This is a genomic window from uncultured Rhodococcus sp. (assembly GCF_963525155.1).
Lineage (GTDB): Bacteria > Actinomycetota > Actinomycetes > Mycobacteriales > Mycobacteriaceae > Rhodococcus_F > Rhodococcus_F qingshengii.
The window spans coordinates 1-56,580 of record NZ_CAURKP010000010.1 but is presented as its reverse complement, the minus strand read 5'-3'; the positions used below and the strand labels follow the sequence as shown (position 1 = coordinate 56,580).

At 63.0% G+C, this 56,580-nt stretch carries 56 protein-coding genes (1 of these 56 only partly in view); 33 read left to right on the top strand and 23 right to left on the bottom strand.

Going from position 1 to position 56,580, the window contains the following annotated elements; genetic code table 11:
* Window positions 1-89, top strand: partial view of a YncE family protein gene (locus tag RWT78_RS04465; protein WP_314674248.1) — the final stretch only. It extends 1,309 nt beyond the left edge of the window; 89 of the gene's 1,398 nt are visible here — the last part of the coding sequence; its start codon lies beyond the left edge, outside the window; it ends in the stop codon at window positions 87-89.
* Window positions 90-180: 91 nt separating this feature from the next.
* Here the strand turns inward: RWT78_RS04465 and RWT78_RS04460 are convergent, their stop codons facing one another.
* Entirely contained in the window at window positions 181-570 is a 390-nt protein-coding gene (locus RWT78_RS04460) for a YccF domain-containing protein (RefSeq protein ID WP_003939919.1), read from the bottom strand.
* A gap of 33 nt (window positions 571-603) precedes the next feature.
* Window positions 604-831, bottom strand: a complete 228-nt coding sequence (locus RWT78_RS04455; RefSeq protein ID WP_003940194.1) for a hypothetical protein — start codon at window positions 829-831, stop codon at window positions 604-606.
* Window positions 832-1,046: 215 nt separating this feature from the next.
* Here RWT78_RS04455 and RWT78_RS04450 point away from each other — a divergent pair, with 215 nt between their 5' ends.
* A complete protein-coding gene (locus tag RWT78_RS04450; protein ID WP_007733502.1) occupies window positions 1,047-1,460 on the top strand; it encodes a cold-shock protein in 414 nt (137 codons plus the stop codon).
* Between the two features lie 88 nt (window positions 1,461-1,548).
* On the opposite strand, the gene RWT78_RS04445 is transcribed toward RWT78_RS04450, so the two are convergent.
* From RWT78_RS04445 to RWT78_RS04435, 3 genes are all read right to left on the bottom strand, one after another.
* Entirely contained in the window at window positions 1,549-2,043 is a 495-nt protein-coding gene (locus RWT78_RS04445; RefSeq protein ID WP_207624414.1) for a DUF2771 domain-containing protein, read from the bottom strand.
* Complete coding sequence (locus RWT78_RS04440; RefSeq protein WP_223304424.1) at window positions 2,043-3,737, bottom strand: MFS transporter; 1,695 nt, start codon at window positions 3,735-3,737, stop codon at window positions 2,043-2,045. The genes RWT78_RS04445 and RWT78_RS04440 overlap by 1 nt, the downstream gene beginning before the upstream one ends.
* A 69-nt stretch (window positions 3,738-3,806) precedes the next feature.
* Window positions 3,807-4,637 carry a glutaminyl-peptide cyclotransferase gene (locus RWT78_RS04435; RefSeq protein WP_074447088.1) on the bottom strand — a complete coding sequence of 277 codons (831 nt, stop codon included), beginning with the start codon at window positions 4,635-4,637 and terminating at the stop codon, window positions 3,807-3,809.
* A 38-nt stretch (window positions 4,638-4,675) separates the two neighbouring features.
* Between RWT78_RS04435 and RWT78_RS04430 the strand changes: the two genes are divergently transcribed.
* From RWT78_RS04430 to RWT78_RS04420, 3 genes are all read left to right on the top strand, one after another.
* Window positions 4,676-5,497 (top strand): DUF3027 domain-containing protein, encoded by an 822-nt coding sequence (locus RWT78_RS04430; RefSeq protein WP_037128526.1) that lies wholly within the window; start codon window positions 4,676-4,678, stop codon window positions 5,495-5,497.
* A 68-nt stretch (window positions 5,498-5,565) separates the two neighbouring features.
* Window positions 5,566-8,238: a sacsin N-terminal ATP-binding-like domain-containing protein gene (locus RWT78_RS04425; protein WP_314674241.1), complete on the top strand. Its 2,673-nt coding sequence runs from the start codon at window positions 5,566-5,568 to the stop codon at window positions 8,236-8,238.
* A 6-nt stretch (window positions 8,239-8,244) separates the two neighbouring features.
* Window positions 8,245-8,796, top strand: coding sequence for a phosphatase PAP2 family protein (locus RWT78_RS04420; protein WP_003940406.1), 552 nt, complete (start codon window positions 8,245-8,247; stop codon window positions 8,794-8,796).
* Here RWT78_RS04420 and RWT78_RS04415 read toward each other — a convergent pair.
* On the bottom strand, window positions 8,786-9,826 hold the full coding sequence (locus tag RWT78_RS04415) for an iron-siderophore ABC transporter substrate-binding protein (RefSeq protein ID WP_051649549.1): 1,041 nt from the start codon (window positions 9,824-9,826) through the stop codon (window positions 8,786-8,788). The genes RWT78_RS04420 and RWT78_RS04415 overlap by 11 nt on opposite strands.
* 89 nt (window positions 9,827-9,915) lie before the next feature.
* Window positions 9,916-10,173: a DUF2530 domain-containing protein gene (locus RWT78_RS04410; protein ID WP_003940362.1), complete on the bottom strand. Its 258-nt coding sequence runs from the start codon at window positions 10,171-10,173 to the stop codon at window positions 9,916-9,918.
* A gap of 102 nt (window positions 10,174-10,275) precedes the next feature.
* Between RWT78_RS04410 and RWT78_RS04405 the strand changes: the two genes are divergently transcribed.
* The 3 genes from RWT78_RS04405 (at window position 10,276) to RWT78_RS04395 (ending at window position 13,615) form a co-directional block, all read left to right on the top strand.
* Window positions 10,276-11,730 carry an NCS2 family permease gene (locus RWT78_RS04405; protein ID WP_003940242.1) on the top strand — a complete coding sequence of 485 codons (1,455 nt, stop codon included), beginning with the start codon at window positions 10,276-10,278 and terminating at the stop codon, window positions 11,728-11,730.
* A gap of 65 nt (window positions 11,731-11,795) precedes the next feature.
* Window positions 11,796-12,227 carry a MarR family winged helix-turn-helix transcriptional regulator gene (locus tag RWT78_RS04400; protein WP_003939901.1) on the top strand — a complete coding sequence of 144 codons (432 nt, stop codon included), beginning with the start codon at window positions 11,796-11,798 and terminating at the stop codon, window positions 12,225-12,227.
* 80 nt (window positions 12,228-12,307) lie between these two features.
* Window positions 12,308-13,615, top strand: coding sequence for an MFS transporter (locus tag RWT78_RS04395; protein WP_314674264.1), 1,308 nt, complete (start codon window positions 12,308-12,310; stop codon window positions 13,613-13,615).
* On the opposite strand, the gene RWT78_RS04390 is transcribed toward RWT78_RS04395, so the two are convergent.
* Entirely contained in the window at window positions 13,599-14,147 is a 549-nt protein-coding gene (locus tag RWT78_RS04390) for a hypothetical protein (RefSeq protein WP_003940103.1), read from the bottom strand. The two genes, RWT78_RS04395 and RWT78_RS04390, sit on opposite strands and share 17 nt — an antisense overlap.
* Window positions 14,148-14,217: 70 nt before the next feature.
* Here RWT78_RS04390 and RWT78_RS04385 point away from each other — a divergent pair, with 70 nt between their 5' ends.
* The 3 genes from RWT78_RS04385 to RWT78_RS04375 are packed head-to-tail and all read left to right on the top strand — an operon-like array spanning window position 14,218 to window position 15,920.
* Window positions 14,218-14,808, top strand: a complete 591-nt coding sequence (locus RWT78_RS04385; protein WP_030535365.1) for a TetR/AcrR family transcriptional regulator — start codon at window positions 14,218-14,220, stop codon at window positions 14,806-14,808.
* Between the two features lie 48 nt (window positions 14,809-14,856).
* Entirely contained in the window at window positions 14,857-15,663 is an 807-nt protein-coding gene (locus tag RWT78_RS04380) for an RNA methyltransferase (protein ID WP_003939731.1), read from the top strand.
* Window positions 15,660-15,920, top strand: a complete 261-nt coding sequence (locus RWT78_RS04375; RefSeq protein WP_003940569.1) for a DUF2537 domain-containing protein — start codon at window positions 15,660-15,662, stop codon at window positions 15,918-15,920. The genes RWT78_RS04380 and RWT78_RS04375 overlap by 4 nt, the downstream gene beginning before the upstream one ends.
* Before the next feature lie 20 nt (window positions 15,921-15,940).
* Here the strand turns inward: RWT78_RS04375 and RWT78_RS04370 are convergent, their stop codons facing one another.
* From RWT78_RS04370 to RWT78_RS04355, 4 genes are all read right to left on the bottom strand, one after another.
* Window positions 15,941-16,726 carry a DUF6928 family protein gene (locus RWT78_RS04370; protein WP_003939696.1) on the bottom strand — a complete coding sequence of 262 codons (786 nt, stop codon included), beginning with the start codon at window positions 16,724-16,726 and terminating at the stop codon, window positions 15,941-15,943.
* A 52-nt stretch (window positions 16,727-16,778) separates the two neighbouring features.
* Window positions 16,779-17,720: a septation protein SepH gene (gene sepH / locus RWT78_RS04365; RefSeq protein ID WP_030535368.1), complete on the bottom strand. Its 942-nt coding sequence runs from the start codon at window positions 17,718-17,720 to the stop codon at window positions 16,779-16,781.
* A gap of 200 nt (window positions 17,721-17,920) precedes the next feature.
* A complete protein-coding gene (gene serC, locus RWT78_RS04360) occupies window positions 17,921-19,042 on the bottom strand; it encodes a phosphoserine transaminase (protein WP_314674263.1) in 1,122 nt (373 codons plus the stop codon).
* Window positions 19,043-19,105: 63 nt separating this feature from the next.
* On the bottom strand, window positions 19,106-20,233 hold the full coding sequence (locus RWT78_RS04355) for a citrate synthase 2 (protein WP_003940025.1): 1,128 nt from the start codon (window positions 20,231-20,233) through the stop codon (window positions 19,106-19,108).
* Between the two features lie 244 nt (window positions 20,234-20,477).
* On the opposite strand from RWT78_RS04355, the gene pdxH reads away from it, so the two are divergent.
* The 5 genes from pdxH to RWT78_RS04330 all read left to right on the top strand — a co-directional run bounded on the left by pdxH (window position 20,478) and on the right by RWT78_RS04330 (window position 25,532).
* A complete protein-coding gene (pdxH, locus tag RWT78_RS04350; protein WP_003940154.1) occupies window positions 20,478-21,191 on the top strand; it encodes a pyridoxamine 5'-phosphate oxidase in 714 nt (237 codons plus the stop codon).
* Window positions 21,164-22,453 carry an MFS transporter gene (locus RWT78_RS04345; protein ID WP_003940031.1) on the top strand — a complete coding sequence of 430 codons (1,290 nt, stop codon included), beginning with the start codon at window positions 21,164-21,166 and terminating at the stop codon, window positions 22,451-22,453. The genes pdxH and RWT78_RS04345 overlap by 28 nt, the downstream gene beginning before the upstream one ends.
* Before the next feature lie 41 nt (window positions 22,454-22,494).
* The gene (locus tag RWT78_RS04340; protein ID WP_042921680.1) at window positions 22,495-23,442 is read left to right on the top strand and encodes an aldose 1-epimerase family protein; all 948 of its coding nucleotides are present in this window, start codon (window positions 22,495-22,497) and stop codon (window positions 23,440-23,442) included.
* Window positions 23,443-23,800: 358 nt separating this feature from the next.
* Complete coding sequence (locus tag RWT78_RS04335) at window positions 23,801-25,099, top strand: citrate synthase (RefSeq protein ID WP_003940509.1); 1,299 nt, start codon at window positions 23,801-23,803, stop codon at window positions 25,097-25,099.
* A 70-nt stretch (window positions 25,100-25,169) separates the two neighbouring features.
* Window positions 25,170-25,532: an FKBP-type peptidyl-prolyl cis-trans isomerase gene (locus RWT78_RS04330; protein WP_003940440.1), complete on the top strand. Its 363-nt coding sequence runs from the start codon at window positions 25,170-25,172 to the stop codon at window positions 25,530-25,532.
* Between the two features lie 17 nt (window positions 25,533-25,549).
* Here the strand turns inward: RWT78_RS04330 and RWT78_RS04325 are convergent, their stop codons facing one another.
* Complete coding sequence (locus tag RWT78_RS04325; protein WP_314674223.1) at window positions 25,550-26,386, bottom strand: ABC transporter permease; 837 nt, start codon at window positions 26,384-26,386, stop codon at window positions 25,550-25,552.
* Window positions 26,383-27,336 (bottom strand): ATP-binding cassette domain-containing protein, encoded by a 954-nt coding sequence (locus RWT78_RS04320; RefSeq protein WP_314674222.1) that lies wholly within the window; start codon window positions 27,334-27,336, stop codon window positions 26,383-26,385. Before RWT78_RS04320 ends, RWT78_RS04325 begins: the two co-directional genes overlap by 4 nt.
* 93 nt (window positions 27,337-27,429) lie before the next feature.
* On the opposite strand from RWT78_RS04320, the gene RWT78_RS04315 reads away from it, so the two are divergent.
* Window positions 27,430-28,233: a TetR/AcrR family transcriptional regulator gene (locus RWT78_RS04315; protein WP_007733476.1), complete on the top strand. Its 804-nt coding sequence runs from the start codon at window positions 27,430-27,432 to the stop codon at window positions 28,231-28,233.
* Here RWT78_RS04315 and RWT78_RS04310 read toward each other — a convergent pair.
* A complete protein-coding gene (locus tag RWT78_RS04310) occupies window positions 28,168-29,151 on the bottom strand; it encodes a sugar-binding transcriptional regulator (RefSeq protein WP_007733475.1) in 984 nt (327 codons plus the stop codon). The two genes, RWT78_RS04315 and RWT78_RS04310, sit on opposite strands and share 66 nt — an antisense overlap.
* 239 nt (window positions 29,152-29,390) lie before the next feature.
* Here RWT78_RS04310 and RWT78_RS04305 point away from each other — a divergent pair, with 239 nt between their 5' ends.
* The 3 genes from RWT78_RS04305 (at window position 29,391) to RWT78_RS04295 (ending at window position 33,555) form a co-directional block, all read left to right on the top strand.
* Window positions 29,391-30,218, top strand: a complete 828-nt coding sequence (locus tag RWT78_RS04305; RefSeq protein ID WP_003940085.1) for an MIP/aquaporin family protein — start codon at window positions 29,391-29,393, stop codon at window positions 30,216-30,218.
* A 64-nt stretch (window positions 30,219-30,282) separates the two neighbouring features.
* Complete coding sequence (gene glpK / locus RWT78_RS04300; protein ID WP_003939742.1) at window positions 30,283-31,791, top strand: glycerol kinase GlpK; 1,509 nt, start codon at window positions 30,283-30,285, stop codon at window positions 31,789-31,791.
* Between the two features lie 48 nt (window positions 31,792-31,839).
* Window positions 31,840-33,555: a glycerol-3-phosphate dehydrogenase/oxidase gene (locus RWT78_RS04295; protein WP_058037824.1), complete on the top strand. Its 1,716-nt coding sequence runs from the start codon at window positions 31,840-31,842 to the stop codon at window positions 33,553-33,555.
* 67 nt (window positions 33,556-33,622) lie between these two features.
* On the opposite strand, the gene RWT78_RS04290 is transcribed toward RWT78_RS04295, so the two are convergent.
* The 4 genes from RWT78_RS04290 to RWT78_RS04275 are packed head-to-tail and all read right to left on the bottom strand — an operon-like array spanning window position 33,623 to window position 36,799.
* Window positions 33,623-34,900 carry a HAMP domain-containing sensor histidine kinase gene (locus RWT78_RS04290; RefSeq protein ID WP_047270934.1) on the bottom strand — a complete coding sequence of 426 codons (1,278 nt, stop codon included), beginning with the start codon at window positions 34,898-34,900 and terminating at the stop codon, window positions 33,623-33,625.
* Window positions 34,897-35,574, bottom strand: coding sequence for a response regulator transcription factor (locus tag RWT78_RS04285; protein ID WP_003939990.1), 678 nt, complete (start codon window positions 35,572-35,574; stop codon window positions 34,897-34,899). The genes RWT78_RS04290 and RWT78_RS04285 overlap by 4 nt, the downstream gene beginning before the upstream one ends.
* A gap of 12 nt (window positions 35,575-35,586) precedes the next feature.
* Window positions 35,587-36,150: a hypothetical protein gene (locus tag RWT78_RS04280; protein ID WP_314674213.1), complete on the bottom strand. Its 564-nt coding sequence runs from the start codon at window positions 36,148-36,150 to the stop codon at window positions 35,587-35,589.
* On the bottom strand, window positions 36,143-36,799 hold the full coding sequence (locus RWT78_RS04275; protein ID WP_003939689.1) for a hypothetical protein: 657 nt from the start codon (window positions 36,797-36,799) through the stop codon (window positions 36,143-36,145). Before RWT78_RS04275 ends, RWT78_RS04280 begins: the two co-directional genes overlap by 8 nt.
* 253 nt (window positions 36,800-37,052) lie before the next feature.
* On the opposite strand from RWT78_RS04275, the gene RWT78_RS04270 reads away from it, so the two are divergent.
* The 7 genes from RWT78_RS04270 (at window position 37,053) to RWT78_RS04240 (ending at window position 44,651) form a co-directional block, all read left to right on the top strand.
* Complete coding sequence (locus tag RWT78_RS04270; RefSeq protein WP_314674209.1) at window positions 37,053-37,619, top strand: hypothetical protein; 567 nt, start codon at window positions 37,053-37,055, stop codon at window positions 37,617-37,619.
* Between the two features lie 63 nt (window positions 37,620-37,682).
* On the top strand, window positions 37,683-38,144 hold the full coding sequence (locus tag RWT78_RS04265; protein ID WP_314674207.1) for an RNA polymerase subunit sigma: 462 nt from the start codon (window positions 37,683-37,685) through the stop codon (window positions 38,142-38,144).
* A gap of 236 nt (window positions 38,145-38,380) precedes the next feature.
* The gene (locus RWT78_RS04260) at window positions 38,381-39,304 is read left to right on the top strand and encodes a thiamine pyrophosphate-dependent dehydrogenase E1 component subunit alpha (RefSeq protein ID WP_051649553.1); all 924 of its coding nucleotides are present in this window, start codon (window positions 38,381-38,383) and stop codon (window positions 39,302-39,304) included.
* 10 nt (window positions 39,305-39,314) lie between these two features.
* Window positions 39,315-40,364, top strand: coding sequence for an alpha-ketoacid dehydrogenase subunit beta (locus RWT78_RS04255; protein ID WP_314674204.1), 1,050 nt, complete (start codon window positions 39,315-39,317; stop codon window positions 40,362-40,364).
* A gap of 2 nt (window positions 40,365-40,366) precedes the next feature.
* The gene (locus RWT78_RS04250; protein WP_314674201.1) at window positions 40,367-41,884 is read left to right on the top strand and encodes a 2-oxo acid dehydrogenase subunit E2; all 1,518 of its coding nucleotides are present in this window, start codon (window positions 40,367-40,369) and stop codon (window positions 41,882-41,884) included.
* Between the two features lie 6 nt (window positions 41,885-41,890).
* Complete coding sequence (lpdA, locus tag RWT78_RS04245) at window positions 41,891-43,288, top strand: dihydrolipoyl dehydrogenase (RefSeq protein WP_314674200.1); 1,398 nt, start codon at window positions 41,891-41,893, stop codon at window positions 43,286-43,288.
* Between the two features lie 106 nt (window positions 43,289-43,394).
* The gene (locus tag RWT78_RS04240; protein WP_314674198.1) at window positions 43,395-44,651 is read left to right on the top strand and encodes a GAF domain-containing protein; all 1,257 of its coding nucleotides are present in this window, start codon (window positions 43,395-43,397) and stop codon (window positions 44,649-44,651) included.
* Here the strand turns inward: RWT78_RS04240 and RWT78_RS04235 are convergent.
* Entirely contained in the window at window positions 44,630-45,856 is a 1,227-nt protein-coding gene (locus RWT78_RS04235; protein ID WP_314674196.1) for a low temperature requirement protein A, read from the bottom strand. The two genes, RWT78_RS04240 and RWT78_RS04235, sit on opposite strands and share 22 nt — an antisense overlap.
* Window positions 45,857-45,941: 85 nt before the next feature.
* On the opposite strand from RWT78_RS04235, the gene RWT78_RS04230 reads away from it, so the two are divergent.
* The 4 genes from RWT78_RS04230 (at window position 45,942) to RWT78_RS04215 (ending at window position 48,813) form a co-directional block, all read left to right on the top strand.
* Window positions 45,942-46,751, top strand: a complete 810-nt coding sequence (locus RWT78_RS04230) for a helix-turn-helix transcriptional regulator (RefSeq protein ID WP_007733461.1) — start codon at window positions 45,942-45,944, stop codon at window positions 46,749-46,751.
* Between the two features lie 94 nt (window positions 46,752-46,845).
* The gene (locus RWT78_RS04225; protein WP_007733459.1) at window positions 46,846-48,012 is read left to right on the top strand and encodes an LLM class flavin-dependent oxidoreductase; all 1,167 of its coding nucleotides are present in this window, start codon (window positions 46,846-46,848) and stop codon (window positions 48,010-48,012) included.
* Between the two features lie 49 nt (window positions 48,013-48,061).
* Entirely contained in the window at window positions 48,062-48,511 is a 450-nt protein-coding gene (locus tag RWT78_RS04220; protein ID WP_314674262.1) for a flavin reductase family protein, read from the top strand.
* 11 nt (window positions 48,512-48,522) lie between these two features.
* Window positions 48,523-48,813, top strand: a complete 291-nt coding sequence (locus tag RWT78_RS04215) for a hypothetical protein (RefSeq protein WP_042451185.1) — start codon at window positions 48,523-48,525, stop codon at window positions 48,811-48,813.
* 9 nt (window positions 48,814-48,822) lie between these two features.
* Here the strand turns inward: RWT78_RS04215 and RWT78_RS04210 are convergent, their stop codons facing one another.
* Window positions 48,823-51,240, bottom strand: a complete 2,418-nt coding sequence (locus tag RWT78_RS04210; RefSeq protein ID WP_007733454.1) for a lysylphosphatidylglycerol synthase transmembrane domain-containing protein — start codon at window positions 51,238-51,240, stop codon at window positions 48,823-48,825.
* Between the two features lie 210 nt (window positions 51,241-51,450).
* Here RWT78_RS04210 and ppk2 point away from each other — a divergent pair, with 210 nt between their 5' ends.
* Window positions 51,451-52,416, top strand: a complete 966-nt coding sequence (gene ppk2 / locus RWT78_RS04205; RefSeq protein WP_003940295.1) for a polyphosphate kinase 2 — start codon at window positions 51,451-51,453, stop codon at window positions 52,414-52,416.
* Window positions 52,417-52,429: 13 nt separating this feature from the next.
* Here ppk2 and mgrA read toward each other — a convergent pair whose 3' ends face one another.
* The gene (mgrA, locus tag RWT78_RS04200; protein WP_007733451.1) at window positions 52,430-53,461 is read right to left on the bottom strand and encodes an L-glyceraldehyde 3-phosphate reductase; all 1,032 of its coding nucleotides are present in this window, start codon (window positions 53,459-53,461) and stop codon (window positions 52,430-52,432) included.
* A gap of 324 nt (window positions 53,462-53,785) precedes the next feature.
* Here mgrA and RWT78_RS04195 point away from each other — a divergent pair, with 324 nt between their 5' ends.
* Window positions 53,786-56,062, top strand: a complete 2,277-nt coding sequence (locus RWT78_RS04195; RefSeq protein ID WP_314674172.1) for a bifunctional SulP family inorganic anion transporter/carbonic anhydrase — start codon at window positions 53,786-53,788, stop codon at window positions 56,060-56,062.
* A gap of 5 nt (window positions 56,063-56,067) precedes the next feature.
* Here the strand turns inward: RWT78_RS04195 and RWT78_RS04190 are convergent.
* Window positions 56,068-56,580 (bottom strand): HAMP domain-containing sensor histidine kinase (locus RWT78_RS04190; protein WP_314674171.1); only part of this gene is annotated, 513 nt, incomplete at its 5' end.

The following is a 56,580-nucleotide window of genomic DNA, read 5'->3' as shown; positions in this document are numbered from 1 at the left end:
GGCCGGTCGGCCCCGTCGATCCGGGCAACCCGGGAACTGGTACCGGTTCGCTCGGTAACCTCCCCGGACTCGGTAGCCTCGGGCGCTGATCCGACCTGATACGAGAGAACCCGACCACAGCACCTGCTGTGGTCGGGTTCTTCGGTCTGCGAGGCCGCTTTCGCGTAACGCGATCGACGACTATGCGTAATTCACCCGGTCCACGTCGACGATCTCCTTGCCGAGCGGCATCAGCGAGATCGGAATCATCTTCAGGTTCGCGACCGCGAGCGGAATTCCGATGATCGTGATCGCCATCGCGACGGCGGTGACGATGTGTCCGATCGCCAACCAGATACCGGCGATGATCACCCAGATGACATTGCCGATCATCGAACCGACACCAGCGGTCGGCTTGTCGACGACGGTCTTACCGAACGGCCACAGTGCGTAGATGCCGATGCGGAATGCCGCGATTCCGAAGGGAATCGTGATGATGAGGATGCAGCAGATGATGCCTGCGGCGAAGTAACCCAACGCCAGCCAGAAGCCGCCGAAGACCAGCCAGATCACGTTCAGGAGGATTCTCATGGTCAGTGACCTTTCGGTTGGAGGCGGGAGTGATCAGCGCACGCGTCGACCGGATCTGAGCGTGTAGACGATGGCCAGAAGGAAGCCGATCGGGCACGCGAGTGCTACCAGGTACAACGCCAGGCCGGGCGGGGTGTCGCTGAAGATGTGGACTGCGAAGATGGCCACGATCGCCAGGAATCCGACGATGAACAGTGCCATCGCCGTACGGAACAGACCGTTTCCGGTGCCGGAAGTGCGCGGGTTCGGTTGAGGGTCCACACCTACGAGGATAGTGCCTGTAAACCTGGGTGCCGACCCGGGTTCGTCACAGGTAGACTGTTAACAGACTGCGCGCCCCGCTGAAGCAAGTGTGGGGCGCGTTCTTTTGCATTCTTCCACCGGAAGCGATGCGAGCAAGGCCATGAGGCTCTTCCGAGAGCCTCCCGAGCACATTGGGGCAGACGCCCCAGTCGAGTGATGAGCAGGTGAACGCGGTGCCGACCGGCAAGGTGAAGTGGTACGACGTCGAAAAGGGTTTCGGCTTTCTGTCGCAGGAAGAGGGCGAGGACGTCTACGTCCGTGCTTCCGCTCTCCCCGAGGGCGTCGAAGGCTTGAAGGCCGGCCAGCGCGTCGAGTTCGGAATGGCTGCGGGCCGCCGCGGTCCGCAGGCACTGAGCCTGAAGGTACTCGAGCCGGCGCCGTCGTTGCGCGGCGCTACGGCGACGCGTCGTGAGCCCGTCGAGCGTAAGCACACCCCTGATCAGTTGCACGGCATGGTCGAGGACATGATCACGTTGCTCGAGGCGAAGGTCCAGCCGGATCTGCGCAACGGCAAGTACCCGGACCGCAAGACCGCTCAGCGGATCTCCGAGGTCGTCCGGGCCGTCGCTCGCGAGCTCGACACCTGATCGCTCGATACGAGCTGCCATACACGGCTTCGAAACAAAATGCCCTGCACACCAATCGGTGTGCAGGGCATTTTCGACGTTCCGGGGGTCAGGCGGTCTTGATCGACCAGATCAGCAGTCCCTGTTCGCTTCCCTCACCGACGGCGAGGTGGATTTCGACGCCGACGAGTTGCTTGACGGGATCGCTCGAAGACTCGACCGTCACTGCCAGGGCCTCGCCGGGCTCGAAGACTCGGGGCTCACCGGTCTGGTTGCCGTCGGCATCCTCGTAGACGGCGAGCAGTGCCCACTGCGCATCCGAGACGTCCGTCGACAACGACAGCTGCAGCGGGTAGCCCGCTGGAACGTCGAGTGCGTAGATGTCGCCCACCTGGGCGCACTGGGACAGGTCGATGGTGCAGAAACCGGCAGGGTTCGTTTCGATCGTCTTGCCGTGTGCGTATGCAGTGATGACCGGCAGCTTGTCGGGGTCGTCGTTGATGTTCTTGATGATCACGAAAAGAACGGAGACGTAAGCAACCAGTGCCACCACCATCAGGACACTGATCGCTGCCACGATCTTCTTTGTTCTCGAGCGCATCATCACTGCGGAGTACTTCCTTGTCCTCGGTTGGATTTACCGGTGTAAATCACTTCGGTCACTTCTTGTTCGGCCAGATCGGGTCGCTTCCCGCCGAGGCCGGGCAGGAGGCTGCTTCCTCGGTAGCTCAGGAAGGTCTGCAGAAGCCCGATCGTCAGGAACACCGATACAACAGTGAACCCGATCCAGTATTCGGTCGGAAGCAGAACCCCCAATGCGCCGCCGAGTACCCAGCTCAGCTGCAGAACCGTCTCGGATCTACCGAATCCGGACGCGATCGATTCCTCGGGCAGGTCGTGCTGGAGTGACGCGTCGAGTGAGACCTTGGCGAGTGCGCTGGCGGCCGATGCGATGAGCGTGGCAAGCGCGGCCGTCATGAGGTTGTCCGTCAGCGCTGCGATCACCGCGATGATCCACACCGACGCAGTGCACCGGAGCACGATCAAGGCAGGCCGGCCGAGCTTGAGGCGCGCACCCGTGGCATTTCCGGCGAAGTTACCCAGACCGGCTGCTGCGCCGACCAGGCCGAGCATCATGGCCTGCTGGAGCGGCTCGTGATCGGTGCGTGATTTGGCGACGAACGCGATGTAGAGCGTCAGGAAGCCGGTGAGCACGCGAATGGTGCCGTTGCCCCAGAGTCCGATGATCACGGCGCGTCCGAGAGGCTGACGGACCTTGGCAGGTTTGGCGTCCGGCTGCGGTGGGGCGCTGCCGGCGTGATGCGCTTCGTCCGGGTGGTAGGTGATGGTCGCGGGTACCTCACCCTCGGTGACCTCGACCCACGACGGGATTCGCATGCTCAGATATGCGCCGAACACGGTGACGGCGACCGCGAACCACAAGGCGCCGGTGGAACCGAAAGCGAGCGCGAGCGCACCTGCGACCGCGCCGGCCCCGATCGTTCCACCGATCAACCCGAAGACCGTCAGACGCGAATTCACGCGCACCAGGTCTATTTCCGGTGGTAGGACGCGTGGTGTCACTGCACTCTTGAGCACCGAGAACGATTTACTGAGCACCATCATGCCGAGCGCGGCCGGATAGAGGATCCAACTGTCGAAGTTGAAGACCAGGATCACCGCGAGGAGCGTCCGGATTCCGAACGACGACGCGAGTGCGATGCGGCGTCCGCGCTGCAACCGGTCGAGCATGGGGCCGATGAGCGGTGCGATGACCGCGAACGGTGCGATCGTGATCAGGAGATAGAGCGCGACCTTGGTCTTGTCCTCGCCCGTCGCGGCCGAGAAGAACAGCGTGTTGGCCAGAGCGACGGAGATCGCCGCGTCGGTCGCGTTGTTCGTCATCACCGCGTAGGTGAGAGCGGTCAGACCGGACTTGTCCGCGCCGTCGGCCTTCGCCGCGCGCTGGAAGGTCGCGATGCCCTTGTTCGTCAGTTCGCGGCTGCGCATCGCTGCGACGCGAGTGACGGTGAGCTTGCGAGGCATCGGTGGAGCCTTGGGAGCGTCCGCCCCCGGCGTCTTCGAACCGGCCGCGGATTCGGAGTCTCCCCGCGATTCGGGAATCGGATGCAGCGGTGGCAAAGGCGTGCGACGGGCAGCGGGACGGGCCGAAGGTGGGTAATTGTCCGGGCGGGCCGCGGGTGGGTAATTGTCGTAACCGGGGTGCACCTGTTGCCCCTCCGGCTCGTCGTGGATTCGCCGAGTTTCGGGGTCGTAGGGTTCGCGCGGTCCGGTCACCACTCAATTCTGTCCTAGTGTCGGCGCGGCTACCACGCACACCCCTGCGAGTCCTGTGTCATGTCGGACTCAGTTAACAAAACGGACTTCGAACATCTGCGGCCAATACTTGCCGGTGAGCAGGAATCGATCGGTACCGGGAATCTGCGCGATGCCGTTGAGAACGTCGACGGTGCTGGTCGATCCATCCGTGACGAGTTCTTCGCGTAGCGCCGATGCGTCGTACACGTTCGTTACGGTGCCGTCCGACGGGTCGATTCGGACGACGGTGTCCGTGGTCCAGACATTGGCGTAGACAGAGCCGTCTTCGGAGCATTCCAGTTCGTTCAGTTTGCCGACGGACTCCGAAGATCTGGTGACGTCGATCGTGGAGATCGACGCGAAGGTTTCGGGATCGCGAAAGGTCAACGTGGCCGAACCGTCGCTCGAGACCAGCCGATCCCCGAGCGAACAGATTCCCCATCCCTCGGTGTCGAGTGGGAACCGCCCTCGTTCGGTCAAGGTGTCCTTGTCACGGGCGATGGCAACGCCGTCTTTCCAGGTGAGTTGCCACAGTGTGTCTCCGGCGACCGTGATGCCCTCACCGAACAACGGCGGGTCGAGATCGGCACGCGCAACTTCCGGTCCCGAAGCGGGGGACTGCTCGTCGGAGATCTCGCTCGAGCGCACCCAGGACTGCCCGACGCGTCCGGTGCTTTCGTACAACCGGTTTCCGTCGATCTCGAGGCCCTGCGTGAACGCGTCGGGATCGTGCGCGGACACTCGAACGATCTCGACGGAGCCGGTTTCGGACGTGAGGTTGTCGGGAGCGCCGGGGGAATCGGAGCACCCCGCCAAGGCCGACGCGATCACGGCGACCACTGCAAAAGTGCGCACGGAATTGGCGTGTGACCTACTCATCTGCCCAGCATGGCAGCCCAGTGCGTTGCGGACTTGCGGTGGTGCGGCAAACTGGAGGAGTGAGTGTTGCTACTTCTCCAGAGCGTGCAGTGCCGCGCCCAGTACTGGCCGATGCGGTCGAGCTTGCCCGAAAGGCAGTCGTCGACCTGCATGAAGGCGGTGTGGGGGCATACCTCGGCGTGACGTCGGAGGACGAATTCGCCGCCACCCATCGATTTGCAGCAGACATTCCGGGATACCGCGGTTGGCAGTGGGCGGTTGTCGTCGCTGCCGGACCGGAGGACACCCACGCCACGATCAGTGAGTTGGCGCTGTTGCCGGGTCCCGACGCGTTGGTTGCGCCGGAATGGCTGCCATGGGATCAGCGGATTCGTCCCGGCGATCTGTCCGTCGGTGACCTACTCGCCCCGCCGGCCGAGGATCCTCGCCTCGTTCCCGGCTACGTCGCCACCGGTGACCCGGAAGTCGACGAGGTAGCTCTCGAAATCGGGCTCGGCCGCAAACAGGTCATGAGCCTCGAGGGCCGACTCGATGCCGCGCAGCGTTGGTTCGACGGTGACTTCGGCCCGGAGTCGGAGATGGCGAAGGCCGCGCCGTCGACGTGTGGACTGTGTGGATTCTTCCTTCCACTCGCCGGTTCGCTGCACGCAGCGTTCGGTGTGTGCGGAAACGAACTCTCCGCAGACGGCCGTGTGGTCAGCGTGTCCTACGGTTGTGGCGCGCACTCGGACACCAGCTTGCCGCTCGGTGCGGGCTCGCCTCAGTTCGACGCATTCGACGACGGAGCCGTCGAGCTGATTGCGGTGCCGGCTCGCCCGTCGAGCGTTGTTGCAGTTGAGGATTCGGTATCCACCGAGTAGAAGATCCGTTCGGTACGGACGCACTCCGCGAGGCGACGCTGCGCGCGTGGTCGGAATCTCCGACGCGATTGCGTGAAGACGCGGCTGCGGAATCCGACCTCGCAAAGGCCGGGTACCGCGACCGTCTGCTCACCGAACTGGCGCAGAACGCTGCCGATGCAGCTGCACGCGAGGGCGTCCAGGGCTCTTTGTGGGTGGATGTGGACGGTCGGACGCTGACGGTGGCGAACACGGGCCGTCCACTGGACGAATCCGGTGTACATGCGCTGACCGCGCTGCGCGCGTCGAACAAGGTCGACGCCGACGAAGGTGTGACGGGACGGTTCGGCGTCGGATTCTCGGCAGTTCTCTCGGTCAGTGACGAGGTGGAACTGCGCTCGTCGACGGGATCGATTCGATTCTCTGCCTCGCACACTCTGCGCGAGATCGAGTCTCGCGAACTCCCCGTGCCGGAAACCGGTGTCCCCGTGCTTCGTTTGGTGTGGCCCTCTGGCGAATTGCCGAGCGACGGTGCCGATTCGGAAGTGGTGCTGACGCTTCGGCCGGACGTAGATGCCGCAGCGCTGCTTTCGCAGATGGCACGTGAGGCTGTCGACCTGCTCCTCGAACTCCCGGCTCTCGGATCAATTCGTCTGGGTGAGAAGACTTTTCGGCGATCGGAACGGGTGCTGGATTCCGGCCTCGTCGAGATCGCGATCGGTGATCGCACGTGGTGGCAGTACACCGCGCCGAACGCACGATGGTTGGTGCCGGTCCGCGACGGGGTCGTCGAGCCGGTCGCAGACGACGTCCTGCGGGCGCCGACGCGATCCGACGAGGAGCTGTCGATCCCCGCGATCATCATTGCCGACATTGCAATGCAACCCGATCGGCGACGCCTCATGCCCGCTGCACCGATCGCTCCGCTTGCCGAGGGGTACGCGAAGTTCCTTGCTGCACTACCTCCTCGGCAGCGAACGGCACTCGTTCCGATTCCGGCCTTCGCTCGCAGTGAAACGGATTCGCTTCTGCGCGAAGCGCTTCTGAAGGAGCTGCAGGAAAACGAGTGGCTTCCGGTGGTCGGTGAGCCCGACCGCGCGCCGCAGCGAGCATCCGTGGTGCCCGGGCTCGGTGATGACCTTGCCGAGTTGCTCACCGACATCATCGGTGGCCTGGTTGTCCCCGAGCTCTCCGGCCCCAAGCACGAGCGAGCGCTCGCGGCGGTGTCGACACACCGCATCGGGCTCGCGCGCATCGCCGAACTGCTCAGTGGTTCGGAACGTGAACCCAAGTGGTGGAATCGCCTCTATTCCGCTCTCGAGCCTCTGGTGATCGACACTCTTGCGGTGGAAGAGCTTGGAACACTGCCGGTTCCGCTCTCCGATGGACGGACGGTGACCGGGCCGCGGACCGTCGTCGTCGGCGTCGAACTGGGTGAAGACGCGCCGTCGGTGCAGTGGACGAGGTTGGTTCATCCCGTCGCGGTTCACCCGTTGCTGTCTCGATTGGGAGCGCAGACTGCGAGTGCCACCGACCTGCTGTCCGATCCGGCGCTGCGCGCATTGATCGAAGATGCTGCGGACCAAGATGATTCGGTAGCGACGGAGTTGGCGCAAGTGGTGCTCGGATTGGCGGCCCACGTGGCGCCAGGGGCGCTGCCGTCGTGGATCGGTGAAGTGCTGCTTCCTGATTCGGAAGGCGAATTGCGGTCCGCCGACCAACTTCTGCTTCCGGGAGCTCCCCTTGCAAGCGTCCTGGTCGAGGATTCTCCCTTCGGCATCGTCGACGCTGATTTTGTTCAGCGGGTGGGGGAGCAGGCGCTACGGGTAGTCGGTGTCGGGTGGGGTTTCACGGTGGTCCGTGAGGAATTGCCTTCCGGCCCCGATCACGATCTCGACGCCGAAGACGCATGGTGGGACACCCTCGACGAGGACCCCGAATACATCGAAGCCGTGCGCGATCTCGACCTCGTGGACGAAGACCGCTGGCCGCAGGCGTTGTCGCTGCTGGTCGAGTCGCCGGCGACGCGGGCGCTGCTCACCGACCGTCGTGGATACACGGCGTGGTGGTTGCGTTCGAATGCCGAACTCGGCGGTGAGGTGCTGGGCTTGCTGCGCGCTCCGGGCGATCGCACCTTCGAGGGATTGCTCGATGCTGCCGAACACCCCGACGCCGGATTCTTCTCCGGATTGCTGGCATCGGATACCGTCGACGATCCGGAACTGGCTCAGCTGCTGCTCGATCGGCTTGCGGACCCACTACGGATGCCGGCCTCCGCCGTCGTCGCGCGGACGCACCGACTACTGGGGGAGGCAGCGCAGCGACGGGTTCTCGACCTGGAGGAACTGCACCTGCCGCCGTTCGTGCGAGGCCTTTCCGGCGATCTGGTCGATCCCGGCGACGCCCTTGTTCTCGACCGACCGTGGCTGGGAGCGGCACTGCCTGCACAACGAGTGGTGCTCGGCAGCTTCGAGACGGCCGACGCACTGGCAGATCTGCTCGACGTCGCGACGGCGTCTGCATCCGTTCACGGACGAGTGAGCAGCACCGGCGTCGTCACGACGTGCGCGAACGAACCGCAGGCAGTTCTCGGCTTCGCAGCCCTCGGCCGTGAGGTTCCCGGCGGCGAGGTAGTGATCCATCACGAACTGTCGGTGGAACTGACGGGAGCGGTGGAGGCGACAGTGACCGTGCCGTGGTGGGTGGACTCGGACGGCGTTCATCACGTGATGCGCACGTGGACTCTGCCGCAAGGGATGTGAGGGCAGATGTCTTTTGATCAGTGGGTACTCGACAGTGCAGTGAGTCAGCGGACGGCGTGGCTCGTGGACGTCGTCGACGTCATCACCGACAGCGGCGGAACCCTGGCGTCGTGGCTGATCGCGACGCTGCTCACGATCGTGCTTCTGGTTCGGAGACTGCGTACCGAAGCTCTGCTGATCGCCGGATCGATGTTGACCGGTCTGCTCGTGATGAGCGGATTGAAGCGCATCTTCACGCGAACCCGCCCACCCGTTCCGGAGAGATTGATCGAAATCGATTCGTATTCGTTCCCGTCGGGCCACGCGATGATGAGCGCGATACTCGCGACTTCGGTTGCCGCCGTGATTCTTCGGCTTGCCTTGCCGAGGCTCGCGAAGATGGCAATGCTCGCGAGCCTCGGCCTGTACACGATCGCTGTCGGATTCTCCCGCGTCTACCTGGCTGCCCATTGGATGACCGATGTGCTGGCAGGCTGGGCGTTCGGGATGGTGTGGGCCGGAGTGTGGATCTGGGGAACTGCGCAGATCAGAAAGCGCCGGGCGCTGGTTACTTCGTGAGTTCGGCGAGTAGTTGGCTCGTGGCCCACGGCAAGCTCAGTGCCGAGCTCGCGGTCAAGGCCGCACCGACCTGCGGAGCCTGATCGTCGTTGACGTAGACGACGCGATTGTCCTTGACCACGTCGAGTTGCTGGAAGCCAGGGTTGTTTCGGACCGCCTGTGCGGCATCGGGATTGCCGATGACAACGAGACGGTCCACGTCGAGGAGATCCAGTCGTTCGGTGGAGATCGGCGCGTAGAACTCACCGTTCATCAAGGCCTCGACCGCGGGAGCAGGTTTGAATCCGAGACTGCCGAGAACCCGTCCGCGGGCGTCCTCGGAGGAGAAGGCGTAGAACTCCGGGGTCGCGTCGACGCTGATGATCACCGCGGTCTGGTCTGCAAATTCCGGGTGAGCGCTTCTGGCGTCGGCGAACTGCTTGTCGATATCGGCGACCAACTTCTCGCCGTCGGCTTCGCGACCCACTGCCTTCGCTGCGGTCTTCGTCGTGATCTGCCACGGAGTTGCGTAGTCGCCGTAGGCCGGATCCTTCGCGACGGTCGGGGCGATCGCGGAAAGTGTGCTGTACAGGTCTTTGTCGATGCTCGAGTAGAGCGCGAGGATCAGGTCGGGCTCGAGCGCAGCGATCTTTTCGACGCTGATCGTGGTTTCGGGATTGCTGCCGACGACGGTCGGTTCGGTTCCGCCCCAAGGGCCGGTGACCCATGGCCACGTGCGGTTGACGTCCGGTTCGCCCGGGTACTGGTTGACCATTCCGACGGGCTTGATGCCCAGAGCCAACAGAGCCTGCTCGTCGTTGTAACCGACGGTGACGATCCGTTGTGGTTCGGAATCGATCGTGGTGCTGCCGAAAGCGTGATCGATCGTGACGGGGAAGGCGCCACCACCGGAACTCGACGAACTACTTGCTGCGTCGTCGTTCGAACTGCAGGAGACGAGTGCTGTGCCGACCAGGGCGACCACAGCAACGGATGTCAGTCTCGTCCAACGTCCTCGGCTTTTCCAACGATTTCGGTGGGAGATCTTCACGGCTACGTGGTTCCTTTCAGCATTGACAAGCTAAGACCGACACGAGAGTGAAGGGTAGGCTTACCATACTGAATGGGTGATCGACCTGCTCAGTCGACCAGACCGGCGCCCTGTTGTGCGCCCTTGTCACCGCGCACAGCTGCGCGTCGTTGAATGGAGAACAGAGCGAAGCCGAGGAAGCCGACTCCGATACCCGCGTAACAGATCGGGAGTGCATCCGACCAACGATCGCCGCTCATCGCGACCACGATCGTGGCGATCACCCACAACGCGGTGCCGATGATCAGTGCCGGCGCGGGTGCGGACAATTTGCCGATCAGGCCTGTTGTGTTGCGAGTCTCCGTCACAAAATTAACGCTACCCGTACCCCGGTGGCCTACTCTCCCTAGTGCGACCGGCTTCATGTGCGCCGGCACACGGCGACCTACAGCGATGGGGAAAGAACAAACATGGCGGCACCCGGCAAGATCCTCGACACCTATTTCAAGATCAGCGAACGAGGGTCGACGATCTCGACCGAGATTCGCGGCGGTGTCGTCACCTTCGTGGCGATGGCCTACATCGTGGTCCTCAACCCCCTGATCCTCGGCAGTTTCTCGGCTGACGACGCTGCAGCGAAGACCGACGTTCTCGGCAACATTCTTCCGGTCAACCAGGTGGCTGCGGTCACCGCTCTGGTTGCGGGCCTGATGAGCATCGTCTTCGGTGTCGTTGCCAACTATCCGTTTGCCATCGCCGCGGGTCTCGGCATCAACAGCCTGCTCGCCGTCACAATCGCACCTCAGGTCACCTGGCCCGAGGCGATGGGCCTGGTGGTCATCGACGGTGTGATCATCGTTCTGTTGGCACTCACCGGTTTCCGAACTGCGGTGTTCAATGCGATTCCCTCGGCATTGAAGTCCGCGATCGCGGCCGGTATCGGCATGTTCATCGCCTTCATCGGACTGGTCGACGCCGGATTCGTCCGCCGTATCCCCGATGCCGCCGGTACGACGGTTCCCGTCGGACTCGGAATCAACGGCTCGATCGCTTCGTGGCCGACCGTGGTGTTCATCTTCGGTGTGCTGCTCATGGGTGTTCTGGTCGTGCGCAAGGTTCGTGGTGGACTGCTGATCGGCATCGTCGTCACGACGATCCTCGCCGCGATCATCGAGGCAGTTGCCGACGTCGGACCCTCGCTCGGAACCAACCCCAAGGGCTGGAACCTCAGCATCCCCGCGATCCCGGAGATGCTCGGTGGTATGCCTGATCTGAGCCTGGTCGGCGACGTCAGCATCTTCGGCGCATTCACCCGCATCGGTGTTCTGGCCGCCAGCCTGCTTGTCTTCACTCTCGTGCTCGCGAATTTCTTCGACGCCATGGGCACGATGACGGGTCTCGGTAAGGAAGCCGGCCTGACCGACAAGGACGGAAACCTCCCCAACGTCGGTCGCGCGCTTGTCGTCGAAGGCGCGGGCGCGATCGTGGGCGGTGGCGCTTCGGCGTCGTCGAACACCGTGTTCGTGGAATCCGCGTCGGGTATCGCCGAAGGCGCCCGCACGGGCCTGGCAAACGTCGTGACCGGACTGCTCTTCCTCGTCGCGATGTTCCTGACGCCGCTCTACTCCGTCGTGCCGATCGAGGCAGCTGCGCCTGCCCTCGTCGTCGTCGGTGCGCTGATGATCGGGCAGGTCCGAGACATCGATTTCACCAAGTTCTCGGTTGCTCTCCCGGCGTTCCTGACCATGATCGTCATGCCGTTCACCTACTCGATCGCCAACGGCATCGGCGTCGGCTTCATTTCATGGGTGGTCCTGCACGCTGCCAGCGGTGGTATCAAGAAGATCCACCCGTTGCTCTGGATCGTGGCGGCACTTTTTGTGGCCTACTTCACTGTCGGACCCATTACCGACGCCCTTACGTGAAATCAGGGTTGACCGGTATTCGATTACGTGAGCTACCGGCCAGCTCTTGACGTATTGTCTGACGCGTGACCACCGAAACTCGTGCGCTGGCCAGCGATCTTTCCCTGGCTGTAGTGCGTCTCACCAGGCATCTGCGCGGCCGCAGAGTCGACGCTCAGGTATCGCTGACGCAACTGTCCGCCTTGGCGAGCCTGGATCAGTACGGCCCGATGACTCCTGGCGTACTCGCAGCACGTGAGAAAGTGCAGCCGCCGTCGATGACGCGCGTTGTTGCTTCTCTCGCCGAGCTCGGTCTGGTCGAGCGCTCGCCGCATCCCACGGACGGTCGTCAGATCATCGTGAATCTGTCCGACGCCGGGCAGGCGTTGCTCGCGGACGAAACCCATGCGCGCGAGGCGTGGATGAACGAGCAGCTGGCCGGGCTGGGTGGCGAAGAACTCGCGACGCTGCGCGGTGCCGTCGAGATCATCACCGAGATGGTCAACAAGACGGAGTAGCTCCGCTACCTAGAGGTCGTTGCCCAAACGAATTACTCGAGGGGCAAGATAGTGGGGTGCCCCGAGACCCCGATTCCGGCATGTTTGCCGCGCTCCACAACCGCAACTACCGCCTTTGGGCTTCCGGACAGATCGTTTCTCTGGTCGGCACGTGGATGCAACGCATCGCCCAGGACTGGCTGGTACTGACGCTCTCGGACGGCAACGCGCTGGCGGTGGGCATCGTCATGGCCTTGCAGTTCGGCCCGACGCTGTTCTTGTCGGTGTGGGGTGGGGTGCTGGCCGATCGGTACGACAAGCGTCGGATCCTGATCTTCACGCAGTGGGCGAGTGCGGTATGCGCGCTGGTGTTGGGTCTGTTGGACGTCGGTGGGCTCGTCGCGTTGTGGCATGTCTTCCTGATTGCCTTTGCCCTCGGCTGTGTCTCGGCGCTCGACGCACCCGTGCGTCAATCGTTCACCATCGAAATGGTGGGCAAGGAACACCTGTCCAACGCCATCGCGCTCAACTCCATGACGTTCAACACGGCCCGCATCGTCGGTCCGGCCATCTCGGGTGTGCTGATCAACCTGATCGGATCAGGGTGGGTGTTCCTGCTCAACGTCGCAACATTCGGTGGGGTGCTCATCGCGCTCTACCTGATGAACAAGAAGGAGTTGATCCCGTCGGAACCGGCCCCGCGCACCAAGGGGCAGGTGCGCGACGGGTTCCGATATGTATGGGGCCGCAAGGACCTTCGCGTGATCATGGTGTCGGTCTTCATGGTCTCGACCTTCGGCCTGAACTTCGCGATCAGCCTGGCGGTGATGGCGCGCAACACGTTCGGCCTCGAGGCCGACGGTTACGGATTGCTGTCCACGACGCTCGCCGTGGGCACCCTTGCCGGCGCTGCGTACGCCGCAAGACGGAAGGAAGCGCCGCGGTTGCGGACGTTCCTCGGTGCCGCCGTGGCTTTCGGTGTGTTCGAGGTCGCGGTGGGATTGATGCCTACCTACGCGTTGGTGGCGCTGATGTTGATCCCCACGGGCGCACTGACGTTGACGTTCACGACGTCCGCGATGAACATCCTGCAGATGTCGGTGCCTTCCGAGATGCGCGGGCGGGTGATGGGTATCTACATGCTCAGTTTCCTCGGTGGCACACCGCTGGGAAGCCCGTTGCTGGGTTGGCTCGCCGACTCCGTGGACCCACGTGCGCCCTTGATCGTGGGCGGAGTGATCTCGCTCGTCTCGGGCACTGTGGCCGGGGTGTACCTGCTACGCAGCGAAGGGCTGAAACTTCGTCTTGCGCGACCGGAAGACGGTGGCAGGCTGCCGGTTTTCGTCCTGCGTCCGGTGATCGTATGCGACGCGACCGAACAGGCAGTCGAGGCTAGCCGCGCGCCGTGACCTTCTCACGCTTGGGAAACACCGTGTAGCTCAGGGCGATTGCTCCCCAGATTGCGAGTACCACTGTCAGCTTGCTGATCCATCCGTCGAGGGCTCCAGTACGGGTGGGGTCGTCGACGAGGAAGATGGCCGCGCCGAGAAGTCCGCACGCGACGGCCCAGGCGATCGCGGCTTTGCCGAACTCGCGCCATTCGCGCAGTGCTCGCGCACTCCCGTACTTGGGTGGTGCGACGGGAGCCGGGCCGCCGGCGAATCGGTAGGCGAACCTGGCGTCGGCCCAGGAGATGAGGCTGTGTCCGAACGCGACGGAGAATCCGATGTAGGCCGCGGCAAGCCCATGGGTGAAGTTCGCCTCGCCACCGCCACGAAGATCGAGGGCTGTGGCGACGAGCAGTACGACATCCACCAGGGGCGCGCAGATGAGCAGTGCGGCGCCCAGCGTTTTGCGGCGCAGTAGATAGCGGGCCGCGAGACCTGCGGCGATGAACACCCAGAACATGATTTCGCACGCGATGATCAGGTGGACGATCATGACATCAGCTCATTTCTAGTACGACTGTGTTAGTGATCGAAAACTAGCACAGCTGTGTTAGTTTTGTGAAGTGGTGAAACGTAGCAGTCCGGATGAGCGGCGTGAAGAGATCGCCGAGGCCGTGTGGCGTGTGATCCGTCGAGACGGTGTGGCGAGCGCCAGCGTCCGGGCGGTCGCGGACGAGGCGAAGATGTCGACGGGGTCGCTACGGCACTTCTTCGCGACGCAGTCCGAACTCTTGCTGTTCGCGATGACGCTCGTGACCGTCCGGGTGGAGGAAAGGATTGCCGGCATCGACTTCGATCCCGACATCCGCCGCGCGATACGTCAGTTCACCGATCAGTTCGTTCCCCTCGACCAAGATCGGCGTGAAGAAATGCAGGTTTGGGAGGCCTTTGCTGCTGCCGCCCAAGCCGATTCGGCGTTGACGGCCGTGCGTGACGAGACAGACCGGACCTTGTTCGAGCACTTTCGTTCGTTCGTGGAAGCGGCGCATCGAGCGGGTTTTCTACGGCCGGGTGCCTCGGTCGACATCGAGGCGATGAGATTGCATGCGCTCGCCGACGGGCTCGCGTCGCACGGCGTCGACAATCCCGAGCGAACCAATCCAGAGGTGATCAGCCAGGTGCTCGACGCGCATTTTGTCACGCTGTTGCGTTAGGTCGGGAGTAGTGGTGGGGGCTCGCGGTGCGTACGGCACGATAGACCCGTGGTTCACGTCATCGACATCTCAGATCCCGCCGATCCCCGGCTGGATGACTTTCGCGATCTCAACTCTTCGGATCGGCGCCCCGACCTGCCGGAGGGCAAGGGACTGGTCATCGCCGAGGGAGTGTTCGTCACTCAGCGACTGCTGACTTCGCGGTTCGAGCCGATCAGTCTCCTCGGCGTCGAACGACGGCTCCTGGAGCTCGCTGACGATCTCGACGGTGTGGACGTGCCGTTCTACCGTACGAGCGCCGAAGTGATGGCCGAGGTCGTCGGATTTCACCTCAACCGCGGCGTCCTCGCTGCAGCAGCACGCCCGGCACCGCTCGCGGTCTCGGACGTGTTGAAGGACGCGAAGACCGTCGTGGTCCTCGAAGGCGTCAACGATCACGAGAATCTCGGCTCGATGTTCCGCAACGCCGCGGGGCTCGGTGTCGATGCAGTTCTGTTCGGGAAGGGTTGTGCCGACCCGCTGTACCGGCGGTCGGTCCGTGTGTCGATGGGGCACGTGCTGCGAGTGCCCTTCGCGCATGTGGCAAAGTGGCCACACGACTTGGATGAGCTGCGTGGCAACGGTTTTCAGCTCATTTCCTTGACTCCGAATCCGGAAGCGGTCACTTTGGCCGAAGCGATGACCGGGGAGAAGGTAGCGCTACTGCTGGGCGCCGAGGGGCCAGGTTTGACCGAACATGCGATGCGGGCCACCGATATTCGTGCCAAGATACCCATGGCGCCCGGCACCGACTCGCTCAACGTCGCGACCGCAGCGGCGATGGCCTTCTACGAACGTGTCAGGACCGGCCGGTGACTCAGGACCGCACGCCCTGGTTCACCGGAATCGCGGTGTCGGTGTTCGCAGCCATGCTCTCGACCAGTGCCGTCGCGGCGTTCTGTGTCGCGCTGGGCAACGTGAACGTGCTCCTGGCGGTTGTCGTCAATGTCATTGCGGTAGGCGGACTTGCGCCGACCGTCTGGCGCTGGCGAGCCGTCCCCGTCTGGCGATGGGTGGTCTACGGCGCGGTAGTCGGCGTACCGCTCGGGTGGATCGCAGCGATAGCCGCGTGAACCTGTGAGGCTGCTCGGCGCTACTTGAAGCCGAAGTACCGAGCGAGGCGGCCGCGCGGCTTGGCCACCGGTGCGTCGTGGATCGGCGGCATGTTTTCGGGCATGGGTACCTCTGTCGGCGCCTGCTCGGGCATCGGCGCGGGGGCTGGGGGTGCAGGTTTGGGTGCCTCGCCGGGTCGGTGAATCTTGAAGCCCCACAGGAGAATCTGCGTTATGTCGAGTTCGTGTTCTCGCGGCGCGCCGGTGTATCGAAATCCCAGCCACTCGAGGTTGGCGGACTCCGCGAACTGTTGCGGGTGGAACGGAAGCGACTGCGGATCAGGCAGGATCCCGGGCGGGTAACGCAGGGGATGGTTGCCGGCCCAGAATTCCAGTTCCCAGGTCTGGGGGATCCCCAGATTTTCGACGATGTCGATCGGGATGGCACTGAACGAGCGTCGTAGCTCGCCGTCCTCCCACAGTGCAAACGAACCCTGCGCGGTTTCGGGGACGGAGCTGATCAACAGCGTCGAGCCACCCTCTGCCGAAAGGTGCCAGGAATCAGGCAGTTTCGAGGGGACGAAGGTGCTGAGTTCGGAGCTGCAGACGACACTCACTCGGCCGTACGCGCCGACGAAGACGTAGCCGGGGCTCACCGTCGCGGCCATCGACAGCGGCTGAGGCCCGAGCGACTCGAACTCCTTGTCCGGGTACAGCGACATGGCGATTTTCAGGGCCTCGGTCTGATCCGGCTGTGGGTACCTGCTCAATTCGGTGCGAGCGTCTGCGCCGCCCAGAAACCAGATCGTCGATACCCGTGCAGCCACCGGCAGCCCTCTCTCCTCAGCCTCGCTCGAAAGAAGAATACTTTCCTTCGGGTCAGCGACCGCTGCTGCGGACCCCGAGGAGTACGTCGTCCCACGAGGGAAGAGCAGGCCGTCCGCGCTTGTCCTTGGTCTGCGTCTGCTGCGGAGCGGTTTTCGGGGTCACATCCGGTGCGGGTTCGGGAACCTCTTCGGTGACGACGGTTTCCGGCTCGACAGCAATCGGTTCGGGCGCCACGATCCGTTCCGCCACCACCGTCCGCTCGGGGACTACTGTGCGCTCGGAAACTGCTGTCCGCTCGGAAACTGCTGCGGGCTCGGGCTCGATCTCCGCCACCGGTTCGACGTCGAATCGGGACAGTTCGAGCTGCTGCGGCTCGTTCGAGACCACCGGTACCAGGCCGCGGAGCGGGCGACCGAAGTCGGGATCGATCAAGTCGAATGCCGCGTCGTCGAGTGCGACGATCGTTCCGCCGTGCGCGTCGGGCTGGTAGCGCCAGTGCGCGGCGTTGGTGGTGCGGCCGGCCTGCCACTGCAACTGCGCGACCCACTGATTGTCCTCGTCGCGCCAGGCATCCCAGGTGGCCTCGTCGATACTGTGGCCGCGGGCGCGGAATGCGTGGGTCACGATTTCGGAGAGGGTGGGAACTGTCGGACCGTTGTCGCGCACCGGGTGTCCGCCCTGCGCCATTTCCGCGGCGCGGGAGCGCTCGAGCAGAACGGGGTACGCAAAGCGCTCGACCTTGCTGATGGGGATCTTCGCTTCTTCGGCGACCTGCTCTACGGAAGCACCGGAACGAATGCGCGCCTGAATTTCGCGGGGACGGAGTTGGCTTTCCATTTCGATCTCAATCTGGCCGAGTCGAGCCACGTCTCCGCGGGAAGCTGCACGAAGTTTGTCATCGGCGGGAAGCCGGAATTTCTGGCCGGTTTCAGCATCTGCGCACACCACATGCGATCCATCGGGTTCAAGTCCGATCACTCGAAGCTCTCGCACATTGACCTCCTTATCGCGCCGGCTCGCGACTTTGCGCCGCGCTCAACTGTAATTCATTCGTGACCATGGACTCGGCAGGACACGCAGGGCGAGATGACCTCGGATCCGCCCACCGGTGTGGTAGCTCACAAGGCCTGGCGCAAACGACGCTCGGCCCCCGACGTCATGCCGGGGGCCGAGCGGTGAAGCAAATGTGAAAATCAGCCGAGCTGAGAAACGACCCAGTCGATGCTCTTGGTGAGAGCGGTGACGTCATCGGGGTCGATGGCCGGGAACATGCCGACGCGCAGCTGGTTGCGGCCGAGCTTGCGGTACGGCTCGGTATCGACGATTCCGTTGGCGCGCAGGATCTTTGCCACCTCGGCAGCGTCGACGTCGTCGTTGAAGTCGATGGTGCCGACAACCTGCGAGCGGTGTGCCGGATCAGCGACGAACGGCGTTGCGAACTCACTGGCCTCGGCCCAGTTGTACAGGCGCGAGGACGAATCCGCGGTGCGAGCGGTGGTCCAGTCGAGGCCGCCGTTGCTGTTCATCCACTCGATCTGGTTGGCGAAGAGCAAGAGGGTGGCCAGGGCCGGGGTGTTGTACGTCTGATCCTTGGAGCTGTTGTCCACGGCGATGGGCAGCGAGAGGAAGTCAGGCGTCCAGCGTCCCGAATCCTTGATCTCCGCGACGCGTTCGAGGGCGGCCGGGCTCATCAGCGCGATCCACAGTCCGCCGTCTGCAGCGAAGCACTTCTGCGGAGCGAAGTAGTAGACGTCGGAATCGGCGACATTGACCGGAAGTCCGCCGGCGCCCGAGGTGGCGTCGATGGCGATCAGTGCGTTCTCCGAACCCGCGGGACGCGAGACGGGGATCGACACACCGGTGGAGGTCTCGTTGTGCGCCCAGCCGATGAGATCGACGGACGGGTCGGAGACCGGCACCGGTGCGCTGCCCGGATCGGCGGAAACGACGATCGGGTCACCGATGAACGGGTTGGCCTTGGCGACCGAAGCGAACTTGGAGCTGAATTCGCCGTTGGTCAGGTGCAGCGACTTCTCGCGGATGAGGCCGAATGCGGCCGCATCCCAGAACGCAGTGGTTCCGCCGTTGCCGAGGACGACCTCGTAGCCCTCGGGCAGTGAGAACAGATCGGCGAGGCCGGAACGAATGCTGGCCACAACGTTCTTGACCGGCTTCTGGCGATGGCTGGTGCCGAACACCGAAGCGCCCACCTCGACCAGGGACTGCAGCTGATCGGGGCGAACCTTGGAAGGACCGCAGCCGAAGCGTCCGTCGGCGGGCTTGAGGTCGGCGGGGATGATCGGTGTGGAGGTCATCGCTTCTTTCTGTTCCTTCACTTGTGTTCTGTACTACCGTGATTGGCGAATTCGAGCGGGGTACTACGCGTGGCTGATCTGGTCCCAGCCCTCGACCGACTCCGGAGTGCGGGGCGCCGGGCCGGTGTAGATGGCGGCCGGGCGTACCAGCTTACCGAGACGCTTCTGCTCGAGGATGTGTGCACACCAGCCGGCGGTGCGGCCACAGGTGAACATGGCGGGCATCATGTGCGCGGGAACCTCGGCGAAGTCGAGGATGACGGCGGCCCAGAACTCGACGTTGGTCTCGATCGCGCGATCGGGACGACGCTCACGCAGTTCTGCCAGTGCAGCCTGCTCGAGAGCTGCGGCAGCCTCGTAGCGGGGAGCGTTGAGGCGCTTCGCCGTGGCGCGGAGCACGCGTGCACGGGGATCTTCGGCGCGGTAGACGCGGTGTCCGAAGCCCATGAGCTTTTCCTTGCGGTCGAGGATTCCCTTGACCAGCGCGCGGGCGTCGCCGGTCTTCTCGGTCTCTTCGATCATCGGAAGAACGCGGGCCGGTGCGCCGCCGTGCAGCGGGCCGGACATCGCGCCGATGGCGCCGGAAAGCGAAGCCGCGACGTCGGCGCCCGTGGAGGCGATGACGCGGGCCGTGAAGGTGGAGGCGTTCATGCCGTGCTCGGCTGCCGAGACCCAGTACGCGTCGATTGCCTCGACGTGTGCCGGATCGGGCTCACCCTTCCAGCGAACCATGAAGCGTTCGGTGACGGTCTTGGCCTCGTCGATGCGGCTCTGCGGGACTGCCGGCTGGTAGATGCCGCGAGCGGACTGCGCGACGTACGACAGCGCCATGACGGATGCGCGGGCGAGCTGGTCGCGGGCGGTCTCGTCATCGATGTCGAGGAGCGGCTGGTAGCCCCAGATGGGAGCCAGCATCGCCAGTCCGGCCTGAACGTCGACACGGACGTCGCCGGTGTGAATGGGGAGGGGGAACGGCTCGGCCGGCGGGAGGCCGGGGCCGAAGCGGCCGTCGACGAGAAGAGCCCATACGTTGCCGAAGGTGACCCTCTGGCCGACCAGGTCTTCGATGTCGACTCCGCGGTAGCGCAGTGCGCCGCCGTCCTTGTCGGGTTCTGCGATATCGCTGGTGAAGGCGACGACGCCTTCGAGTCCGCTCACAAAATCGTCCGGTATTGCTGCGCTCGCTGCCATTCTCGTGGACTCTCCTCGTTCGAGTGCGCCAGGTCTACAGTCGCACTGCCTCAGCTTCAGTGACTGCGCCTCGGTGCTCGCAGGGATGAGCACGCACCGTGTTTTGTACTGCGCAATCGTCTCGTCCCGATTCGGTGCTGTCGCTGGTGCGGCTCGCGGTCCGGGTCGGGTCTAGCCACGGCAAACTTTAGCGCGTGCCGCGTAGCCGTTGGCCAGTGAGTACCCGGGAGTAGCGTTCTCGGCTGTGTCGAATGAACGTCAGGACCCGCAGGCGGTGGACAACGAACTCGCGGCCATGCGTGTGGGCTATCCGCAAGCAGGCAGCGAATCGGAGTCCGTCGAGGACCGCATGAGTGCGGAATTGGATACTTCGGTTGTCGAAACCGGTTGGCTGCCCCTCATGCGCCAATGGCTCGTGGACGCCGTCGAAGCTGACGCGCCGGAGCCCAACGCCATGACTCTGTCGACGGTGGACGGCGGTGGCCGTCCGGCGTCGCGCACCGTGCTCTGCAAAGGGCTCAGCGAGGACGGCGTCCTCTTCTTCACCAACTACGGATCCGACAAGGCTCGTCACCTCGACGCCCACCCGTACGCGTCGGCGAACTTCACGTGGCTGACCCTTGCCAGGCAGGTGATCGTCCGCGGCACCACCGAGCGGGTGAGTGCTCAACTGACGCAGGAGTATTGGCGAACCAGGCCTCGAGGTTCACAGCTCGGCGCGTGGGCGTCGTCGCAGTCTCGTCCGATCGACTCGCGTGCCGATCTCGACGAGCAACTGCGTGAGGTCGCTGCTCGATTCGGCGTGGACGGTGAGATTCCGGTGCCACCGAACTGGGGCGGGATTCTGATTCGTCCCGAGTCTGTCGAGTTCTGGCAAGGACGCGCGAACCGCATGCACAATCGAGTTCGCACGAGCCTGGTCGACGGACAATGGTCCGCCGTCCGTCTCCAGCCGTGAGCCGGCTACTCGCGGACACGACTCCGCTCGAGAATCGCGACTATCGACGGCTGTGGACGGCCGGCATCGTCACCGTCATCGGCGCTCAGCTCAGCGTGGTCGCCGTACCGCAACAGGTGTACGAGATCACCCGAAGCTCGGCCTACGTCGGTCTGACGGGAATCTTCGGTCTGGTCCCGCTGGTCGTTTTCGGTCTGTGGGGCGGCGCACTGGCCGACGTCATGGATCGACGACGGCTGTTGATGATCACCTCGATCGGACTCGGCGTCACGTCGGTACTGTTCTGGATCCAGGCTGCCCTGAACGTGAACAACGTGTGGTTGGTGCTCGGATTGTTCTCGGTTCAACAGGCGTTCTTCGCGGTGAACCAGCCGACGCGAGCGGCGATCATCCCTCGGTTGATTCCGGGCAGGCAGTTACCGGCCGCGAACTCGCTGAACATGACTGTCGTGCAGTTCGGTGCGATAGCCGGCCCGCTACTGGCGGGTGTCCTCATACCGTCGGCCGGTCTGCAACTGCTGTACCTGCTCGACTCGATCTTTCTTCTCGCCACACTGTGGGCGGTATGGAAGCTCCCGGCGATTCCGCCGACCGGAACGTCTCGGCGAGCCGGATTGAGCGAGGTCCTTGGCGGTTTCACGTATCTCGCGACGCAGAAGGTTCTGCTCGCGTCGTTCGTGGTGGACATCATCGCGATGGTGTTCGGGATGTCGCGAGCACTGTTCCCGGAGATCGCTCACGAATCCTTCGGTGACCCCGCCAGCGGCGGTTTTGCGCTGGGACTGCTGTTCGCGGCGATGTCGGTGGGAGCCGTTCTGGGCGGAGTCTTCTCGGGTTGGTTGCCACGGGTTCAGTACCAGGGGCGAGCCGTTCTGGTCTGCATCGCGCTGTGGGGGCTGTCCATGGTCGGCTTCGGCGTTGCCGTGTACTTCGCGAGTCCCGGTTCCAGTGTGATTCTGCTCTGGGTGGCGGTCGCGTTCCTGGCATTCGGCGGAGCCGTCGACATGGTCTCGGCGGCTTTCCGCAGCACGATGCTCCAGCAAGTGGCAACCGACGACATGCGCGGACGACTGCAGGGCGTATTCATCGTGGTCGTGGCAGGTGGTCCGCGTATCGGTGACGTGCTGCACGGCGGTGCAGCCTTCCTGTTCGGGACCGGTGTCGCGGCAGCGGGCGGCGGCTTCCTGGTGATTGTCGGTGTTGTCCTTTCTGCCCTCGCATTTCCGGCATTCGTTCGCTACAAGGTGGGACGCGCCGTCTGACGTCCTGGTTAACCGGTCGCTCGTGGTGGAAACTGGTACGTATGACTGCGCCGCACAGCACGGGTAGGGGAGGGTTCGAGATCCGTGGTGGAGGCTATCGAGCCGAGATCGCCGCGGCCGGTGCCGGGTTGCGGCTACTCGATCACGAAGGACCGAACGGTCAGCGCGCGCTGACCGAGACCTGGGCACTCGGATCGAAGCCACCGCTGTCGGCCGGATTGGTTCTCGCGCCGTGGCCCAACCGAATTCGCGACGGGCACTTCATGTTCGACGGGATCGAGCATCAACTCGAGATCACCGAACCTGCGCTGGGGAACGCGAGCCACGGGTTCGTCCGGCGTCGCAATTGGAGCCTCGTGGACCACACGTACGAGCGCGTCGAACTGTCGGTCGACGTGGGACTTCACAAGGGTTGGCCCTATCCGTTGCAGCTGACGGTCGCCTACGAGGTCGGTGCCGACGGACTGACCGTCACGCACACGGCCACGAACAAGGGTGCGACCTCGTCGCCGTTCGGGCTCGGAATGCACACCTTCATTCGCGCCGGCGACTTTCCGCTCGACGAATGTGCTCTGCATCTGGCAGCAGGCACGCGGTTGCCGATCGATCCGGCGAGGATGCTGCCGAACGCGTATTCGCAGGCAGTCGCCGGTACGGACTACGACTTCCGGACACCGAGACTGCTTGCCGGGGTGCAGTTGGACACTCCGTACAGCGCATTGGACGTCGTCGACGGCAGTGGTCGCACGCAACACGAGCTGCTGGCTCCGGATGGAACGGGCACTGCCCTGTGGACCAACCGCGAGTTCCCGTGGATTCAGGCATTCGTCGCAGATCCCGCCAACGACAAGGGGTATCCCGACCGTGGGCGCGCATTGGCTTTGGAGCCGATGACCTGCCCGCCTGACGCCTTCAACTCGGGCATCGATCTCCTGGTGCTTCATCCGGGTCAGACGTGGACGGGTAGCTGGGGCATCAAGGCGCTGTGATCCGGCTCTCATACCGTGGGATCGTGTAACACCAAGTAGGCATCAGCCGATAACAATCGGTTTTCGGTACCCCGTGTCAGTGGTCCGGAAGGTCCGACGTTGCTCCCATTTGCGAATTGCAGCCGAGATTTGCAGATCAGTGTGGGTAAATGCGCGATTCCGTAGACTGGAGTACCGGTCACGCGAGTGGGAAAGCCCAGACTGGAACATGTTTCAGTTTCGGTGGGTATGTCGGGTTCGTGAGTACCCGAAAAATAGCCGTGGAGCGACCCTCCTTCGGCACGATCTCTCCCGTGCGACTAGTTTCTAGTTGATCGCATGTAGTTACTCGTTGGTTCGAGCTTGAGAGGGATCCTTCGTGCCCGCTGACAATGACACAAAGCCCACGCTTACTTACCCCGGTGGTGAGTACACGATGTCCATTGCCAGGGCAACAGAGGGCAATGACGGCATCGAGCTGGGAAAGCTGCTGGCCACAACGGGGTACACCACCCTTGACCCCGGTTTTGTGAACACTGCATCCACCAGTTCTGCAATCACCTACATCGACGGTGAGAAGGGAATCCTGCGTTACCGCGGATATCCCATCGAGCAGTTGGCAGGTAAGTCGACGTTCATCGAGGTCAGCTACCTGCTGATCTACGGCGAACTGCCGACCGACGCCCAGCTCGAGTCCTTCACGGACCGCATCCGTCGACACACCCTGCTTCACGAGGACCTCAAGCGGTTCTTCGACGGATTCCCGCGCAACGCTCACCCGATGCCGGTTCTCTCGTCCGCAGTGAACGCATTGTCGGCGTACTACCAGGATTCGCTCGATCCCGAGGATCCGGAGCAGGTGGAACTGTCCACCATCCGTCTTCTCGCGAAGCTGCCGACCATCGCTGCGTACGCGTACAAGAAGTCCGTCGGACAGCCGTTCCTGTACCCGGACAACTCGTTGAACCTGGTCGAGAACTTCATGCGTATGACGTTCGGCTTCCCCGCCGAGCCGTACCAGGGTGATCCCGAGGTCGCCAAGGCACTCGACATGCTGCTGATCCTGCACGCCGACCACGAGCAGAACTGCTCCACGTCGACCGTGCGTATGGTCGGCTCGTCGGACGCCAACCTGTTCACCTCCGTCTCGGCCGGCATCAACGCACTGTGGGGCCCGCTGCACGGCGGCGCCAACCAGGCAGTGCTCGAGATGCTCGACGAGATCAAGGCCAGCGGCAGCACCGCAGCCGAGTTCGTCCGCAAGGTCAAGAACAAGGAAGACGGCGTGAAGCTCATGGGCTTCGGACACCGCGTCTACCGCAACTACGATCCGCGCGCTGCGCTGGTCCGCGAAACCGCGCACACCATCCTCGCCAAGCTCGGCGGCGACGACGAACTGCTCAACATCGCAATGCAACTCGAAGAGGCCGCCCTCACGGACGACTACTTCATCGAGCGCAAGCTCTACCCGAACGTCGACTTCTACACCGGCCTCATCTACCGCGCGATGGGCTTCCCGCCGCGCATGTTCACGGTGCTGTTCGCCATGGGCCGTCTGCCCGGCTGGATTGCGCACTGGCGTGAAATGCACGAGGATCCGGCTACGAAGATCGGCCGCCCGCGCCAGATCTACACCGGCTACACCGAGCGTGACTACAGAGACATCACGTCCCGCTGACGCGTGACCTAGCGATATCACCACCCGCTAGTCTTCTGTACCCAACATTTCGCCTCAACGAGGAGGACCCATGAGTAGCAAGCCCGTAATCGAGTTCCAGGAAGGCCCCGCGCCGACCGATCTGGTCATCAAGGATCTGGTTGTCGGAGAAGGCGCCGAAGCCGTTCCCGGTGGCACCGTCGACGTTCACTACGTCGGTGTCGAGTTCGAGTCCGGCGAAGAGTTCGACTCTTCCTGGAGCCGTGGCGAGTCCATTCAGTTCCCGCTTCGTGGCCTGATCAAGGGCTGGCAGGACGGCATCCCGGGCATGAAGGTCGGCGGACGCCGTCAGCTCACCATTCCGCCGGAGCTGGCATACGGCCCCGCCGGTGCAGGGCACCAGCTTTCCGGCAAGACCTTGGTCTTCGTGATCGATCTGCTGGACGCCAAGTAATCCGCTGTGCGCCGTTATTAACCCCCCCCGGTGAATAAAAGCGCACAGCCCAAGCAGCCCCGCACCCTCCGGTGTGGGGCATTCGTGTGTGGTAAGCTCGCGGGCTTTCGTCGGTAGAGCCAGTTCGACCACACGAATCCCACGGCGGCGATGCCCAGGCACCACGCGAGGGCGATGGCCGGGCTGTTTCCGATCGGCGTGCCCATCAGGAGTCCGCGCAGAGTCTCGATGATCGGAGTCACCGGTTGGTGCCGGGCAAATCCCTGCAGCCAGGACGGCATGGTCTGAGCCGGTACGAAAGCAGTGCTGACGTAGGGCAGGAACATGATGGCGAAGGTGAATCCGCTTGCAGCCTCCGGGTTCTTGGCCAAGAGTCCCAAAGCTGTCGAGAGGTACGACATGGCAAAGACGAAGGCGACGATCACAGCGGCGACGCCGAGCCAGCGCAACGGATCGCTGGTCGGGCGAAATCCCATGATCAGCGCAACCACGACCACGATCGCCGTAGTCAGGACGTTGCGGACGACGCTGGCCAGTACATGACCGGTCAGGACCGACGACGGAGATATCGCCAAGGTCCGGAAACGGTCGATGATCCCGTCCTTCATGTCGCTCGAGACGCTGACCGCGGTGGTCGAGGCGCCGAAACCGGCGCACAGAAGGATTATTCCTGGCACGACGTAGTCGATGTACTCGCTACCGGTGTTGATGGCGCCGCCGAAGACGTAGACGAACAGCAGCATGAGCATGACCGGAAGGGCTATCGCAGTGATCATCGAATCCGGACTGCGCAGAACGTGTTTGAGATTCCGGCGGAGCATCACCGCGGAATCGATTGCAATGGTGGAGGTCATCGAACGCTCGCAATCTCGGGTTGGCCTGATCCGGTGAGCGCGAAGAACACGTCGTCCAGATCCGGAGTGTGAACAGAGAACTTCTCGACGGTGATCGACGGATCGTCGATCGAGTCGAGGATCGCTTTGATCGACGGAACTGCCCCGTCGGAAGGGATGTGCAGGGTCAAGGTCTCGGCATTCGAATGCGCCTGCGGCAGTGACGCCGCGGCGAGTTCGAGTTGGGCCAGGTTCTCGAATTGCAGTGCGACGTGGCCGCCGGGAACAAGGCGTTTGAGTTCGTCCGGTGTTCCCTCGGCGACGATGCGGCCGCCGCTCAGCACGCCGACCGTATCGGCCAATTCGTCTGCCTCGTCGAGGTATTGGGTGGTGAGGAAGATGGTGACGCCTGACGCTGTGAGTCCTCGAACGATCGACCACATGTCGTGGCGGCTTCGCGGGTCCAGGCCGGTGGTGGGTTCGTCGAGAAAGACGACGTCCGGTCGGGCGACGAGGCTCATTGCGATGTCGAGTCGTCTGAGCATGCCGCCCGAGTAGTCGCCGGCGCGTTTGTCGCCGAAGTCCGTCAAATCGAACTGGTCGAGCAATTCCTCGGCACGGCGACGGGAGTTCTTCCGGCCCAGGTGATTCAGTTCGCCCAGTAGGGTGAGGTTCTCGAATCCGGTCAGCAAGGTGTCGACGGCTGCGTACTGCCCGGTCACGCTGATGCGTCGCCGAACGTTCTGTGGATCTCCGGGCAGTGAATGCCCCGCGACCGTGACCTCGCCTCCGTCGAAGGGGATGAGGGTGGTGAGAATTCTTACGGCCGTGGTCTTTCCGGCGCCGTTCGCGCCGAGGAGGGCGTACACCGATCCGGCCGGGACCGACAGGTCGAGTCCAGCCAGTACCTGTTGATCGCCGTAGCGCTTACGGAGTCCGCGGACCGAGATTGCGGGGATCGTTCCTGACATCGAGACCTCCAAGTAAGAACTGTGTATGTCATAAACTCGTGTTTATAGCGTACACAGTTCTAGGATGATGGCAAGAGTGAAGAGTGGGAGCTTATGGATCGCGGAGCGCTACCGAGAGCAGTTGAACTGGCCTGGGGACTGGACCAGCCGGGAACGCGGGGTCCGAAGAAGGGGCTCAGTCTCGAGCAAATTCTCGACACCGCGATCGAATTGGCCGACGCAGAAGGCGTCACCGCTCTGTCGATGGGCCGCGTGGCCAAAGCGCTCGGGTTCACGACCATGTCGCTCTACCGCTACGTGGCAAGCAAAGACGAACTGATCGAACTGATTTCGGATCGGGTGATCGGGCCGCCGCCGGTGATTCCCGACGGCGTGACCTGGCGCGTCAAGCTCGAGGCGTGGGCGAATCAGGAGTACGCCACGATGCTGAGTCGACCGTGGTGGCTCAAGCTGCCCATCACGGCTCCACCGACCGGGCCCAACAACATGGCGTGGCTCGACGCGGGTCTGAGCGCCCTCGACGGGGTCGCCCTGAGCGCCGCGTCGAAGTTCCAGGTGGTGACCAACGTGTCGTTGTTCGTCATCGGCCGCGCTCGATTCTCGGCTGACCTGGCGTCTCGTTCAGCGCAGTCGGCAGACGACGACGTCGCATACGGCGCTCTCATTGCTCGTGTCATCAATCGGGAGGGATTCCCCTACCTGAGTGCCGCAATCGAGGAAGGCGGCTTCGAGGACGGCAGCCCGGAGGGTGAGGCCGCCGGCGACGATGCCTTCGATTTCAGTTTCTCGCTTGGCTTACTTCTCGACGGAATCGAGAAGCTGGTGCAGCGGTCAGGACACCAGCGCGGTGGCGCTGACGTCGTCGATGATCAGATCGGTGATCAGCCCGCCCCGTAGTGCTCCCTCCAGGGCCGGCAGTTTTGCTGTTCCGGCGACGATGCACACGCGCCTGGCGACCTTCTCGAAAAGGTCCAGTCGCGGGCCGCTCGCGCGCTCGTTGAGTTCGATTCCGCGGTAGCTCCCGTCCGACCGGAAGAAGACGGTTGCGATGTCGCCGACCACTCCGTCGCGTCGAAGTGCTTCTGCTTCATCGGGTTCGAGGTATCCAGCGGTGTAGACGTGACTCGGTACGTTGCCGCCCGGTACGCCGATGCTGAAGACTGCCAGGTCCATTCGCTTCTGCATGTCCAAGACGCGTTTGATGCTTCGTTCGCGCCACAGTTGCTCCCGGGTTTCCGGGTAGTCGAAGAAGGCAGGCACCGGAAATCCTTGTGGCAGAGCACCGTAGGCGTCGGCGATGGTTCTGATGATGTCGCTGGCGTAAGAGATCCCGGTGGTGCGAGTATTCGCGGCGCCGTTGAGTTGCACGACGTACGAGTTGTACGTGCGTTTGGGGGCAAGGTGCTTGCTGACTTCACTGAGTGTGGTTCCCCAGGCGATCCCCATCACCATGTCGCTGTCGAAGAACGACGCCAGCAGGCGTCCGGCAAAGGTTGCGACCTTTTCGAGTCGCTCGAGATCTCCTACCAGTTCCGGCACGGTCACCACGTGGGCGCGCACTCCGTACCGTTCCGAGAACTCGCGTTCGATGCGAGGAGCCTGGCCGTGCGGGGTGCTGATCTTGATCTCGACGAGACCCGAGGTGCGCGCGTAGGTGATCAATCGGGAGACGGTGGATCGGGACACCCCCATGTCGCGGCCGATGGCAGCCATGGTCTGGTCCTGGAAGTAGTAGAGGCGTGCGGCCTGAACTGCGTCGGCGATGCGCGGGTCCGCCGGATCGGAGGTAGCGGAGTCCGAAGTGGGAGTTTCCATGGGTTCGTCCTGTCTGCACGTACGTGCAAGAGCATTGAACCGAATCTTATCCGAGTAGGCCCAGGCCGAGGCGCTCGATCACGCAAAGTCCCAGAAGTGTGTCTGTTACCCGCGTTACGGTGCGCAAATGGGGCATTTGCACATATGTGCACGAGCTATGCGTGAATGTGCAAACGGCCTTACGCTACGGGTGCAGCAATCCAAACTATGACATGCATCACAACGAAGTGAGGGTGGGGATGGAGAAAGCCAAGCGATTAGGGCTTCCAGGCGAGTTGGCAGCCGAGTTCGCCGGAACGATGATCTTGATCTTGTTCGGCGTCGGAGTTGTGGCGCAGGTTGTGTCCGGCGGGAGCGGTGGGGGTCTCGGCGGACACGACAGTATCGCGTGGGCCTGGGGACTCGGCGTCATGTTCGGCATCTATGTCGCAGGCCGGGTGACGGGTGCTCATCTGAACCCCGCAGTGACCTTCGCCTTTGCGATCTTCCGGGGATTCTCCTGGCGCAAGGTCCTGCCCTACACGCTGGCGCAGACCGCTGGAGCCTTTGTCGCGGCCCTGATCGTCCGGTGGAATTACAACGACATGCTCAATGCCATCGATCCCGGACACACAACGGCGACTCAGACGATCTTCTCGACGATGCCCGGAAACGGAACGCTCCCGGTCAGTCTGGGATCAGCGCTGATAGATCAGATCATCGGCACGGCGATCCTGTTGTTCCTCATCGTTGCGGTGACCGATACTCGGGGAACTCCGCCGCTCGCGAATCTTGCGCCCTTCGTCGTCGGTTTGATCGTGGTGGCAATCGGATTCGCATGGGCGACCAACGCGGGTTACGCCATCAATCCGGCCCGTGACTTCGGTCCGCGGCTGGCGTCGTATCTCACCGGTTACGGCAGCGCCTGGCGAGATCAGTACGGGAGCCTGTATTTCTGGGTGCCCATCGTGGGGCCGCTGATCGGCGCTCCGATCGGGGTGTTCCTCTACGACAAGCTGATTGGTCGATTCCTGCCTGACGAGTCGGTGGAGAAGGCAGCCGAGGAGCCGGCCACGATACCGGCCTGATGGCGAATCATCATCTCTGACAGTAAATCTTTCGCACTTTCTTCGACACCAAAGGGGTAGCACGATGGCGCAGTTCGTAGCCGCGATAGACCAGGGAACCACCTCCACGCGATGCATGATCTTCGATCACAGTGGGCACGTAGTCGCTGTCGAACAGCACGAGCACACACAGATCTTTCCGCAGGCAGGCTGGGTCGAACACGATCCGATCGAAATTTGGGACAACGTCCGCAACGTCACCGCGGGCGCCTTGGCCAACGCAGATCTGACCGCGGCCGACATCGCATCCGTCGGCATCACCAATCAGCGTGAGACGGCAGTGGTCTGGGAACGAGCAACCGGAAAGCCCGTTTACAACGCCATCGTCTGGCAGGACACACGCACCGATCGAATCTGTACTGCACTCGCCGGCGAAGACGGCCCCAGGAAGTACACCGAAGTCACCGGATTGCCGTTGGCCACGTACTTTTCGGGCCCCAAGGTCAAGTGGATTCTCGACAACGTCGAGGGCGCGCGTGAGAAGGCCGAAGCAGGCGAGTTGTGCTTCGGCACGATGGACACCTGGGTGCTGTGGAACATGACCGGCGGCGTCGACGGCGGAGTGCACGCTACCGACCCCACCAACGCGTCGCGCACTCTGTTGATGGATCTCGACACTCTCGCTTGGGATTCGGCGATCTGCGCCGACATGGGCATCCCCGAATCGATGCTCCCCGAGATTCGCAGCTCGTCCGAAACTTTCGGATTCGTGCGCGAACGCGGAACGTTGTCCGGCGTGCCGATCGCCGGAATCCTCGGCGATCAGCAAGCAGCGACTTTCGGTCAGGCCTGCCTCTCGCCCGGAGAAGCGAAGAACACCTACGGAACCGGCAACTTCGTGCTCCTCAACACCGGCACCGAAAAGGTGATGAGCAAGAACGGCTTGTTGACGACGGTCTGTTACAAGATCGGTGAGCAGCCAACGGTTTACGCACTGGAAGGATCGATCGCCGTGACCGGTTCGCTGGTCCAGTGGCTTCGGGACAACCTCGGCATGATCGACAACGCGGCCGACATCGAGGTGAACGCGCGCTCTGTGGACGACAACGGTGGCGCGTACTTCGTGCCCGCGTTCTCGGGCCTGTTTGCACCGCATTGGCGCGCGGATGCACGCGGTGCGATCGTCGGTCTGACAAGGTTCGTGAACAAGGGGCACCTTGCCCGGGCGGTGCTCGAAGCGACTGCGTACCAGAGTCGTGAGGTGATCGAGGCGATGAACCTCGACTCGGGTGTCGACTTGAAGGTTCTCAAGGTCGACGGCGGAATGGTCGCGAACGAACTCCTCATGCAATTCCAGGCCGATCTGCTCGACGTCGAGGTGATCCGCCCTGTCGTTGCGGAGACCACGGCATTGGGCGCTGCGTACGCCGCTGGTCTCGCGGTCGGGTACTGGGAGAGCGAGGACGACATTCGCAGCAACTGGGCGAAGGACAAGAGCTGGACGCCGTCGATGGATTCGGCCGAGCGTGAGCGCCTGTATGCAGGCTGGCAGAAAGCCGTCACTCGTACACTCGACTGGGTCGACGCAGACTGATCGCGGCGCCCCCATTTCTACCTATTTTCAAGTGAAGGAACAGTTTTCATGAGCACAGCACAAGCATTGAGTCCGTCCTCGCGGGCGGAGTCGCTGAAGAAGTTGGAAGAAACCGAACTCGACGTCCTCGTTATCGGCGGTGGCGTGGTCGGAGCGGGTAGCGCGCTCGACGCCGCAACTCGCGGTCTGAAGGTGGGCTTGGTGGAGGCTCGTGACTTCGCGTCCGGAACCTCGAGCAGGTCGAGCAAGCTGTTCCACGGCGGACTGCGTTACCTCGAGCAGTTCAATTTTGCGCTCGTGTTCGAGGCACTGCGTGAGCGGTCGCTGGTTCTGAATTCGCTGTGCCCGCATCTCGCGAAGCCGGTGCCGTTCATCTACCCACTCGAGAAGTTGATCGACCGGCCGTACGTCGGTCTGGGCATCGGCGTCTACGACGTGATGGGCGCAGGCCGCGGGGTTCCCTCACACCACAAGCATGTGGGCAAGAAGAAGACTCTCGAATCGTTCCCTTCCGGAAAGCGCTCTGCTATCCGGGGTTCGGTCAAGTTCTACGAGGGTCAGGTAGATGACGCCCGCCACACGATGATGCTGGCGCGCACGGCGGCCGAGTACGGCGCGCTGTGCGTCAACAGCACCCGCGTAATCGGCTTTCTCCGTGAGGAGGACCGCGTAGTCGGGGTGAAGGCCGTGGATCTGGAAACAGGTCGCGCGTTCGAGATCCGTGCTCGTCAGGTCATCAACGCCGCCGGTGTGTGGACTGACGAGATTCAGGAAATGGTCGGTGGGCGAGGGCAATTCCAGGTTCGCGCTTCGAAAGGTGTGCATTTGGTCGTCCCGCGAAACCGCATCAACTCGGCGACCGGAATCATCACGCGGACCGAGAAGAGTCTGCTGTTCGTGATTCCGTGGGGAAGCCACTGGATCATCGGCACGACGGACACCGACTGGAACCTCGACCTCGCCCATCCGGCAGCGAGCCGAAGCGATATCGACTACATCCTCGGACATGTCAACAAGCTCCTTCAGGACGAGTTGACGCACGAGGACGTCGTCGGTGTGTACGCGGGGTTGCGTCCGTTGCTGTTCGGCGAATCGGATTCGACCAGCACTCTCTCGCGTGAGCATGCGGTGTCGAGTCCGGTCCGAGGTTTGACGGTGGTCGCCGGTGGCAAGTACACCACTTACCGCGTGATGGCCAAGGACGCTGTCGATTCCGCGGTGCACGGATTGGAACAGAAGGTGCCGAAGTCCTGCACCGAGCGTATCCAACTTGTGGGTGCCGACGGCTACTTTGCCGCGCACAACAATCGGCATCTCACCGCTGAGCGCACGGGACTGCACGTTTCGACCATCGAGCACCTACTGGGTCGGTACGGCACTCTGGCTGACGAGTTGTTCGAACTCGTCGAGGCGCGACCGGAACTGGGGCAGCCGTTGGACTCCGCCCCCGAGTACCTCAAGGCGGAGATCCACTACGCTGCGAGCCATGAGGGTGCGCAGCATCTCGACGACATCCTCACCCGTCGTACCCGCATCTCCATCGAGGTTACCGATCGCGGCGATGCGGCAGCTGCCGAAGTGGCGGAACTGGTTGCGCCGGTGCTCGGTTGGACTCCCGAGCACATCGCCGAGGAGATCGAGCACTACCGGTTGCGCGTCGCAGCCGAGCGGGAATCTCAGGAGCAGCCCGATGACCTGACCGCTGATGCGGCGCGCCTTGGTGCACCGGACGTTCGCACCGGAGTCGCTGTCGGACAGGTTTGAGTCCGAGACACCACCAATGATCGGCCGGGACCCTGTGTCCCGGCCGATCGACCGAACTGCCTCGGTGTCAATCGAACTCGTCTGCCGAACATTCGGGGAGGTCGATCGTCACCACCGCGCCCCCGTTCGGATGGTTCGCGAAGTCGATACGAGCGCCGATGACCGCCGCTTGTCCCACTACGATCGTCAAGCCGAGGCCCAGGCCCGAGTTCGGGCCGCGTTCGACGGAGTTGGTCTGAAATCTCTTCGGCCCCTGGCGAAGCCACTCTTCAGTGAACCCGACGCCCCGATCCCGGACCGTGATGCGGGAGTGGTCGACGTGGACATTGATCGGCGACTTTCCGTGATTGCGAGCATTCAAGATCAGGTTGGCGATGATCCGCTCGAGCCGACGTGCGTCGGTGTGCGACACAGGCGTCCCGTGAACTCTCACTTCGCATTCCACCCCGGTGGTGGAAATCGCGTGACGCACCACCGGTGCCAGTTCCACCGATTGGATGTCAGCCTGCTCGGAGGTGGTGTCGAGGCGTGCCACTTCGATGACGTCCTCGGCGAGCCTCCTGAGTTTATGGACGCCGTCGCGCACCAATTCGGTTGGCCTACCGGGTGGCAGGAGTTCTGCGGCGCCGACCAGTCCGGAGATGGGCGTCCTGAGATCGTGCGCGATGTTGGCTGTCACGCGCTTCTCGGCGTCCAATTGTCCCCGTAGAGCATCGGACATCGCGTCGACCGCATCCGCCAGCTCGGTGATCTCGTCGTCGAAAAGCGACCAGGTGACCGAGCGGACGCGGATGTCCGCTCCGGTAGACACTTTGCGAGCCGCACGGGCGGCCGAGCGCAATCGATACGACATCGCGAGTCCAAGCAGCACACCCAGGACGGCACCCGCTGCGATCACTGCGACGGTGGCGTTGCGAAGTGTCCGATCGACGCTGGCGATCGATTCCCGCTGCGCGGTGTACGGGACGCGAATCGCCACCACCTGAGTGTTGACGTCGGCAGCAGCCCAGACGAATGGCTGGTCCCCGCTGTCGACAAGGTAGGTGGCACGTTTGCCGCCCGCCACGGCCTGACGCAACTCTTCCGGAACGTCGAGACCATCTGTGGTGGCGCGGAACAGCGCACGCATGCTGCCCGTTTCGTCCTGCAGCACCAGTTGGAGATTGCGATCAGCTGCCGCCCGCGCTGCATCCTCTTGGTTGTGTGAAAAGGTTTGATGCATCACGGTACTGAGCGTGATCGAGGCGACGGCAATCACGAACGTGATGGCCGCCGCGATCTTCCACTGAAACGACAACCGCCTCCCGGTGGACGGGAGCTTGGCGGCGAGATCCCGCGATCTCACCGATGGTTGTCCATCGTGTAGCCGAACCCCCGGACGGTCCGGATCTGTTCGGAGCCGATCTTCGTGCGCAATCGCTGAACGTGAACGTCGACGATGCGCGTATCGCCGCCCCAGTCGTAATCCCAGACGTCCGAGAGCAGTTCGGAGCGAGACCAGACTTTGCGCGGCACACTCACCATGACCAGGAGCAGCTTCATTTCGGTGGGTGTGAGAGCCACTTCGGCGCCCGAACGCGTGACGGTCACCAACTCGCGATCGATCTCCAGATCGCCGAGAGTCACGATGTCTTTCTCCGTACCGGAATGGGATTCGACCCGCCGGAGCACACTGCGGATACGGGCCACCAGGACACCGCTGTCGAAGGGCTTGGTGACGTAGTCGTCGGCACCGGCTTCCAATCCGAGAACGATGTCGACCGGGTCGTCGCGCGCGGACAGCATGATGACCGGCACCGACAGTTCCTCACGAATGCGTCGGCACAGGCTGATTCCGTTCAGGTCGGGAAGCATCACGTCGAGGACGGCGATATCCGGCTTGGCGTCGACCGCCATATCCATTCCGGTCAACCCTCCCGATGCGGTGATCACCCGAAACCCGTTGCGTTCGAGATTCAATTGCGTTGCTTCGCGGATGACAGCGTCGTCTTCGACCAGCAAAATCAACGGATCGGTCATCGGCCTTCGCTTTCATGGGAACGGAACACTCTCAAACCCTTCACCGGTCCACTTGTATGCAGTCGACGATTGACAGAACTCCGGAATGCCGGGGTCTTTGCACAGGTCGACCATGACCGACAATCCTCCGGTTGAGCCGACGACGTAGCGTCCTGGGTCTTGCACTCCGAAGACTTTGTGAGCGCCCGATTCGTCGATCTGGTAGACGAATCCGGCGACCATGAAGCTGACCGGTGGGGCCGGTCGTCCCCAGATGCCGACAGACTCGCAGGTGAAGACATTGACGACGGCATCTTGCCAAACGGCGCCTGTCACGGGGGAGTACCGGATTTCGTAGGGGAAGTTCGCATCACCGCACAGTCGGAGACTGTCCTTGACCGCATCGGACACTTCCGGGTCTGCTCTGAGGAGGGCAACAGGATCGATGCTCAAGCCCTGTGAGAGATCCGAGGGGTCGAGTGATGCTGCGATATTCGGAGTGGGTTCTGATTCAGGCTCGGTGGAACAGGAGACGAGAGCAAACGCGACCGGCAGGCAAACACCGGCGAGCATCGCGCGGCGACGGCGATCAATCACGGATGAACTCCATTCCATCCCAGTGGAACTCGGTCCGAAGCGGTGGACGGGGGCAACATTCGAACTCCGGTGGCCGCGGATCCGTTTCCAGGACAGACAAACTCGCGGCGCGTTGACCGCTGACGATGAACTTTCCGCGCTCTTCGACGGAGAACAGGCGCTCACCCAGTTCGGGATCGTCTTCACTCGAACCGGCCTTGCCGCTGCGGTAGACGTAGCCGGCAAGGTTGACCGAGATCGACACTCCGGTCCCGGGTTGGTGGGCCGGTTGGCACGGATACACATTCATGACGACGAGTTCGGTCTCCGGCACGATACGCGGTGCGCCTGGATCGAGAAGGATGGACCCGACCGAGATCGGATACCAGTCAGGGCACGACCGAAGTTCTGTCTTCACTCCCTCGGACACCCCAGGATCGTCGAGGAGCGCCCGGCCCAACCTCGAGTTTTCGGCAACCCGTCTGGCCAGGTCTGCAGGTTGTGTGACGGGCAACCCGGTGGAAGCGACATCGCCTTCGATCACAACGCCCTGGGTGGACGCGCAGCCGGTGATCACGGACGCTCCGAGGGTTGCTGCCGCGAGCGCTGTACCGAACAGGCTGCGAGTACGGTCTGATCGACCGCCGCAGATGTCACTCCGATACAACACTTTCCCCTCCCCGGCCGCTGCGAACCCTCTCATCGGCATGTGCGTTTTCATACGATCACAGGTGATCTCGATATCGGAGTTTTGCCACCCACCGTTACGTAATCGTATGAATGTCAGGACCGTCGAGAGTTGGTACGCGACCGACGGAATTCTGTTACGAAACCGATGGAATCAGGCTCCTAGAGTGAGTCACGTCGGTGTTCACCGCTTGGGCGGAACGAGCTGATCCGCGTATCGAGGAGTGTGAGAGCAAATGCGTGAAGTATTGCTGACCAATAAGACTCGGCGTCCGCGAGTGCTGCTCGCCGTACTGACGATCGGGGTGGTGTGCGCGATGACAGGGTGTTCGAGTGATGACAACAGCGCTCCAGGAGACGAACCGACGACTACATCGGTGGTTGCGGCGTCTACGACCCCACCACCGCTGACCGCAGCGACCACTACGGAGACAGTCGAAGGCTCGAACTCGGTGGGCGGCGGTACGGACGCATCCACCCCCGGAGTCCCGGCGGGCGGAGCAGCGCCGGCCTGGACCCCGGTCTCGACCAGCGCGGTTGCCCCTGCGGCCCCTGGTCCGGCTACCGAGTCGACCAAGTGCACCGATCAGATCAACTATGTGGGTGACCCTCGTTCGAATGCGGAGATCAACAGCATCGGAGAGCGGATGGGTTCATGCCCGGCGCCGCTCCCGCCCGATGCCGTCGAGCCCTCCGAGAAGTGCACCGACCAGATCAACTACGGCGCTGACCCTCGTTCCAACGCCGAGATCAACATCATCGGGGAACAAACCGGGATCTGCCCCGAGCCGATACGCCCCTAGCGACTTCAAAACCTGAGCAATAGTCGGGAATTCGACCAAGAGCCGAAGCAGGGGGAGATCGGAATGACAAGCAGGGCAGGTGGACGTTCGATCGACAGTGTTGCCGACGATGCGTCCCGAGGGGATCGGGACGCGATTGCAGAACTCCTTCAACGCATCGTGCCTCTGGTGACGCGGCGCTGTCGTGCCGAACTGCGACCGCTCGACGCTGATCGTATTGCCGTCGGTATCTGCCGATCCGTCCTGTCCGACATTCGGCGACGTAGACGTGCCGGAGAAGCGTTCCTCGCGCATCTGTACGACGCGATCAGTCGCGAAATCGATTCGCTACCCGCCTCCAGTCGACTCACTCTGCCCTTCGGTGATCTGTCGGCCGCAGAACGCGACGTCTTGGTAGCTCGCATCGTTGTCGGCTTCGACGTGCGCGAGACGGCGCTGTCACTGAGAACGACAACGAGCGCCGTCGAACTCGCCCAACACCGCGCGCTGGCCAAGATCAGACGCGGCAGCCTGAGCGGCGCCTGAATCAACGCTCGAAAGTCAACAGCTGCAACCCTTCGCAACTCCCGGCAACCTCACGCAACTCTTTCCCTTCGCCCGTGACCTACACGACACTGCATGGCGACGAGTGATCGAGAACGAGGAGTGTGACTGTGGTTCAACGGACGGCGCAGAAGCCGACAACCCCAGGATCGAAAAGGACCGGCGCCAAGCCTCATTCAGGGCTGGACCGGGATGCATTGCTGAAGGCGTACGAGAAGATGTCGCGCATCCGTGCGTTCGAGGATCGACTGCACGAAGAGAATGCAACCGGTGACATCCCCGGCTTCATTCACCTCTACTCGGGCCAGGAAGCCATCGCGGTGGGAGTGTGCGAGAACCTGAGCGACGCCGACTACATCGGATCCACTCACCGCGGTCACGGGCACTGCATCGCCAAGGGCTGCGATCTGAACGGCATGATGGCCGAGATCTTCGGCAAGGACGACGGCCTGTGTCGCGGTAAGGGCGGCTCGATGCACATCGCCGACCTGTCCGTGGGAATGCTCGGCGCCAACGCGATTGTCGGCGGAGCCCCGTCGTTGGCGATCGGCGCTGCACTGAGTGGCAAGACGCTTCGAAACGGTGTCATCGCTGCGTCGTTCACGGGAGACGGTGGATCCAACCAGGGAACCGTCTTCGAGGCGATGAACATGGCTGTGGTGCTGGACCTTCCGATCGTCTTCGTGATCGAGAACAACGGATTCGGTGAAGCAACAGGAACCGACTACGCGGTGGGCGCACCCGACATCGCCGCCCGCGCTGCATCCTTCGGAATGCCTGCCGTCAAGGTGGACGGCACCGACTTCTTCGCGGTCTACGACGCGATGGCGGAAGCATCGGAGCGCGCCAGGACCGGCGGTGGCCCCACCACGATCGAGGCGGCGGCATTCCGTTGGCACGGCCACTTCGAGGGTGACGCGCAGCTGTACCGCACGGCGGAACAGGTTGCGCAACTACGGGAAACCAAGGATCCGCTCAAGAATTTCCGTAGCAGCGTGGATGTGAAGAAGGTCAGCACCGCTGATCTGGACGCGGTGGACGAGCAGTCGCGAGTGCTGGTGGACGAGGCGGTAGCGAAGGCGCGTGCCGCGGCGTATCCACCCGTCGAGAATCTGCTGACCGATGTCTACGTGTCGTACTGAGGAGCCCGAGATGACAAGCGTGGAAGCCGAGAACGTGTCGAAGAAGACCTACCGCGAGGCCGTCAAAGAGGCCATCGCCCAAGAAATGCAACGCGACCCGAGCGTCGTTCTCATCGGTGAGGACGTACGGGGTGGGCATGCCGGTACCAATCCCGATCTGGAGACGAAGAAGATCGAGGCATTTGGCGGTGTCCTGGGTGTCACCAAGGGATTGTGGACGGAGTTCGGATCGGAGCGTGTAATCGATACCCCGATCACCGAATCCGCGATCATCGGAATGGCTGCCGGAGCCGCACTGACCGGACTGAGGCCGGTCGCCGAGCTGATGTTCATGGACTTCTTCGGAGTCTCCTACGACGCGCTCTACAACCAGGCTGCCAAGTTCCGCTACATGTTCGGTGGCAAGGCCAGAACCCCGCTGCTGGTGCGAGGCATGATCGGCGCAGGCTTCTCCGCCGCTGCGCAGCACTCTCAGTCTCCGTACAACGTATTTGCCGCGGTGCCTGGCCTGAAAGTGGTCGCGCCGTCCAACGCCTACGACGCCAAAGGCCTACTCATCCAGGCCATCCGGGACGACGATCCCGTTGTGTTCTGCGAGCACAAGGTGCTCTACGACCTCAAGGGCGAAGTGCCGGACGAGCCGTACGCGATTCCGTTCGGCGTCGCCAACTACACCAGGCAGGGCGACGACGTCACGATCATCGCGTTGTCCGCAATGGTGAACCGCGCCAACGACGTAGCAGACAAGCTGGCCGCCGAGGGTATTTCGGTCGAGGTTGTCGATCCTCGTACCGTCTCACCATTGGACGAGGACGGCATCCTCGAATCCGTCGCATCGACTGGAAGGGTCGTGATCGTCGACGAATCCGCCGCCCGCTGCGGCTTCGGGCACGACGTAGCCGCGCTGATCGCCACCAAGGGATTCAACTACCTGAAAGCGCCGATCGAACTGATCACGCCGCCGCACACGCCGGTTCCGTTCTCCCCGACCCTCGAAACTGCCTGGCTGCCTGACGCGGCGCGCATCGAAGAGTCGGTTCGCAAGCTGGTGAGAGCCTGATCATGGCTGACATCAAAGCTATCGACATCCCCAAATGGGGGCTCTCCATGGAGGAGGGGTTGGTCAACGCGTGGCTCATCGAGGAAGGTGACTCGTTCACCAAGGGCCAGTTGATCTGTGAGATCGAGACCAGCAAGATCACCAACGAGCTGGAGGCGCCGTTCGACGGTGTTCTCCGCAAGATCGTCGGCACACCGGGGCAGACTCTGCCCGTCGGTGCCGTGATCGGTGTGTCCGCCGATGCGTCCACGACGGATGCGGAGATCGAGCAGTTCCTCGCCGCCCGCGGCGCAACCGCGCCGGCGGAAGAGCCGGCACCGTCCCCAGCTGCTGCGCCGGCGGCTCCCGTGACACCTGCGGCTACACCGGCTGCGAAGGTGGTTGTTGCACCGAAACCTGCACCAACCGGTTCCACCGTCGTACCGAGCGTTCTGCAAGGCACGACGCAGGACGATGTGTTTGCGAGTCCTCGCGCACTCCGACGTGCGGAATCGCTCGGAATCGATCTCGCCGCCGTAGTGGGTACCGGTCCCCTCGGGCGGATCAGTGTCCGCGACATCGACGACGCGATTCGTGACGCCGGTGGCACTGTTGCACCGGTAGTGCCGGCCGCGAGATCCGGCCTCCCGCTGCGATCGACCGCCGACGACAGTGCCGTGCCTGCCACCCCGGTCGCACGCAGAACTGCCCGATCACTGGGCGTCAACCTGCATGACTGTCGTCCGACGGGTTCGCGGGGGCGCGTCTGCGTTGCCGACGTGCACGACGCCGCTCGTTCAGCGCAGCTCCTGCCCGAGGCGGCGGCTGAGACCGAATCTGTTGCGGCCGAACCCGAGTACGACACAATTCCTTTCACCCCCATGCGATCGGCAATCGCCGGTAGGTTGCAGGCGTCCAAGCAGCAGGCACCCCATTTCCGGCTCACCGCAGACCTCGAGCTCGATGCGCTTCTCGCTCTGCGCAAGGAGATCAATTCGACCGTCCCGGCGGTCAAGCTGTCGGTCAACGACTTCATCGTGAAGGCTTGCGCCGCTGCACTGATGAAGGTGCCGGACGTGAACGTCCAGTTCGATGCCGCGAACGAATCGGTTCTTCGATTCGCGTCGGCGGATGTCTCGGTGGCAGTTGCACTTCCGACCGGCCTGATCACGCCCATCGTGCGTAGCGCGAATACCAAGTCGTTGGCGGACATCTCGGGTGAGGTGCTCTCGTTGGCCACCAAGGCGAAGACCGGCAAACTTCGTCCCGAAGAATTCCAGGGCGGAACCTTCACGGTGTCCAACCTCGGCATGTTCGGGATCAAGGCATTCGACGCGATCATCAATCCGCCCCAGGGAGCGATCCTTGCCGTAGGTGCGGGGGAGAAGCGCGCGGTGGTGGTCGGTGACAGTGTTTCTGCCCGGACCGTGATGACCGTGACCCTCTCGTGCGATCACCGGGTTATCGACGGAGCCCTGGGTGCGACCTTCCTTCGGGAGCTCCAGCGCTTTGTCGCGTCTCCCGCGCTGATGTTGGTGTAAGGGGCTGTGGTGGAAAACAATACGTCGAATCAGTACGACGTTCTTGTCATCGGTGGCGGCCCCGGTGGTTACGTGGCGGCGATCCGGGCTGCCCAGTTGGGGTTGAACGTCGCGCTGGTAGAACGTGATCGCCTCGGAGGTATCTGCCTCAACTGGGGTTGTATCCCCACCAAGGCGATGCTGCACGGCGCGGACGTCGCGCATACCTTGAGTGAACTCGACACATACGGATTCAGTTCGGCGTCTGTCCAGTTCGACATCTCGAAGTTGGTGTCGTTCAGCCGAGGGGTCTCGGAGAGGTTGTCCGGCGGTGTTGCCTATCTGATGAAGAAGAACGGCGTCGACGTCATCTCAGGCGCCGCGAAGTTGGTGGACAAAGGCGTCGTATCCGTGGGAGGACAGACGTATCGAGCCGACCACGTGATCATTGCAACCGGTGCCCGGCCGCGTTCGATTCCCGGCGTTGCCCCCGACGGTGATCGGGTGTGGACCTACTTCGACGCGCTCGTCCCGAAGGAACTGCCGAAGTCGCTGCTCGTGATCGGGTCCGGTGCGATCGGAGTCGAATTCGCCAGCCTGTACCGCGATCTCGGAACCGAGGTGACCATCGTCGAGATGGCACCACACATCATGCCGGTCGAGGACGAAGAGATCTCGGCCTTCGTTCGCAAGCAGTTCGAGAAGCGTGGCATCACGATTCACACCGGAGCCTCGGTGTCGGCGGTGACCGTCGGCGACGACGCCGTCGAGGTGAATGTGCAGACGAGCGACGGTGTCGAGTCGTTGACCGTGGACCGGGTGTTGGTGGCGGCCGGAATCACCGGCAACGTCGAGGATCTGGGGTTGGAGGCTCTGGGCGTCGAGATCGAGCGCGGTGCGATCGTCACCGACCAGTGGTGCCGTACCAGCGCTTTCGGGATCTATGCGATCGGTGACGTCGCGGGCGCTCCATGTCTGGCGCACAAGGCAAGTCACGAAGCTGTCTTGTGCGTCGAAAAGTTGGCAGGCGTGCCCGACGTTCATCCGCTCGATCGCGACTACGTTCCGGGATGCACGTATGCCCGCCCACAGGTGGCGAGCCTGGGTCTGACGGAGAAGCAGTGCGCCGGTACTGGTCGCGCGCTGCGGGTCGGACACTTCGACCTGCAGGCGAACGGCAAGGCACTGGCGATCGGCGAGGCCGAAGGCTTCGTCAAGACGATCTTCGACGCCGATACCGGGGAACTTCTCGGCGCGCACATGGTCGGTCCGGATGTGACCGAGCAGATTCAGGGTTTCGGTATCGCTCGATCCCTCGAAGCCACCGGCGAGGATCTCGCCGAGGTCGTGTTTGCTCATCCGACGCTCTCGGAGGCAATGCACGAGTCTGTGCTCTCGGCGCTGGGGAGACCCCTCAACGCGTGAGCACCGTTCGCGTGCGTGAACGCCGTCCTTTCGTTCACGCACGCGAACAACTCTGCAACCGGGTGCAACGCTCGCTTTCGATGACCCCGTCACATAGGACTGGAGTGTGATCGGCGAAACGAATCGACTCGAACCGGCCCTGGCCAGTGGTGAAGACCCGGCGCAGTACGCACGTGTTCTCGAATCCGTGTACGAAGCAACGATGTCGGGACGCAAGCCGCCTGCGCGTCCGCGCTCCGTCATCGCGAATTCGTGGTCGCGTTTGCGTGCGCTCGGACTCGATCCGGATCGGTGCTCGATCACCGAGACGGGCCGCGAATCCGAGATCGAAGAAGGCAGACGCGCAGCCGGCATGGCGGAGATCTTCGACGAGGCGGTGCACGGTCTGGCACCACTCGTCGGCCCGGACGACGCGAATCTGATCGTGGTGGCGGACCGCTACGGACGTATCCTCTGGCGACACGGGTCCAGTCGAATGCTGGATCGGGCCGAACGGCTCGGGATGATCGAGGGTGCGTCGTGGACCGAGGAAGCTGTTGGTACCAACGGGATCGGTACTTCCTTGGCATCAGGTTCGGCAGTGCAGGTGTTCTCGGCCGAGCACTACTCGCGCTCGCAGCATCCGTGGACCTGCTCCGGGGCGACGGTTCGAGATCCGCGTAGTCGCCGGGCCATCGCCGTCGTGAACGTCGCCGGCGCAGCAGACACGGTCCACCCGTCGACTCTCGCTCTGGTGGACAGTGTGGCCAGGCTGGCGGAATCCGCACTGCGGGAGAAGCATCGAATCGGATTGGATCAGCTCCGGATGATCTCGGCATCGACGCTGGCTCGCGCGAGTCAGCCGACAGTGGTCGTCGACCGTAGTGGCTGGGTCGCGGCGGTGGACTCGATGGCTCCGATCTACAGAATCGCACTGCCGAAAGTGATGAGCAGCGGCGAGCATTGGCTCCCGTCGCTCGGACTATGTATGTGCGAGCCGCTTCCGGGTGGTTGGCTCATCCGCCCTCAGACGGATCCGGCGTTCGGAACGGTTTGTGCCGAAGTCGAATTGGATGTGCAAGATCCGAATGCGATGGAATTGCGGTACTCCTCGGCAATGGGAAGCTGGAGCATCGACCTCAGCCCGCGCCATTCGCAGATCCTCGTGGCTCTGACACAGGCGCCCGAGGGCCTCACGGCCTCGCAGCTCGCCTCACAGTTGTTCGGCGATCCGCGCAAGACGGTGACCGTCCGGGCCGAGATGTCGAGGTTGCGTAAGCGATTGGCCGGAATCCTGTTGGCTCAGCCCTATCGCTTCGACCCGGCGGTGCGGGTGAAAACCGCCCCTGCTGTGCGCATTTTTTACCCGGGGGGGTTTAAATAAAGGCGCACAGCAGAGCGGCGCGAACGCCGCACCTGCGCGTACTCGTAGCCGTTCTGCCAGGTCACGGTGGCCACCAGCACCCAGATGATCCACGTGGCGCTCATGTGCGTGCCGACAATGCCCATGACGATGGGGACGGCGGTGCAGGGGAGCGCCCAGCCGAGCAGCCACCGTCGGTCCGATCGCGCGAACAGCCCTGCCACCAGGCTGATTCCGAAATAGACTGCGATGCTTCCGCACAACAACCACCGCAGGTTCGCGGGCGTGTGCTCCGCACCGTGTTCGGTTGCCGCTCCGAGCCCCGCGACCAGAACCGCGATAGCGCCGGTGGTGAAACAGTGCAGCGCCATGTCGATGCGAGCGGGAAACTTCTCGGCCTGCAGGTGCGGAACACCGGCGTGGCCGTAGAGAAGCGAGAGAGCCCACATGCCCGAGAGCAGGACAAACGATCCGACTGCGAGGCTGACCACCGTCGAGTCCCAGGTGAGCTTCGAGGCCGCAGAAATCACGAGGATCACACCCTCGCCCAGCACGATGATGACGTACAGGCCCAAGCGCTCGGCAAGGTGAGCCCGATCGGAGTGCAGGGCTTCGAGTTCGGGCATCCGGTCGTCCTTGAACCCGCGAACCTTGATGATGCGGTCGAGCTTTTCCTGCGCGTCTTCCATGATCGCGCTGCCGGAGACGACGAACATGATCAGCAGGTCGATGGTCACACCGGCGGTCCAGAGCCAGAACCGAGTTTCGCCCTCGAACCAGAACGAGACGATCCACGGGATCACACCGAGAGACATCTGGGCGATCGGCCAGTCCACGACTATCTGGCCGTTGTGCCACACCCGACTCGCCAGCAGACGTACGGCCACGTATGCGACAGCGAAGGCCAGCGCATGGTTGTCGTGGATGCCGGCCACGGCCGCCATCATGACGGCCAGTCCGAACATGGCGATCAGCATGCTCGGGATCCGGACACGGTCACCGGCAACGTTGCCGTACATCGTGAACGTCGCCCACGCGGTCCAGAACGCGAGATAGAGCAACGCGTAGAGCGCGACATCCGACCACGACGGCGAACCGTGGAGCAGGTGAGCCAGCTGACCGATACCGGCAACCACGACGAGGTCGAAGAACAATTCGATCCATGACGCGTGTCGCTCGAGCACCGCCTTCTGCTTCGAGTCTGGTTCATTTCCGAGTTCCGACATACAGCTCAGTATCGGCTATCGGCATCAACAGTGCTGGTAGGCGGCGAAGTTGTCCGTTTTCTCGAAGTAATGCATATGCTGTCCGATGAGTGATCTGGATCATAGTTCGGGTGAGGTGGTCGACGTGCACGGTAGCGGTGACGTCGCTCTGTCCGCTGCGGACTACGACCGTGTCTTCGCTGTCTTCGACTACTGCTCGGCCGCGAGAACGCTCGATCAGCTCAAGGATCTCCTCATGGTCGCGCTCCATGATCACTACCGCTGTCCCAACACCACCTTCCTTGCCGGCCCGACCTTCACGACGGCTTTCGCCGATCCGGATCCGGTGACGACCGGGCGGATCACGCCGATCCTCGACGAGTACCAAGCGCACTGGTACCTCGACGACGTTTTTGCGACGGCGCAATCGCGGGCAACGCTGTTGGCATCTCCCGCCATCACGCACACTCAGTTGGCCGACGTCCCTTCACAGTCGGCGACGTACCTGCGAGATTTCCTCTATCGCAAACGCCTTCACAGCGCGTCGGTGATGCATCTCCAGTTGGCCCACGGCGGTCACGGTCTGGTGGGGATTTTCGATTCAGAAGGCAAGGATCTGTCGGGGCGCGACATCGTGGGCTTGGGCATTCTGGGCAAGCAATTGTCGCTGTTGTGTCAGACGCTGCCCGGGCAACGCGAGCCGGGATGGCGAGAGAAGCTGACGCCCCGGCAGATCGATCTCGCGGAGTTGTTGGCGGACGGCCATACCAACGACGAGATCGCGGTGATCCTGTCGCTGAGTCCGGACACGGTGAAGAAGTATGTAAGCCGCATCCTTGCTCTTCTGCGCGTTCGCAACCGTGCCGAGTTCGTGAAGTTGGTCTACGCGCAGAAACTTGCCGATCAACGCGCTTGAGATTGTCCACTTTCGTGCACTGTGACTGCGGTCACGGCACGGATAGCGTTTTCGGTGCACGGCCAGGAGTTGGCCCACAGCACTAGGAGAACTCATGAGCAGGCTTCGTTTCGGGTATTTCATGGCACCGTTCCACGTCCCCGGACGCAATCCCACCGCCGCACTGCAGCGTGATCTCGAACTGGTCGAGTACCTCGACCGGTTGGGCTACGACGAGGCGTGGTTCGGTGAGCATCACTCTGCCGGAAGCGAGATCATCGCGTCGCCGGAAATCATGATCGCTGCAGCCTCGCAGCGCGCACCTCGGATTCGTTTCGGCACGGGTGTCACGTCGTTGTCGTATCACAACCCGCTGTGGGCAGCGGATCGAATCATGCAGTTGGATCACCTGACTCAGGGGCGCACCATCTTCGGAGTCGGGCCCGGTTCGTTGCCCACCGACTCGGCGATGATCGGTCTGAACCCGACGGATACCCGAGAGTTGTTGCAGGAGAACCTCGACATCGTCGTGCGCCTTCTTCGTGGCGAGACGGTTTCCGCGAAGACACGAACCCACGAGCTGTACGACGCCAAGCTGCAGCTCGCTCCGTACTCGGAGAACGGCATCGAAATCACCGTGGCCGCAGTGGCCTCCCCGACAGGACCTCGCCTGGCCGGTACGCACGGTCTCGGTCTGCTCTCCATCGGAGCAACCTTGTCCGCCGACGGTTTCGACGCCTTGGCGCACCACTGGAATGTGATGGAGGAACGCGCTGAGGTCAACGGGACGACGGTGGATCGTCGGCAGTGGTCTCTTGCCGGACCTTTCCACATCGCCGAAACCGAGGCGGAAGCACGCAAGCAGGTCGAGTACGGCATCGAGGAGTGGTTCGACTATTTCCAGCACGTCGCGGCCTTCCCTCAGATGGCGGTCTCCGGTGCGCGTCTGAGCGAGATGATCGACTTCATCAACGAGGCCGGGATCGGTGTCATCGGCACACCGGAGCAGGCCAGACGTCAGGTACAACGGCTGTGGGACCAGTCCGGTGGTTTCGGCTGCATGCTGCAGATGGGTCACGATTGGGCGAACCCGCAAGACACCCGACGTTCGGCAGAGTTGTTCGCGCAGGAGGTCTTTCCGCACTTCCAAGGGCAGGCGCAGGCGACGCTCGACGCGGCAGCTCACGCGCGCGCTGTCAGGGAAGGGCATGCAAAGGCGCAACTCGACGCCGTCGACCACATGACGAAGAAGTACGCACAAGAGTTGGCAGACAAGGGCTGACATCGTGAATGTCCCACAGGGCAACCGGGCGTTGCGTTTTCGAGAAGCCATGGCGCACGTGTGCTCACCGGTCGCCGTCGTCACGGCAATGGACGGCGACCGGCCGCACGGCACGACGGTCAGCGCATTCATGTCGTTGTCGATGGACCCGCCGATGACCGCGGTGGCTCTGGATCGACAGTCGGAAGTTCTCGGCCTCATCGAAGGAACGCGGAGGTTCGCGATCAATGTCCTCGGGACCGCGCAAAGCTCACTGGCGGTTGCCTTTGCGAGGAAGGGACGTGTGAAGTTCGACGGTGTCGAGTGGGCGGAGCATCTCGGTGTTCCGAGACTGCCGGACGTATCCATCTGGATCGCGTGCACCGTTGATGCCGTCGTGGACGGTGGTGATCACAAGATCGTGACAGGATCGGTGGACGAGGTCGAGCACCGCGAGTCGAATCCACTGACCTACCACCGGCGTGTATTCGGTACGCACGCACCGACGTCAGTGCTCTAGGAAGGAGAGCCATGTATGTATTGGTGGACGACGGCCGCGTCAGCATCCACGATGTGGACAACCTGAAGGCCTTTCACGTCGAGGTGAGTGCCGACATCTCCGAAGCCGAACTGGACGAACTCTTGCGCCTTCAGGATTACGGATACGTCAGCGGTGGTAGTGCATTCATCTCGGTAGCCCGCGTTCGCGAGAGCACCACGGACGTCGAAGGTGTTGCCGCGATGGTCGACTACGCCCAGAGCAAAGGCTGGGTGGACGAGGACGGCGAAGCACTGCAGGCTCACGTCGTTCGCCAGAAGTAGCGGAACGGCTCAGACCATGTCGTTCTTCTGCAGCCATCGCAGCGTCGGCCAACCGCAGAACACCGGGAGCCAGCAGGTCAGCACTCGGTAGAGCAGGACCGACGGGACCGCGATGCTTGCCGGCAGTCCGAATGCGGACAGACCACCGATGAGGGCGGCCTCGACGGCTCCGACGCCACCCGGTGTCGGAGCCGCCGAGGCGAGCGTCCCACCGATCATCGTCACGATGGTGACGGTGATGAACGTCGTTCCGCCGCCGAATGCTTCGACGCTCGCCCACAGAGCCAGGGCGGCACCGAGAGTTGTTGCGGCGCTGCCGCCCACGATGATGAGGAAGCGCGTGGGATTTCGCGCGAGTTGGCTCAGTTCACCCAACACCTCGGTGATCTGAGGACGCAGGTCGTCGCGCAGCCACCCACGGAGTTTCGGGATGAACATGAATGCACCGAGAACTCCGAGCGCTACGCCGCCCGCCAGGTACAGAACAGTGGATCCCGGGATGAAGTGCGAGAGGTTCGTATCACGTCCGGCGACGATCGAGAAGAAGATCAGCAAGCCGACGTGGGTGACCACCTGAACCGTCTGTTGCAGCGCAACTGCGGCCGTTGCACGGACGGTACCGAGCCCGCCCTTCTGCAGGAACCGCACGCTCAGCGCTAGCCCGCCGACTCCGGCCGGAGTTGTCGTCGCCGCAAAGGTGTTGGCCACCTGCATGATCAAGAGGTTGCGGTAACTGACCATCGACGACGCACAGGCCCACAGGGCCGCAGCCGCGCCGACGTACGTCAGTGCGGAGACGCCGAGGCCGAGCAGTGCCCACCACCAGTTGGCCGTCTTCAGCTCGGTGATGAACGCGGGGACCTGGCTGATGAAGGGATAGGCGACGTAGACCAGACCGATGAGCAGAACGAGCTGGATCAGCTGGTTGCGACTGAATCGGGTGACCTGTGCGGGAGCGACCTTTTCGATCCCGTTCTTGGCACCGACCTCGTCTCGGATCTCGGTCATCAGTTTCGCGGAATCCGTGACCGTCCGCCGAATTCGGTTGGGCAATGCAGCGGTGGTCAATCGGCCGGAGGCGGCGAGAATCGTGTCTGCGCCTTGCGCTCGAATCGCGGCGTCCACCGCTGCATCGACCCCGAACAATGATGCGGTGGCGAAGAGAAGTTGTGCGTTGTCGGACTGCATCTGAACTTCGGTGGCGCCGAATTCGGAGTACGCGTACCCGCCGAAGAGGATGGTTCCGCCTTCGACACGAATCTCGGAAGCGCGCAGGTCGCCGTGCGCCATCTGGTGCACGTGAGCGGTATGCAATGTTTGCCACAGCGCGTCGATCAGTTTGGTGGATTCTTCCTCGCCCGCCTGGTTCTCGACGGCGACGGCAAGGGGGATGCCACGAGGACTCGGGCGCGCGTACATCTCCCACCCGCGATCGAGTACCGAGATTGCGACGGCCTTGGAACTGGCCAGACCGATGTCGGCGAAAGCGATACCCATGAGCGCTCGGTGTTCGACGGCGCGACGAAGTGATCCGTAGGGCGGCGGAGTTTCACGGTTCCGGAACGAGATCCAACGGAACGTCTGTCGAATTGCTCCGCTGCTTCGCTGGTTCTGTCCGTACAACTCGACGACGAGTTCGTCGAAAGGTTCGTCGTCCGGTGCTTGGTCGATGGCTGCGGACATGACAAGAGGCCCGATTCCCGAGGGACTCACGACGCGGAACGCGGTGACGCGGTAACCGCGCCGCGCGAGTACGCGTACCGCCGAGTCCAACGGCACTTCGAGGGCAGGGGTGCCGACGGCGAGAACGATCACCGCGCCGATCAGGTAACCGACGGCGAGACCCAGCATCGATCGTGCGGGAACGATCGAGCTGACGATCAGATGGATGGGAGCGAAGAGCAGAAGCAGCGTCCACCAGGCTCGTCGCCACTTCTTCGGAAGCCACGGGCCCGAGACGGTGAGCACCGCCGCGAGCATCGCGATCCATCGCGGATCGTCGAGGAATTGCGACAGGAAGGTGGCGTCGAGTCGGTCCGGCACGTCGAGGTGCCATTTCGGTGCCGCCAGGCCTGTTCCGGTGAAGGACAGCGCGACACCGGCGCACAGGCCGGCGGCGGCGTATCCGGCCAGCAACTTCCACCGGCGCCCGACGATCAGGCCGATCAGGATGGCGAACGGTAGCGCCAGAATTGCGATGCCGTAGAGCAGGTACACAGTGTCGGACAGGCTCGGCGACAGAACACCGACGATGTTGGACACCGACGTTTCGAGGGCGTCCCACTGACTTCGAGTGATCAGAGATCCCGCGATCACGCCGCCGAGCAGCACAGCAGCGATCGCAACCCGCATGATGTCGCTCGTACGGCGGTGCAGTGGTGGCAGGAGGCTTCCCGTTACCGGGATCTCCCGTCCGTCTACTCGCATCTCGCCAGAACTCTCTTCTCTCGGGGTTACCGACCGTCTCAGTTACCTCGATCAAGGTACCGCGTGAGGGTTCGGCGACTGGGAAGCCGGACCTGTCGTTACCTCCTCGATGCCAAGCAACATTCTCTTCGGACCCGCGGGAGCGGGCTTCGGCGCGTAAAATTCACTTTCCGGACGTTCGTTCATTTCGACGACAGGGAGTGCGTATTCATGAGCCCCGACGCCAGCGGTGTGGACGGTCGGGTTCCTGACCTGCCGACCCCGTCGACCAGAATTTCCGTCACCGAGGATTACGCGGCCGAGATCGACGAGCTGTCGAGTCTCAAGCACAAGCTCGGCGTGCTGGAGCCTTCGGAGTTCGCGGATGCCTGGAAGCAGGGTTACCCCTACGAGAAGAAGATGTCGCGCCGCGAGTACGAGCGGAAGAAGCGGCGTCTGCAGATCGAGCTGCTCAAGCTGCAGTTGTGGGTCAAGGAAACCGGTCAGAAGGTGCTCATCATCTTCGAAGGTCGCGATGCTGCCGGTAAGGGCGGGTCGATCAAGAGATTCACCGAGCATCTCAATCCCCGTGGAGCCCGCGTGGTCGCGCTCGAGAAGCCCACCGACATCGAGCGGACGCAGTGGTATTTCCAACGCTATGTCGCACACCTACCCAGCGGCGGCGAGATTGTGATGATGGACCGGTCCTGGTACAACCGCGCCGGCGTCGAACGAGTGATGGGTTACTGCACGCCGACGCAGTATCTCGAGTTCATGAGAGAGACCCCGGACTTCGAGCGGATGCTCGTCAACTCCGGGATTCATCTGCACAAGCTGTGGTTCTCGGTCAGCCGCGAAGAGCAGTTGGCGCGGTTCGCGGCCCGCCGAACGGACCCGGTGCGTCAGTGGAAGCTCTCACCGACCGATCTGGCTTCGCTCGACAAGTGGGACGACTACACCCAGGCCAAGGAAGCCATGTTCTTCTACACCGATACCGGGGATGCGCCCTGGACGGTGATCAAGAGCAACGACAAGAAGCGCGCTCGCCTCGAGGCGATGCGTCACGTGCTCGCCAGCTTCGACTATCCCAACAAGGATCACCGGGCTGTCGGTACTCCGGATCCCTTGATCGTCGGGCCGGCGTCGGCGGTATTCGAAGAGGGCGAGCACGTGAACGTGGAGTTGCCTCAGCTCTAGCGCAGGTGATCGCTCAGATCGAACTGGCCTCTGCCCACAGATTGATGCCGCTGTCCTTGGCGTGCTGATCTATGGAGGCCAGTTCGGCTGCGCTGAATTCGAGATTGTCGAGCGCGCCGACGTTGGCTTCGAGTTGGGCGACACTGGACGCACCGATCAGTACCGAGGTGACCCGCGAATCGCGGAGTGCCCAGCTCAGTGCCAGCTGAGCCAGCGACTGGCCGCGGTCTGCCGCGATGTCGTTGAGCGCGCGGATGTGGGTGAGAGCGTCGTCGGTCAACCACGACGGATCCAGTGACTTACCTTGAGCTGCACGGGAATCCTCGGGGACGCCGTTCAGATAGCGATCGGTGAGCATGCCTTGAGCGAGTGGTGAGAACGCGATGACGCCGACGCCGAGATCGTCGACAGCCGACAGCAGGTCCTGCTCTATCCAGCGGTTCAGCATCGAATAGCTCGGCTGGTGGATCAAGAGCGGAACCCCCGCAGCGGCGAGCAGTGCGGCGATTTCACGGGTGCGCTCCGGCGAGTACGAACTGATACCCGCGTACAGGGCCTTGCCCTGCTGGACAGCGCTGATCAGGGCGCCTGCGGTCTCGTCGATCGGAGTTTCGGCGTCAGGGCGATGGCTGTAGAAGATGTCGACATAGTCGACGCCGAGTCGTCCGAGCGACTGATCGAGGGACGACAGCAAATACTTGCGGGAACCACCGAATCCGTAGGGGCCGGGCCACATGTCCCAGCCGGCTTTGGACGAGATGACCAATTCCTCGCGGTACGAAGAGAAATCCTCACGCAGGATCCTGCCGAAGTTCGTCTCGGCGCTTCCGTACGGGGGACCGTAGTTGTTCGCAAGATCGAAGTGGGTGATTCCGAGATCGAATGCCCGCCGCAGAACTGCGCGCTGGTTCTCGATCGGTACGTCGTCGCCGAAGTTGTGCCAGAGGCCCAGCGAGATGGCCGGGAGTTTGAGACCGCTCCGACCGGTTCGGCGGTACGGCATGGCTTCGTAGCGGTCCTGCGCGGCGACGTACTGATCGGACATGGTGCCTGCCTTCACATCGTTGTGTTTGCGGTTGAGCGTTCACTCCCGACCATTATCGCCGACGGCGCTCAGGTGTGCCGGCCGCTGGAGGTGTGTCAGTCAAAATGCTTGCGGTTTAAAGCAATTCGATCGATCTTTTGGACCGATGTTCAGGTTCGAGTCACAGTGCCGGGCGGCGGTGACGTCGACCACGTCTGGGCTCGCATCCAAGGGAACGGTAAGGAATCGCGGTTACCATGGTCACAGTCGATCGGCGATACCGATCGCCGATTCGCTTCGAACATGTTGCCCAGCAGCTGGATCCGGGGTCCGGCGAGGAGATCTATGTCGACGCAGTCCGTAGTGCACGCACAATCATCCGCAGACGAGAGCGTCGTGGGGGATTCGTCTCCGCCGGGTGGTGGAAGCCGGCGATATCTCGAGCAACTGATCAGATACGACGTGCCGGCGTCGCTGGTCGTATTCCTGGTGGCGCTTCCCCTGTCATTGGGAATTGCGATCGCCTCCGGGGCGCCGATCATGGCAGGTCTGATCGCCGCAATCGTCGGCGGAGTGGTGGCCGGAGCTGTGGGAGGTTCACCGCTGCAAGTCAGTGGTCCCGCAGCCGGCCTGACCGTGGTGGTCGCCGAACTGATCGGCAAGTTCGGGTGGAAAGTCACCTGCCTGATCACTGTCGGCGCCGGAATTCTGCAGATCGTGTTCGGGCTCAGCCGAATTGCCCGTGCGGCGCTGGCTATTGCTCCAGTGGTGGTGCATGCGATGCTCGCCGGTATCGGCATCACCATTGCGCTACAACAGGTTCACGTGTTGTTGGGTGGAAGCTCGGCCAGCTCGGCGCTGGACAATCTACGGCAGTTGCCCGCACAGATCGGTGCCTTGCATGTCGAGGACCTGATGATCGGACTCGTCGTCATCGCCACCCTTCTCGGGTGGCGCTATCTCCCTGCCGGTGTCCGAAAGGTTCCGGCGGCGTTGGTGGGCATCGTATTGGCAACTCTCGCTTCGCTGGCGCTGCCGATCGACGTCGAGCGTATTGCTCTCGACGGATCTTTGCTGGACTCGATCGGACTCCCCGCTCTGCCCGACGGCCAGTGGCTCGGCGTCGCAACCGGCATTCTGACCATCGCGCTGATCGCCAGTGTGGAGAGTCTGCTCTCGGCCGTGGCTGTGGACAAGATGCACTCGGGCCCGCGGTCGAACTTCGATCGCGAGATGCTCGGCCAGGGCACCGCGAACATGGTGTCCGGGGCCATCGGCGGCCTTCCGGTCACCGGGGTGATCGTGCGCAGTGCGACCAATGTCGAGGCCGGGGCGAAGTCCCGCGCGTCGTCGATCATGCACGGCCTGTGGATTCTGCTGTTCTCGGCTGCGCTCGCCGGGTTGGTCCAGCAGATTCCGAAGTCTGCACTGGCCGGACTGTTGATTGTCATCGGTATTCAACTGGTCAAGCTGGCGCACATTCGGTTGGCGCGACGGACCGGTGATCTGTGGGTGTACGGCATCACGGTGGTCGGCGTCGTGTTCTTGAATCTGCTCGAGGGCGTCCTGATCGGGTTGGCGCTGGCCATCGCCCTCCTGGTGTGGCGTGTCATCCGCGCAACTGTCACCGCAGAAGAGTTGGGCGACAACGATTCCGGGAGGTGGCGCGTCCTGGTCGAAGGCTCGTGCACCTTCCTGGTGCTGCCCAAGCTGACGTCGGTGCTCGCCGGAATCCCACCGCGGTCGGACGTCACCGTCGAGCTGTCCGTCGACTTCCTCGACCATGCCGTCTTCGACGTCATCGAAGAGTGGGCGAGGCAGTACGAGTTGGCAGGTGGTTCGGTGATCATCGACGAAGTCGGCTCGGTGAGTATGGAGAGCGCGACCACCGGTCCGCCGAAGCGCGGCGCCGCAGTCACCGACCTGCGCGGCTTGCTCGCGCCGTGGGGCAGTTGGCAACCACAGGCTTCGGGGAGGAATCTGAGCAGCCCGCCGGCCTTGCGGCCCATTCTCGACGGGGTGTCCAACTATCATCGCCATCGCGCCGAAGCGATACGGCCGCACATGGATCAGTTGCGCGACGGGCAGAACCCCGACTCTCTTTTCCTTACCTGCGCAGATTCGCGAGTGGTGCCGAACATCATCACGAGCAGTGGCCCCGGCGACCTGTTCACCGTGCGCAATGTCGGAAACCTGGTTCCTGCCGGCGGCCGCGATACGTCGGTGGAAGCGGCACTGGCCTTCGGGATCGACGAGTTGGGTGTCAGCTCGGTGGTCGTGTGCGGACATTCGGGCTGCGGCGCGATGCAAGCACTCCTGACGAACGGTTCGTCGGAATCGGGAGTCGTCGGGGAATGGCTGCGGCATGCGGAGACGAGCTTGCAGGCCTATACGAGTGGCCATCCGGTCGCGCGTGCTGCGGCCGAGGCAGGTTTCTCGGAGGTCGATCAGCTCGGAATGGTCAATGTCGCAGTCCAATTGCAGACTCTCGAACGCCATCCTCTCGTCGGTCAGGCCCGTGTGGATGGTCGCCTGCGTATCGCCGGACTGTTCTTCGACATCGGCTCGGCTCGGGTCATCGAAGTGACAGCGTCAGGGATCGGCCAGTTGATCGAGACCTGAAGGGGCTATTCGGGTCCGGGCTGATCCCTGAGTTCGACCAGCAGGCGAGCCCCGCCGAGTGGACTGTCGTGAAATGTCGTCCGTCCGCCGTGCAGGGCCGCCTGCTGCGCCACCAGCGCCAGGCCCAAACCGGAGCCTGTCTTGCCTGCCGTCGATCCGCGAGTGAAGCGCTCGAACACGCTCGAGCGTTCCTCGGCCGGTATTCCGCAACCGTTGTCGTCGATCGTGATCGTGACGGTGTCCGGTGAATCTGCCGGGCGAGCGAGGGTGATGCGCACCGCGCTCGCGCCGCCGTGGCGGACTGCATTGGTGATCGCGTTGTCGAGGATCAACCGGATTCCGCCGGGAAGGGCCCGGATGCAATAGGGGAGTGGGGAATCCACCGTGACGACGCCGACGTCGAGCCCAGGATGATGTCGGCGTGCGTCGTCGGCGGCGATGTCGCAGACCTCGGTCAAATCGGTGTCCTTGAAATCCTCGGCCGTCGAGAGTTCACCCTTCGCCAGGCGCTCGAGGTC

What these genes read in the sequence shown, in the direction of transcription:
- RWT78_RS04460 (WP_003939919.1), bottom strand. Translation starts at nt 570, where the DNA reads ATGAGAATCCTCCTGAACGTGATCTGGCTGGTCTTCGGCGGCTTCTGG.
- RWT78_RS04330 (WP_003940440.1), top strand. Translation starts at nt 25,170, where the DNA reads ATGAGTAGCAAGCCCGTAATCGAGTTCCAGGAAGGCCCCGCGCCGACC.
- RWT78_RS04445 (WP_207624414.1), bottom strand. Translation starts at nt 2,043, where the DNA reads ATGATGCGCTCGAGAACAAAGAAGATCGTGGCAGCGATCAGTGTCCTG.
- RWT78_RS04230 (WP_007733461.1), top strand. Translation starts at nt 45,942, where the DNA reads ATGAGTGATCTGGATCATAGTTCGGGTGAGGTGGTCGACGTGCACGGT.
- RWT78_RS04345 (WP_003940031.1), top strand. Translation starts at nt 21,164, where the DNA reads ATGGTCCGCCGTCCGTCTCCAGCCGTGAGCCGGCTACTCGCGGACACG.
- RWT78_RS04310 (WP_007733475.1), bottom strand. Translation starts at nt 29,151, where the DNA reads ATGGAAACTCCCACTTCGGACTCCGCTACCTCCGATCCGGCGGACCCG.
- RWT78_RS04215 (WP_042451185.1), top strand. Translation starts at nt 48,523, where the DNA reads ATGTATGTATTGGTGGACGACGGCCGCGTCAGCATCCACGATGTGGAC.
- serC (WP_314674263.1), bottom strand. Translation starts at nt 19,042, where the DNA reads ATGACCTCCACACCGATCATCCCCGCCGACCTCAAGCCCGCCGACGGA.
- RWT78_RS04320 (WP_314674222.1), bottom strand. Translation starts at nt 27,336, where the DNA reads ATGTCAGGAACGATCCCCGCAATCTCGGTCCGCGGACTCCGTAAGCGC.
- mgrA (WP_007733451.1), bottom strand. Translation starts at nt 53,461, where the DNA reads ATGTCCGATCAGTACGTCGCCGCGCAGGACCGCTACGAAGCCATGCCG.
- RWT78_RS04265 (WP_314674207.1), top strand. Translation starts at nt 37,683, where the DNA reads ATGACAAGCAGGGCAGGTGGACGTTCGATCGACAGTGTTGCCGACGAT.
- RWT78_RS04250 (WP_314674201.1), top strand. Translation starts at nt 40,367, where the DNA reads ATGGCTGACATCAAAGCTATCGACATCCCCAAATGGGGGCTCTCCATG.
- RWT78_RS04285 (WP_003939990.1), bottom strand. Translation starts at nt 35,574, where the DNA reads ATGACCGATCCGTTGATTTTGCTGGTCGAAGACGACGCTGTCATCCGC.
- RWT78_RS04210 (WP_007733454.1), bottom strand. Translation starts at nt 51,240, where the DNA reads ATGCGAGTAGACGGACGGGAGATCCCGGTAACGGGAAGCCTCCTGCCA.
- RWT78_RS04235 (WP_314674196.1), bottom strand. Translation starts at nt 45,856, where the DNA reads ATGTCGGAACTCGGAAATGAACCAGACTCGAAGCAGAAGGCGGTGCTC.
- RWT78_RS04340 (WP_042921680.1), top strand. Translation starts at nt 22,495, where the DNA reads ATGACTGCGCCGCACAGCACGGGTAGGGGAGGGTTCGAGATCCGTGGT.
- RWT78_RS04255 (WP_314674204.1), top strand. Translation starts at nt 39,315, where the DNA reads ATGACAAGCGTGGAAGCCGAGAACGTGTCGAAGAAGACCTACCGCGAG.
- RWT78_RS04260 (WP_051649553.1), top strand. Translation starts at nt 38,381, where the DNA reads ATGTCGCGCATCCGTGCGTTCGAGGATCGACTGCACGAAGAGAATGCA.
- RWT78_RS04225 (WP_007733459.1), top strand. Translation starts at nt 46,846, where the DNA reads ATGAGCAGGCTTCGTTTCGGGTATTTCATGGCACCGTTCCACGTCCCC.
- RWT78_RS04435 (WP_074447088.1), bottom strand. Translation starts at nt 4,637, where the DNA reads ATGAGTAGGTCACACGCCAATTCCGTGCGCACTTTTGCAGTGGTCGCC.
- RWT78_RS04355 (WP_003940025.1), bottom strand. Translation starts at nt 20,233, where the DNA reads ATGGCAGCGAGCGCAGCAATACCGGACGATTTTGTGAGCGGACTCGAA.
- RWT78_RS04325 (WP_314674223.1), bottom strand. Translation starts at nt 26,386, where the DNA reads ATGACCTCCACCATTGCAATCGATTCCGCGGTGATGCTCCGCCGGAAT.
- RWT78_RS04220 (WP_314674262.1), top strand. Translation starts at nt 48,062, where the DNA reads ATGGCGCACGTGTGCTCACCGGTCGCCGTCGTCACGGCAATGGACGGC.
- RWT78_RS04315 (WP_007733476.1), top strand. Translation starts at nt 27,430, where the DNA reads ATGGATCGCGGAGCGCTACCGAGAGCAGTTGAACTGGCCTGGGGACTG.
- RWT78_RS04420 (WP_003940406.1), top strand. Translation starts at nt 8,245, where the DNA reads ATGTCTTTTGATCAGTGGGTACTCGACAGTGCAGTGAGTCAGCGGACG.
- RWT78_RS04305 (WP_003940085.1), top strand. Translation starts at nt 29,391, where the DNA reads ATGGAGAAAGCCAAGCGATTAGGGCTTCCAGGCGAGTTGGCAGCCGAG.
- RWT78_RS04395 (WP_314674264.1), top strand. Translation starts at nt 12,308, where the DNA reads ATGTTTGCCGCGCTCCACAACCGCAACTACCGCCTTTGGGCTTCCGGA.
- ppk2 (WP_003940295.1), top strand. Translation starts at nt 51,451, where the DNA reads ATGAGCCCCGACGCCAGCGGTGTGGACGGTCGGGTTCCTGACCTGCCG.
- glpK (WP_003939742.1), top strand. Translation starts at nt 30,283, where the DNA reads ATGGCGCAGTTCGTAGCCGCGATAGACCAGGGAACCACCTCCACGCGA.
- RWT78_RS04295 (WP_058037824.1), top strand. Translation starts at nt 31,840, where the DNA reads ATGAGCACAGCACAAGCATTGAGTCCGTCCTCGCGGGCGGAGTCGCTG.
- RWT78_RS04390 (WP_003940103.1), bottom strand. Translation starts at nt 14,147, where the DNA reads ATGATCGTCCACCTGATCATCGCGTGCGAAATCATGTTCTGGGTGTTC.
- RWT78_RS04405 (WP_003940242.1), top strand. Translation starts at nt 10,276, where the DNA reads ATGGCGGCACCCGGCAAGATCCTCGACACCTATTTCAAGATCAGCGAA.
- RWT78_RS04270 (WP_314674209.1), top strand. Translation starts at nt 37,053, where the DNA reads ATGCGTGAAGTATTGCTGACCAATAAGACTCGGCGTCCGCGAGTGCTG.
- RWT78_RS04195 (WP_314674172.1), top strand. Translation starts at nt 53,786, where the DNA reads ATGTCGACGCAGTCCGTAGTGCACGCACAATCATCCGCAGACGAGAGC.